The 57,671-nt window shown below is 37.2% G+C and carries 56 protein-coding genes, 2 pseudogenes, 1 riboswitch and 1 other annotated feature (1 of these 60 cut by a window edge); of the genes and pseudogenes, 34 read left to right on the plus strand and 24 right to left on the minus strand.

Annotation, left to right across the window (positions count from 1 at the left end):
- Window positions 1-187 (minus strand): hypothetical protein (locus ACQKMV_RS00155; protein WP_427501853.1); only part of this gene is annotated, 187 nt, incomplete at its 3' end.
- Window positions 188-216: 29 nt separating this feature from the next.
- The gene (locus ACQKMV_RS00160) at window positions 217-1,785 is read right to left on the minus strand and encodes a PucR family transcriptional regulator (protein ID WP_427501854.1); all 1,569 of its coding nucleotides are present in this window, start codon (window positions 1,783-1,785) and stop codon (window positions 217-219) included.
- A gap of 231 nt (window positions 1,786-2,016) precedes the next feature.
- On the opposite strand from ACQKMV_RS00160, the pseudogene ACQKMV_RS00165 reads away from it, so the two are divergent.
- The 3 genes and pseudogenes from ACQKMV_RS00165 to ACQKMV_RS00175 form a co-directional block, all read left to right on the plus strand.
- A pseudogene (locus ACQKMV_RS00165) lies at window positions 2,017-2,235 on the plus strand (GABA permease); the annotation flags it as partial.
- Window positions 2,236-2,372: 137 nt separating this feature from the next.
- A complete protein-coding gene (locus ACQKMV_RS00170) occupies window positions 2,373-3,902 on the plus strand; it encodes a CoA-acylating methylmalonate-semialdehyde dehydrogenase (RefSeq protein ID WP_427501855.1) in 1,530 nt (509 codons plus the stop codon).
- Window positions 3,903-3,926: 24 nt separating this feature from the next.
- Window positions 3,927-5,288: an aspartate aminotransferase family protein gene (locus ACQKMV_RS00175; protein WP_427501856.1), complete on the plus strand. Its 1,362-nt coding sequence runs from the start codon at window positions 3,927-3,929 to the stop codon at window positions 5,286-5,288.
- A 164-nt stretch (window positions 5,289-5,452) separates the two neighbouring features.
- Here ACQKMV_RS00175 and ACQKMV_RS00180 read toward each other — a convergent pair whose 3' ends face one another.
- Window positions 5,453-6,631: an FtsW/RodA/SpoVE family cell cycle protein gene (locus tag ACQKMV_RS00180; protein ID WP_427501857.1), complete on the minus strand. Its 1,179-nt coding sequence runs from the start codon at window positions 6,629-6,631 to the stop codon at window positions 5,453-5,455.
- 397 nt (window positions 6,632-7,028) lie between these two features.
- Between ACQKMV_RS00180 and ACQKMV_RS00185 the strand changes: the two genes are divergently transcribed.
- The 4 genes from ACQKMV_RS00185 (at window position 7,029) to ACQKMV_RS00200 (ending at window position 12,350) form a co-directional block, all read left to right on the plus strand.
- A complete protein-coding gene (locus ACQKMV_RS00185) occupies window positions 7,029-8,702 on the plus strand; it encodes a methyl-accepting chemotaxis protein (RefSeq protein WP_427501858.1) in 1,674 nt (557 codons plus the stop codon).
- 441 nt (window positions 8,703-9,143) lie between these two features.
- Window positions 9,144-10,097, plus strand: a complete 954-nt coding sequence (locus ACQKMV_RS00190) for an L-threonine 3-dehydrogenase (protein ID WP_427501859.1) — start codon at window positions 9,144-9,146, stop codon at window positions 10,095-10,097.
- 124 nt (window positions 10,098-10,221) lie between these two features.
- On the plus strand, window positions 10,222-10,560 hold the full coding sequence (locus tag ACQKMV_RS00195; protein ID WP_427501860.1) for a hypothetical protein: 339 nt from the start codon (window positions 10,222-10,224) through the stop codon (window positions 10,558-10,560).
- Between the two features lie 164 nt (window positions 10,561-10,724).
- Window positions 10,725-12,350 carry a long-chain fatty acid--CoA ligase gene (locus tag ACQKMV_RS00200; protein ID WP_427501861.1) on the plus strand — a complete coding sequence of 542 codons (1,626 nt, stop codon included), beginning with the start codon at window positions 10,725-10,727 and terminating at the stop codon, window positions 12,348-12,350.
- Window positions 12,351-12,393: 43 nt separating this feature from the next.
- On the opposite strand, the gene trpB is transcribed toward ACQKMV_RS00200, so the two are convergent.
- Window positions 12,394-13,557: a tryptophan synthase subunit beta gene (gene trpB / locus ACQKMV_RS00205; protein ID WP_427501862.1), complete on the minus strand. Its 1,164-nt coding sequence runs from the start codon at window positions 13,555-13,557 to the stop codon at window positions 12,394-12,396.
- Between the two features lie 58 nt (window positions 13,558-13,615).
- Window positions 13,616-13,815 (minus strand) — a binding site (T-box leader).
- Window positions 13,816-14,039: 224 nt separating this feature from the next.
- Here trpB and ACQKMV_RS00210 point away from each other — a divergent pair.
- Complete coding sequence (locus ACQKMV_RS00210) at window positions 14,040-14,771, plus strand: MerR family transcriptional regulator (protein WP_427501863.1); 732 nt, start codon at window positions 14,040-14,042, stop codon at window positions 14,769-14,771.
- Window positions 14,768-15,499, plus strand: coding sequence for a CPBP family intramembrane glutamic endopeptidase (locus tag ACQKMV_RS00215; protein WP_427501864.1), 732 nt, complete (start codon window positions 14,768-14,770; stop codon window positions 15,497-15,499). The genes ACQKMV_RS00210 and ACQKMV_RS00215 overlap by 4 nt, the downstream gene beginning before the upstream one ends.
- A 197-nt stretch (window positions 15,500-15,696) precedes the next feature.
- Here the strand turns inward: ACQKMV_RS00215 and ACQKMV_RS00220 are convergent, their stop codons facing one another.
- From ACQKMV_RS00220 to ACQKMV_RS00230, 3 genes are all read right to left on the minus strand, one after another.
- The gene (locus ACQKMV_RS00220) at window positions 15,697-16,179 is read right to left on the minus strand and encodes a QueT transporter family protein (protein WP_427501865.1); all 483 of its coding nucleotides are present in this window, start codon (window positions 16,177-16,179) and stop codon (window positions 15,697-15,699) included.
- A gap of 6 nt (window positions 16,180-16,185) precedes the next feature.
- Window positions 16,186-16,230, minus strand: a riboswitch (PreQ1 riboswitch).
- Window positions 16,231-16,489: 259 nt separating this feature from the next.
- Window positions 16,490-16,885, minus strand: a complete 396-nt coding sequence (locus ACQKMV_RS00225; RefSeq protein WP_427501866.1) for a DUF1259 domain-containing protein — start codon at window positions 16,883-16,885, stop codon at window positions 16,490-16,492.
- A 69-nt stretch (window positions 16,886-16,954) separates the two neighbouring features.
- On the minus strand, window positions 16,955-17,212 hold the full coding sequence (locus ACQKMV_RS00230; protein WP_427501867.1) for a hypothetical protein: 258 nt from the start codon (window positions 17,210-17,212) through the stop codon (window positions 16,955-16,957).
- Between the two features lie 213 nt (window positions 17,213-17,425).
- Between ACQKMV_RS00230 and ACQKMV_RS00235 the strand changes: the two genes are divergently transcribed.
- The 5 genes from ACQKMV_RS00235 to ACQKMV_RS00255 all read left to right on the plus strand — a co-directional run bounded on the left by ACQKMV_RS00235 (window position 17,426) and on the right by ACQKMV_RS00255 (window position 22,506).
- Entirely contained in the window at window positions 17,426-17,812 is a 387-nt protein-coding gene (locus ACQKMV_RS00235; RefSeq protein ID WP_427501868.1) for a hypothetical protein, read from the plus strand.
- Window positions 17,813-18,021: 209 nt separating this feature from the next.
- The gene (locus ACQKMV_RS00240) at window positions 18,022-19,044 is read left to right on the plus strand and encodes an ABC transporter substrate-binding protein (protein WP_427501869.1); all 1,023 of its coding nucleotides are present in this window, start codon (window positions 18,022-18,024) and stop codon (window positions 19,042-19,044) included.
- A 503-nt stretch (window positions 19,045-19,547) separates the two neighbouring features.
- Entirely contained in the window at window positions 19,548-20,579 is a 1,032-nt protein-coding gene (locus ACQKMV_RS00245; RefSeq protein WP_427501870.1) for an ABC transporter permease, read from the plus strand.
- Window positions 20,572-21,366, plus strand: coding sequence for an ABC transporter ATP-binding protein (locus tag ACQKMV_RS00250; RefSeq protein WP_427501871.1), 795 nt, complete (start codon window positions 20,572-20,574; stop codon window positions 21,364-21,366). The genes ACQKMV_RS00245 and ACQKMV_RS00250 overlap by 8 nt, the downstream gene beginning before the upstream one ends.
- Before the next feature lie 195 nt (window positions 21,367-21,561).
- Complete coding sequence (locus ACQKMV_RS00255; protein WP_427501872.1) at window positions 21,562-22,506, plus strand: nuclease-related domain-containing protein; 945 nt, start codon at window positions 21,562-21,564, stop codon at window positions 22,504-22,506.
- A gap of 180 nt (window positions 22,507-22,686) precedes the next feature.
- Here the strand turns inward: ACQKMV_RS00255 and ilvA are convergent, their stop codons facing one another.
- Complete coding sequence (gene ilvA, locus ACQKMV_RS00260) at window positions 22,687-23,949, minus strand: threonine ammonia-lyase IlvA (RefSeq protein ID WP_427501873.1); 1,263 nt, start codon at window positions 23,947-23,949, stop codon at window positions 22,687-22,689.
- A 234-nt stretch (window positions 23,950-24,183) separates the two neighbouring features.
- On the opposite strand from ilvA, the gene ACQKMV_RS00265 reads away from it, so the two are divergent.
- A complete protein-coding gene (locus tag ACQKMV_RS00265) occupies window positions 24,184-24,927 on the plus strand; it encodes a TerC family protein (protein WP_427501874.1) in 744 nt (247 codons plus the stop codon).
- Between the two features lie 51 nt (window positions 24,928-24,978).
- Here the strand turns inward: ACQKMV_RS00265 and bshB2 are convergent, their stop codons facing one another.
- On the minus strand, window positions 24,979-25,668 hold the full coding sequence (gene bshB2 / locus ACQKMV_RS00270) for a bacillithiol biosynthesis deacetylase BshB2 (RefSeq protein ID WP_427425951.1): 690 nt from the start codon (window positions 25,666-25,668) through the stop codon (window positions 24,979-24,981).
- A gap of 13 nt (window positions 25,669-25,681) precedes the next feature.
- Complete coding sequence (locus ACQKMV_RS00275) at window positions 25,682-26,032, minus strand: YojF family protein (protein ID WP_053484519.1); 351 nt, start codon at window positions 26,030-26,032, stop codon at window positions 25,682-25,684.
- Between the two features lie 282 nt (window positions 26,033-26,314).
- Between ACQKMV_RS00275 and exaC the strand changes: the two genes are divergently transcribed.
- Together exaC and ACQKMV_RS00285 are read left to right on the plus strand one after the other, a co-directional pair.
- On the plus strand, window positions 26,315-27,835 hold the full coding sequence (gene exaC, locus ACQKMV_RS00280; RefSeq protein ID WP_427501875.1) for an acetaldehyde dehydrogenase ExaC: 1,521 nt from the start codon (window positions 26,315-26,317) through the stop codon (window positions 27,833-27,835).
- A gap of 21 nt (window positions 27,836-27,856) precedes the next feature.
- A complete protein-coding gene (locus ACQKMV_RS00285) occupies window positions 27,857-28,219 on the plus strand; it encodes a DUF779 domain-containing protein (RefSeq protein WP_328007775.1) in 363 nt (120 codons plus the stop codon).
- A 393-nt stretch (window positions 28,220-28,612) separates the two neighbouring features.
- Here ACQKMV_RS00285 and ACQKMV_RS00290 read toward each other — a convergent pair whose 3' ends face one another.
- Complete coding sequence (locus ACQKMV_RS00290; RefSeq protein ID WP_427501876.1) at window positions 28,613-28,948, minus strand: hypothetical protein; 336 nt, start codon at window positions 28,946-28,948, stop codon at window positions 28,613-28,615.
- Window positions 28,949-29,188: 240 nt separating this feature from the next.
- Here ACQKMV_RS00290 and ACQKMV_RS00295 point away from each other — a divergent pair, with 240 nt between their 5' ends.
- Complete coding sequence (locus ACQKMV_RS00295; RefSeq protein ID WP_427426046.1) at window positions 29,189-29,677, plus strand: acyl-CoA thioesterase; 489 nt, start codon at window positions 29,189-29,191, stop codon at window positions 29,675-29,677.
- Between the two features lie 70 nt (window positions 29,678-29,747).
- Here ACQKMV_RS00295 and thiD read toward each other — a convergent pair whose 3' ends face one another.
- Window positions 29,748-30,578: a bifunctional hydroxymethylpyrimidine kinase/phosphomethylpyrimidine kinase gene (thiD, locus tag ACQKMV_RS00300; protein ID WP_427501877.1), complete on the minus strand. Its 831-nt coding sequence runs from the start codon at window positions 30,576-30,578 to the stop codon at window positions 29,748-29,750.
- Window positions 30,579-30,919: 341 nt separating this feature from the next.
- Here thiD and ACQKMV_RS00305 point away from each other — a divergent pair, with 341 nt between their 5' ends.
- The 5 genes from ACQKMV_RS00305 (at window position 30,920) to ACQKMV_RS00325 (ending at window position 34,325) form a co-directional block, all read left to right on the plus strand.
- Complete coding sequence (locus ACQKMV_RS00305; protein ID WP_427501878.1) at window positions 30,920-31,597, plus strand: uracil-DNA glycosylase; 678 nt, start codon at window positions 30,920-30,922, stop codon at window positions 31,595-31,597.
- 58 nt (window positions 31,598-31,655) lie between these two features.
- Window positions 31,656-31,835, plus strand: coding sequence for a uracil-DNA glycosylase (locus ACQKMV_RS00310; RefSeq protein ID WP_068985233.1), 180 nt, complete (start codon window positions 31,656-31,658; stop codon window positions 31,833-31,835).
- Window positions 31,832-32,098: a YwdI family protein gene (locus ACQKMV_RS00315; protein WP_427501879.1), complete on the plus strand. Its 267-nt coding sequence runs from the start codon at window positions 31,832-31,834 to the stop codon at window positions 32,096-32,098. The genes ACQKMV_RS00310 and ACQKMV_RS00315 overlap by 4 nt, the downstream gene beginning before the upstream one ends.
- Window positions 32,099-32,540: 442 nt before the next feature.
- The gene (locus ACQKMV_RS00320) at window positions 32,541-32,921 is read left to right on the plus strand and encodes a DUF423 domain-containing protein (protein ID WP_427501880.1); all 381 of its coding nucleotides are present in this window, start codon (window positions 32,541-32,543) and stop codon (window positions 32,919-32,921) included.
- A 225-nt stretch (window positions 32,922-33,146) separates the two neighbouring features.
- Window positions 33,147-34,325 carry an amidohydrolase gene (locus tag ACQKMV_RS00325; protein ID WP_427501881.1) on the plus strand — a complete coding sequence of 393 codons (1,179 nt, stop codon included), beginning with the start codon at window positions 33,147-33,149 and terminating at the stop codon, window positions 34,323-34,325.
- A 310-nt stretch (window positions 34,326-34,635) separates the two neighbouring features.
- Here the strand turns inward: ACQKMV_RS00325 and gerQ are convergent, their stop codons facing one another.
- The gene (gerQ, locus tag ACQKMV_RS00330; protein WP_427501882.1) at window positions 34,636-34,992 is read right to left on the minus strand and encodes a spore coat protein GerQ; all 357 of its coding nucleotides are present in this window, start codon (window positions 34,990-34,992) and stop codon (window positions 34,636-34,638) included.
- A 21-nt stretch (window positions 34,993-35,013) separates the two neighbouring features.
- A pseudogene (locus ACQKMV_RS00335) lies at window positions 35,014-35,398 on the minus strand (cell wall hydrolase).
- Window positions 35,399-36,184: 786 nt separating this feature from the next.
- Here ACQKMV_RS00335 and ACQKMV_RS00340 point away from each other — a divergent pair.
- Entirely contained in the window at window positions 36,185-36,367 is a 183-nt protein-coding gene (locus ACQKMV_RS00340) for a hypothetical protein (protein WP_427501883.1), read from the plus strand.
- Window positions 36,368-36,421: 54 nt separating this feature from the next.
- Here the strand turns inward: ACQKMV_RS00340 and hemQ are convergent, their stop codons facing one another.
- Window positions 36,422-37,171: a hydrogen peroxide-dependent heme synthase gene (gene hemQ / locus ACQKMV_RS00345; RefSeq protein WP_427425959.1), complete on the minus strand. Its 750-nt coding sequence runs from the start codon at window positions 37,169-37,171 to the stop codon at window positions 36,422-36,424.
- Window positions 37,172-37,327: 156 nt separating this feature from the next.
- Here hemQ and ACQKMV_RS00350 point away from each other — a divergent pair, with 156 nt between their 5' ends.
- Window positions 37,328-38,161 carry a lipoate--protein ligase family protein gene (locus ACQKMV_RS00350; RefSeq protein WP_427501884.1) on the plus strand — a complete coding sequence of 278 codons (834 nt, stop codon included), beginning with the start codon at window positions 37,328-37,330 and terminating at the stop codon, window positions 38,159-38,161.
- 58 nt (window positions 38,162-38,219) lie between these two features.
- Here the strand turns inward: ACQKMV_RS00350 and ACQKMV_RS00355 are convergent, their stop codons facing one another.
- Entirely contained in the window at window positions 38,220-38,867 is a 648-nt protein-coding gene (locus ACQKMV_RS00355; protein WP_427501885.1) for an RsfA family transcriptional regulator, read from the minus strand.
- 431 nt (window positions 38,868-39,298) lie between these two features.
- On the opposite strand from ACQKMV_RS00355, the gene ACQKMV_RS00360 reads away from it, so the two are divergent.
- The gene (locus ACQKMV_RS00360) at window positions 39,299-39,523 is read left to right on the plus strand and encodes a DUF1450 domain-containing protein (RefSeq protein ID WP_049667962.1); all 225 of its coding nucleotides are present in this window, start codon (window positions 39,299-39,301) and stop codon (window positions 39,521-39,523) included.
- Window positions 39,524-39,750: 227 nt separating this feature from the next.
- Here the strand turns inward: ACQKMV_RS00360 and ACQKMV_RS00365 are convergent, their stop codons facing one another.
- The gene (locus ACQKMV_RS00365; protein WP_427501886.1) at window positions 39,751-39,876 is read right to left on the minus strand and encodes a hypothetical protein; all 126 of its coding nucleotides are present in this window, start codon (window positions 39,874-39,876) and stop codon (window positions 39,751-39,753) included.
- Window positions 39,877-40,030: 154 nt separating this feature from the next.
- Between ACQKMV_RS00365 and ACQKMV_RS00370 the strand changes: the two genes are divergently transcribed.
- Window positions 40,031-41,404, plus strand: a complete 1,374-nt coding sequence (locus tag ACQKMV_RS00370; RefSeq protein WP_427501887.1) for an HD domain-containing protein — start codon at window positions 40,031-40,033, stop codon at window positions 41,402-41,404.
- A 507-nt stretch (window positions 41,405-41,911) separates the two neighbouring features.
- Complete coding sequence (locus tag ACQKMV_RS00375) at window positions 41,912-46,162, plus strand: collagen binding domain-containing protein (protein WP_427501888.1); 4,251 nt, start codon at window positions 41,912-41,914, stop codon at window positions 46,160-46,162.
- 50 nt (window positions 46,163-46,212) lie between these two features.
- Here the strand turns inward: ACQKMV_RS00375 and ACQKMV_RS00380 are convergent, their stop codons facing one another.
- Both ACQKMV_RS00380 and ACQKMV_RS00385 read right to left on the minus strand, forming a co-directional pair.
- Window positions 46,213-46,881: a class A sortase gene (locus ACQKMV_RS00380; RefSeq protein WP_427501889.1), complete on the minus strand. Its 669-nt coding sequence runs from the start codon at window positions 46,879-46,881 to the stop codon at window positions 46,213-46,215.
- 181 nt (window positions 46,882-47,062) lie between these two features.
- The gene (locus ACQKMV_RS00385; protein WP_053484500.1) at window positions 47,063-47,248 is read right to left on the minus strand and encodes a 2-hydroxymuconate tautomerase; all 186 of its coding nucleotides are present in this window, start codon (window positions 47,246-47,248) and stop codon (window positions 47,063-47,065) included.
- A gap of 146 nt (window positions 47,249-47,394) precedes the next feature.
- Here ACQKMV_RS00385 and ACQKMV_RS00390 point away from each other — a divergent pair, with 146 nt between their 5' ends.
- On the plus strand, window positions 47,395-47,913 hold the full coding sequence (locus ACQKMV_RS00390) for a YwhD family protein (protein WP_427425966.1): 519 nt from the start codon (window positions 47,395-47,397) through the stop codon (window positions 47,911-47,913).
- Between the two features lie 348 nt (window positions 47,914-48,261).
- Here the strand turns inward: ACQKMV_RS00390 and ACQKMV_RS00395 are convergent, their stop codons facing one another.
- Both ACQKMV_RS00395 and ACQKMV_RS00400 read right to left on the minus strand, forming a co-directional pair.
- Window positions 48,262-50,316 (minus strand): transglycosylase domain-containing protein, encoded by a 2,055-nt coding sequence (locus ACQKMV_RS00395; protein WP_427501890.1) that lies wholly within the window; start codon window positions 50,314-50,316, stop codon window positions 48,262-48,264.
- 166 nt (window positions 50,317-50,482) lie between these two features.
- Window positions 50,483-50,653, minus strand: a complete 171-nt coding sequence (locus ACQKMV_RS00400) for a hypothetical protein (RefSeq protein WP_427501891.1) — start codon at window positions 50,651-50,653, stop codon at window positions 50,483-50,485.
- Window positions 50,654-50,687: 34 nt separating this feature from the next.
- Here ACQKMV_RS00400 and speB point away from each other — a divergent pair, with 34 nt between their 5' ends.
- Entirely contained in the window at window positions 50,688-51,560 is an 873-nt protein-coding gene (gene speB / locus ACQKMV_RS00405; RefSeq protein WP_427425968.1) for an agmatinase, read from the plus strand.
- Window positions 51,561-51,821: 261 nt separating this feature from the next.
- Here the strand turns inward: speB and ACQKMV_RS00410 are convergent, their stop codons facing one another.
- Entirely contained in the window at window positions 51,822-52,949 is a 1,128-nt protein-coding gene (locus ACQKMV_RS00410; protein WP_427501892.1) for a hypothetical protein, read from the minus strand.
- A gap of 274 nt (window positions 52,950-53,223) precedes the next feature.
- A complete protein-coding gene (locus ACQKMV_RS00415; RefSeq protein WP_427501893.1) occupies window positions 53,224-53,940 on the minus strand; it encodes a 3-ketoacyl-ACP reductase in 717 nt (238 codons plus the stop codon).
- Window positions 53,941-54,103: 163 nt separating this feature from the next.
- Here ACQKMV_RS00415 and ACQKMV_RS00420 point away from each other — a divergent pair, with 163 nt between their 5' ends.
- The 4 genes from ACQKMV_RS00420 (at window position 54,104) to ACQKMV_RS00435 (ending at window position 57,597) form a co-directional block, all read left to right on the plus strand.
- Window positions 54,104-54,538: a winged helix-turn-helix transcriptional regulator gene (locus ACQKMV_RS00420; RefSeq protein WP_427501894.1), complete on the plus strand. Its 435-nt coding sequence runs from the start codon at window positions 54,104-54,106 to the stop codon at window positions 54,536-54,538.
- A gap of 596 nt (window positions 54,539-55,134) precedes the next feature.
- Window positions 55,135-55,887, plus strand: a complete 753-nt coding sequence (locus tag ACQKMV_RS00425) for a CPBP family intramembrane glutamic endopeptidase (RefSeq protein WP_427501895.1) — start codon at window positions 55,135-55,137, stop codon at window positions 55,885-55,887.
- A gap of 385 nt (window positions 55,888-56,272) precedes the next feature.
- The gene (locus ACQKMV_RS00430; RefSeq protein WP_427501896.1) at window positions 56,273-56,842 is read left to right on the plus strand and encodes a TetR/AcrR family transcriptional regulator; all 570 of its coding nucleotides are present in this window, start codon (window positions 56,273-56,275) and stop codon (window positions 56,840-56,842) included.
- Window positions 56,839-57,597, plus strand: a complete 759-nt coding sequence (locus ACQKMV_RS00435) for a CPBP family intramembrane glutamic endopeptidase (RefSeq protein ID WP_427501897.1) — start codon at window positions 56,839-56,841, stop codon at window positions 57,595-57,597. Before ACQKMV_RS00430 ends, ACQKMV_RS00435 begins: the two co-directional genes overlap by 4 nt.
- 49 nt (window positions 57,598-57,646) lie before the next feature.
- Here the strand turns inward: ACQKMV_RS00435 and ACQKMV_RS00440 are convergent, their stop codons facing one another.
- Window positions 57,647-57,671 carry the 3' end of a threonine ammonia-lyase gene (locus ACQKMV_RS00440; protein WP_427501898.1) on the minus strand. The gene runs 908 nt beyond the window's last position, so the window shows 25 of its 933 coding nt (coding positions 909-933); its start codon lies beyond the right edge, outside the window; its stop codon occupies window positions 57,647-57,649.

Here is a 57,671-nt window from a genome sequence, read left to right on the forward strand (position 1 = left end):
ATGATAAACCGACGAACATCGCTGATAAACCGACGAACATCGCTGATAAACCGACGAACATCGCTGATAAACCGACGAACATCGCTGATAAACCGACGAACATCGCTGATAAACCGATGAACATCGCTGATAAACCGATGAACATCGCTGATAAACCGACGAACATCGCTGATAAACCGATGAACATCGCTGATAAACCGGCGAACAACCAAGAAATTAATTTTTATCCTCAATTAAAGAATTAGCGAGCAACATAAATTCAAGTGTAATCCGATTATGGCCCTTCATGAAATTTTTCCCTAAGAGACTTTCAAGCTTTTTTAAACGATGATAGAGCGTTTGGCGTACGATGAACAATTGGTTGGCTGTTTGTTGTTTGGAGCCATTCGTTTGCAAGTATACTTGTAGAGTTTCTAATAGTTTGCTGTTATATTTTTTGTCGTATTCAATGACGGGCTGCAAATAATCTTGAATTACTTCCTGTAAATTGACTTGCATTTGTAATTTATAGATGAGGTGATACAGATGTAAATCATCGTAAAAATAAGATGTTGTTTGTACTTTACTGCAAATATACAATGTTTCGAGTGCCGTTTGATAGCTCTTCGGGATTTCTTCTACGTCTGCAACGACTTTGCCGATTGCTACTTGATACCCTTGGACCATTTGTTTTTTATAAAAATCGGTTTTCTGAAGGGAAGAAACTAATGTATTTAATAATTCACGACTCGATTTACTATCCTTCGTATGGAGCAAAATAAAAATGACATAGCTTTTTCTTTCAAATAAAAATGGTATAAATCCATTTTGTTCGAAAAGATTTCGATAGTAGAGCTTACTATAGACAATATCCTCTTGTACCTTAGTGACTGCATTAGGAGTTGCTAAAATAAAAACAGCTCCGCTAGAAAGATTATAGTTAGAATGATAGGTTACGATAAATTTATAGATTTCCTCTTTCGATAGTTTTTGATCGATCCAATCCGCTAAAATAGAGGCATCTTCAATGTCTCTTTTCTCTTCAATATAAAATTCTCTCATTAACAGTTGCGCTAACGCAGTAGCTGTACGGTCTAAGATAAGTAGTTCGAACTCTGAGAATCGACCATCTTCTCTATAGAGTGTTAAATCTGCATATTGCTGGTCAAAAATAAAGATTGGCTCATTTTTAAATACGGGTGCTGATTTTTTCATCGTTAATAGTTGTTGGCGTTTTTTATACGGCATATTTGGGAAAAAGATAGGCTCTCGACCCTTAATAGAAAAGATAATTTGTGTCTTCAATTCGTTATACATATTTTGTAAAATTTCTTCTGCGGTTTGCCCCAATAGCGCGTTTTTATTTAATGTTTGAGAGTAGGATTCTAACGTAGAGATCATTAAATATTGTTGATTCATAATTTGACTATGTAAATCCTGTGTAATGCGGACAAAAGGAACCGTATCATGAAAAACGATAATAGGGAAGCTGTGACGGTTGGCAAGAGATACAATTACTTCTGGGATGGTTTGTATGGAAGTCCCATATTCAATGCACAATGCAGCGCAATTTTTTTTGATTAAGGATTCTACAAAAAAGACAAAATCCTCTATGCTATGCTGAAGGCTTATCCCTGTTGTTAAAACCAGTTCATCACCAGCTAGAAAATTATCTACCTGTATAATTTCAATGACATGGGCCCATTTTACAATGCGTAATAATCCATCCTCACCAGCTACGACCTCGGCACTTTTAAAGTATGTATTTTCTAATACATCCCTCACTTGAAGCTTAAATTGGCTCATTTTATCCTCCCTATTCTTCGATTTTCTTATTGATGTGCTATTTTATCTTAAATAAACTAAAATATTATATTTTTAGAATGTTTAGTCTATTTTACATTATGTTTAAAACAAATGTATAGAATTTTACAGTTTGTCTATTACTTCGTTTCTATGTAACATGTAAAATTTTAGTAAGCGGTAATCAAATCTAATAAAAGAGTTGAGCTGATATGGAGCAACAAACGCATTTAAAAGGGTGAACCTGTTAATGCCATATTAACAGCGACATTCTTCTCTTATATTGCCGTTATTATGAACTATGTTTCACCAGATAAAGTATTTATGTTTTTACTTAGTGCAATCACGTTAAAAGTGAAAATGTGGTTATTGCCGTATTTAACATATTTCACAATATTGGCTACAACAGCATTACTGATCTCTAGGTTCTTCAACGAATCGATGCGATCACAAATTTAGTGACGGTCTTGATGATTTTCTATTTAGTTACACAAAAGAAAAAATCGCTTAACCCAGTAGATGAAGCAAGTTCTATTTTCTAAAAGGAAGAATTGGATTTTAAATAACAATAAATGAGGAGTGGGGAAATTATGACAGTTCAGCAAAAAGTGAAAATGCTATCACATTTTATCAATGGTGTTGAAACAGCAGGTACTAGTGGCCGTTACTCGGAAGTTTATAATCCAACAACAGGAGAGGTCATTGCGCAAGTTCCGTTAGCGACTAGAGATGAGGTGAAGCAGGCTATCCAGCAAGCGAAGGCAGCTTTCCCTGCATGGAAAAAGACATCGATTGGTAAACGGGTTGAGGTTTTGCATCGTTTCCGTCAGTTATTAGTCGAAAGACAAGATGAGCTCATTGAGGTTATTTGTGAGGAAAGTGGGAAAACGAAGGAAGATGCAAAGGGCGAAATTGTTCGTGGCATTGAATCTGTAGATATGGCAATAAGTGCCCCGCAAATGCTGAAGGGGGAATATTCGGTTAATGTAGGCGGCAATATTAATGCCTTTTCTGCAAAAGCCCCACTTGGAGTTGTTGCAACAATTGCTCCATTTAATTTCCCTGTTATGGTTCCATTGGCGATAACAAGTATGGCGGTTGCGGTTGGAAATGCAGTTATTTTAAAGCCGTCTGAGCGCGTACCAATCTCAGCCTTATATTTAAGTAATTTATGGAAAGAGGCGGGACTGCCAGATGGAATTTGGACAGTTGTTAATGGTGATAAAGAAGCGGTAAATGAGCTGCTAGAAAATAAAGAGATACAAGCAATTTCATTTGTTGGATCCACACCTGTTGCGGAATATATTTACCAAACAGGGACGAAGCACAATAAGCGCGTCGCTGCATTTGGTGGTGGGAAGAACTTTATGATTGTCATGCCAGATGCAAATCTAGAGCAAACAGCTAATGCCTTTTTAGGTGCAGCCTATGGAGCGGCGTCTCAACGTTGTATGGCCATTTCAGGAGCAATCGTCGTTGGCAAAGATACTGAACAACGCTTTACAGAGATATTAAAGGAGAAAGTTTTAAAATTAAAAGTTGGTCCATATACAGATGATGAGGTAGATTTTGGCCCAGTTATTACGCAACAATCAAAAGATACTATTCTTCGATATATCGAAGAGGCTATTGAGGAAGGGGCTAATCTTGTAACAGATGGTCGAAATCCGAAAGTATGTGAAACATCGAAAGGCTTTTATCTTGGTCCGACTTTGTTAAATAATGTGACTCCAGAGATGACTATTTTTAAGGAGGAGGTTTTTGGTCCTGCGCGTATTGTTGTAGGCGTTGAAACCTTGCAAGAAGCTATTGATTTGATTAATGATCACGAACTTGGGAATGGTGTCACGATGTTTACGAGCAGCGGTTCGGCGGCGCGTAAATTCCAAGAAGAAATTGAAGTGGGTATGGTAGGCGTTAATGTACCAATTCCGATTCCAGTTGGCTATCACAATTTTGGCGGATGGAAGCGATCTAAGTTCGGCGAAGGGCATATGTTTGGACCAGACCAAGCACGATTCTTCACGAAAGCGAAAACGATTTCTGAACGTTGGCCAGATGAAACAGAGGATACGACAAGTTCATTTGCGTTCCCAAGCAATAACGATGTGAATAAGTGAAAAAACATAAAGGGGTGTATAGATATGGTTCAAGTAAATCTTAAAAATGATATTTTAAAGAAAGATGAACAATATGTATGGCATTCAATGAAACCCTACAATCCACAAGCAACGTATGTAGTAGAAAAATCAAATGGTGCGAGGATTGTTGATACAGATGGAGTTGAATACATCGATGCAATGGCAGGATTATGGTGTGTAAATGTAGGCTATGGACGCAAGGAATTAGCAGATGTTGCACATGAGCAGATGATGAAAAATGCATATGCTCCTTTATCGCAGGGACATTTACCAGCAGTTGAACTGGCTGAAAAGATTAATGAAATGCTTGGTGGAGATTATGTTATTTTCTTCTCTAATAGTGGGTCAGAGGCTAACGAAACTGCGTTTAAAATTGCGCGTCAGTATCATCAACAAAAAGGGGAAAGCTCTCGTTATAAAATTGTTTCTCGCTACCGTGCATATCACGGAAGTTCTTTTGGAGCATTGGCTGCGACAGGGCAAGCGGAACGAAAATATAAATATGAACCATTATCTCCTGGCTTTATCCATGTAGCACCACCTGACCAATATCGAGAGCATGAAAGTGATACACTTGCTCCAATAGATTTAGCAAGCGTCAAGGCTGTAGACAAGACGATGACGTGGGAGCTAAGTGACACAATCGCCGCAATGATTTTAGAGCCAATTATTACAGGTGGGGGCGTCATTATGCCTCCAGAAAACTATTTAAGGGGCATTGAGGAAGTGTGTAGAAAACATGGAGCTTTAATGATTGTAGACGAGGTAATCTGTGGATTTGGTCGAACAGGTAAGCCATTTGGATTCATGAATTACGGTGTGAAACCAGATATTATTACAATGGCAAAAGGGATTACAAGTGCCTATTTACCATTATCAGCTACAGCGGTAAAACGGGAAATTTATGAGGCATTTACTGGATCTGATGCATACGGTTATTTCCGTCATGTCAATACTTTTGGCGGATCACCAGTTGCATGTGCGGTCGCATTAAAAAATATTGAGATTCTTCAGCGAGAAGCATTATTTGAAAGATCTAGCGAGGTTGGAGCTGCTACTCTGCAAGCGCTTCAGCAAGCGTTGGGGAATCACCCGAACGTTGGGAATATTCGAGGCAAAGGTTTATTAATTGGCATCGAGTTAGTTTCAGATAAAACGTCGAAGGAGCCTTTACCAGTAGATAAAGTAAATGCTGTTATCGCTGCATGTAAGGAGCAGGGTGTTATTATAGGTAAAAATGGTGCAACTGTTGCAGGCTTTAATAACGTATTAACATTATCTCCACCTCTTAATATTGTACAAGAGGATCTTGATACAATCATAAAAGTTGTCATTGATAGTATTCATAAAGTAAAGCTTAATTAGTGGGGTCTTGTAGATAAATTACTGCCTGTAAGCTGTCTCTTAAGTTAAAGTAAAAACTTTTGAGACAGCTTTTTGATTGTCTTATAGCATAAGAAAGGCGAGGCAGTATGAGTATGAACAACGCTCCTCCAGTTAGAAAAAGTATCATTCATACACACTTTCATCTACTCTTTTGTTGTTTTGAACATGTAGCCACTATAAGAATTGTAGATAATCATCACAATGCCCATTAACATGAAATTTGATATGAGTGAACTTCCGCCATAGCTTAAAAATGGTAATGTCATACCTGTTACAGGTAAAAGTCCAATTGTCATACCGATATTTTGTGTAATTTGGAAGGCTAATAAACTAGAGATACCTGCTCCCATCAACGTCATAAATGGGTCTTTTGCTTCTACTGTAATGAGAACAATACGGTAAATGACAAAAAATAAAAGAGCAATGACAAATGCCCCTCCAATGAATCCGAGCTCTTCAGCAATGTTTGCGAAAATGAAATCTGTATGCTTTTCTACGACATAGACATTATTGTTCATGTATCCCTTACCGTTAAACCCTCCTGAACCTATTGCTAAAAATCCCTGCCTAGTTTGATAAGATGAATCCAGATGCTCATAAGGCTGCAACCAGCCATAAATGCGAGAAATTTGATGCCCTGATAATTTATTTAAAATTTTATCTGTAAAAAATTCATTAAATTTTACATAAAGAATAACCACAACGCTGAGAATTGATACTGGAATGGCTGTAAAGATTATAAGCAATTTTCTTTGTATACCTGAAAAGAAAATCATCGGTATAATCATCGACATATAAATCATTGCCATGCCCGTATCAGGCTGCTTATAAACAGCAAGCGTAGGTGGAAGGGTGATAACAGCAATTATGAAGAGAAGTCGCATATCCGTTAAAAAGGTAGGGCGCACATATTTCTCTCGATGTGCAACAATGACCTTACTGACAACGATTAAAAGCGCGAACTTTAAAAACTCTGACGGCTGGAATGATCCTAACACTGGAACTTGGTACCAACGCTTCGCCTCATTTACAGTTCTGGCTATACTCTCAGGTGCAATAAATAAGCCAAATGTTAACACGACCATCACCCAATAAAATGGCCAGCCAATCTTTTTTAGTTGCTCGATATCAAGCATCGCTACTCCATACATAATTAAAAATCCGATTAGATAATAAAAAAACTGCTTTATAATAAACGAGCTTGTATACTGCTCAAACACAGTACTACTGGAATGAACAAATAGACAACTAATGATGCAAAGTAACATTAAGCTAACGACTAAACTTTTATCTAATTTATTTATTTTATTTATTTCTAACATTCTAACACCTCCCTTTAAAACCACACTATTAATAGAAAACGATAGAGATACACAGAAGGTTGCAAGTTAAATGAGTATTACGAAAATTGAAAATCATAAACTAATTTTACTAATTATTTAATTTTACATTTGATTCTATTTGAGTAGTTTTGTAGATTGTCAGGATAACGTTTCGTTTTTTTCTGGGCACGTTTCAAATGGGGTTGCTTGGGGATGCAAGTGTGTTATAAGCAAAAAACGGCTAATCATGAACACCTGAAACAGAATGTGTTGTTAAATATGATAATTTTCTGTTGAGATAATTTAGAAACTCTTCGTGCAATCTTTACAAAAACATAACACTGGCTTTACATCTTCATACTATCATTATTGGTAAGAGTTGGAGAAGGAGCCAAGGATGATGCATTTTTTTCGATACATAATGGTGAAGGACAAGTTACTTGTGCTAATGATTGTTTGTGTACTATCGAATGTATTGCTAGGTGTTTTTAGTGTTGATTATTTAAGGAAAATGTCATGGCATGCAAGTGAAAGTTATACAGAAGGGCTTATACCGACTGGCTGGTTAAATGAGTTAGAGGAATCGCAACGACGTTTAGACTATTTAGTAGATTCAGCTGGGACTTATCAAGAAATGACAGCCATTTTAAAAAATACTGAGCAGCCGTTAGGTCATTTAGAAAGTCTAGAAATTGATAAAAAGATGAGTCATCAGGTGAAAAAAATTAAGACCTTACTAGCACAGCAGGTAGAATTGATTGATAGCTATAAGCAATTGAGTCAAAATGAACAACAACAATTTTATGCTCAGTCTTATTTACCTGTAAGTAAGCAAAGTCATACATTATTAGAAGAAACTCAAAGCTATTTGGTTCAGAGGGCTAAGGAACAGCAACAGGCATACCAGAAAGATGTTCAATTTGGTTATTGGTTATTAGGAGGCGTGTGTTTATTTGTTGTTTTGCTAGTAATCTGTATAGGATTTATAGCAGCAAAGGCAGTGAATATACCAACACGTCAATTGAAGTCATTATTAAAACGTGCAGAGCAAGGTGATTTCACAGCGAGTGCCAGCTATGTGGCGCAGGATGAGCTTGGCGAAGTAGTATCGTCTTACAATCAAATGGTAACAGAAGTGAAAAGATTACTTCATACAGTATCAAACAGTGCACATGAGGTTGAAGGGATGACTGGGAAGCTGCAGGAATCCTCAGAACAATCGTCTAACACGACGCACAAAATTGCAAAGGATGTGCAGTCTATTTCTGATTCAACTGCTGCTTCTACAAAAAAATTAGCTTCCAATACAGCATCTCTAGAGGAAGTGCTAAGTGGAGTGCAAGTAATTTTAGAAAAAGTACAGGTTGTAGAAAATTTTGCTCATAAAACTGCGCGTGATGCAGAAAGCGGTACGGAAATTGTACAGGCAAATTTAACACAAATACAGGCTATTAAGCATGCAGTTGAGAAATCGAATACAGCCATTTTTAATCTTGTTGAGAGAGCAGCTACTATCGATCAAATGGTCGAGGTAATTGAAAAAATTACAGCGCAAACAAACCTTTTAGCCTTAAATGCATCTATTGAGGCTGCTAGAGCAGGGGAGCATGGTAAAGGATTTGCAATTGTGGCCAATGAAGTACGCAAGCTTGCGGAGCAGACAGTTCATTCAACACAAACAATTACGTCCATTGTACAAAACATTCATTTAGATTCTAGCTATGCTGTCCAAATGATGGAGGGTGTGTTAGTCGCAACTGAAAAGGGTGTGCAGGTGACAGGCGATACGGCAACAAGCTTTGATCATATTTTAGAAAAAGTACACACAATTAAGCCTTATATAATGGAAGTATCTGCAACCGTTCAAGAAATTGCTAATCATACGAAAAAGGTTAGTGAAGATGCGGTGATGTTAACATCATTTTCTGATACGAATGCGGCATCAACTAAAAATGTAGCTACTTTAACAGCCGATCAATTAATCGCGCAGCAGCAATTCCATAATTATATTAAAGAGTTACATAAGGTATCAAAAGTTTTACAAATAGCCGTAAAACGTTTCTCTATCTAATAAGAACGAAAGGACCTTTCTTTGTATTCAAAGAAGGTTCTTTTTTGGCTCATCACCATAACGTTAGTTGATTTCAGTTCCTCTATTTGCTCACTCCAGGGTCTCATCTGTGATCACTAATCTCCAAGGAGTCGCCCAGCCTCCACTCCAATCAACCTATATCAATTTCGCCTTTGTTGCTATGAGGGGAAATGGACAAATGTACGTTTAGGATGTACATTTGTATTTCGTTTGTTTTTCTAGCACAATATTTTATAGGGCTCATATACTGGTTATAAAGGGTTTTATACTATATTTTTCAAAATGTAAAATATGAAGGTTGTATTTTTAATAAGAACACATTATAATGAAATTCATCGGAAATGTTATTAAATCAATGTTTATTTATATAATATTGTACTCTCTGGTAGTACAATTGTTCATAGGTGGAGGTTTGGAGAAATGAAGAAGATAATGGTTACAGGAGCACTAGGTCAAATAGGTTCAGAGCTTGTAGAAAAGCTTCGTGGTATTTATGGAGAGGACAATGTGTTGGCGACAGATATTCGAAAGCTTGAACTTTCTAAGGGCCCATTTGAAGTATTGGACGTGACGGATGGACAAAGAATGCATGATTTAGCGAAAGATTTTGGTGCAGATACAATGATGCATTTAGCGGCTCTATTATCAGCGACAGCAGAAAAAAATCCGTTGCTGGCGTGGAATTTAAATATGGGTGGTTTAATGAATGCATTGGAGGTTTCACGTGAGTTAAACTTGCAATTTTTTACGCCGAGCTCAATAGGTGCGTTCGGTCCATCGACACCGAAGGATAATACGCCGCAGGATACATTGCAGCGTCCAACAACAATGTATGGGGTCAATAAAGTTGCAGGTGAGCTATTATGTGATTATTATTTCAATCGTTTTGGTGTAGATACTCGCGGTGTACGTTTCCCAGGGTTAATTTCATACGTAACTCCTCCCGGAGGTGGTACGACAGACTATGCAGTAGAAATTTTCTATGAGGCGATCAAGCAAGGGAAGTACACATCTTATATTCAAGAAGGTACGTACATGGATATGATGTACATGCCAGATGCATTGCAGGCTATTGTAGATTTAATGGAAGCGGATAGTAGCAAACTAATACATCGGAATGCCTTTAATATCACTGCAATGAGCTTTGAGCCATCTCAAATTGCGGCGGAAATTAAAAAGCATTTGCCACATTTCCGTATGGATTACAATGTAGATCCAGTACGTCAAGCTATAGCAGATAGCTGGCCAAATTCTATAAATATAGAAGCGGCACAGAAAGAATGGGGTTTTAAAGCACAATATGATTTAGCAAAAATGACAGTTGATATGCTAGAAAAATTAAAAATCAAACTACAAACAAAAGCTTGTTCATAAATAAATACTCCTGGAATGACAAGGATGAAGAAAACAATTTAGTTTTCTTCATCTTTTTTTGTTGGAGCATAAAATGGTCAAGGAAATCTCTGTGAATGCTGTGACACTTTAAATGGGGTAATTTATGTTTTTAGACAACACACTTTCCTACAGGCGCGATTCTCATGTTGTTATCAGCGATCATTGGCATTTTATCAGCGATTCTCATGTAGTTATCAGCGATTATTGGCATTTTATCAGCGATTCTCATGTAGTTATCAGCGATTATTGGCATTTTATCAGCGATTCTCATGTTGTTATCAGCGATCGGCATTTTGTAGCATCGAGCCGCTTGCTCCGCTTTGTTGTTGCTACCGCTATCGTTTTCGCTATCGCGCAGAAAACATCTGTTGGCTCAACGCCCCCGGGAAACGCCCGGTCGGAACGGAAATCAACCCCACGTTATGCGAATGAATTATTTTAGAAAAAGTTTACAATAAAAAGAAAATTATTGGAAGATATAGCGAAATTTATAATTTTAAAATATAATTATATTCAGAATATTAATAGTATTCTGGTTAAATTTCTATTAATATTTCACAAGGGTAAAGAGAGGGAGTTCACAAGACGAAGGGATGGATGGTTTTTATGATGCAGACGCCGTTAGTATTAACAAGTTTTTTTAAACGAGCAGAAAACTATTTTGCTAGAAAGACTATTGTTTCAAGGACAAGCCCACAGAAGATTCACCGTTTAACATATGGAGAATGGGCGAAAAGGACACGTCGCTTAGCAGATGCACTCACAAAGCTGGGGATGAAGAGAGGGATGAAGATTGGCTCTTTTGCCTGGAATCAGCATCGCCATTTAGAGGCTTATTTTGCGGTACCGTGTTCTGGCGCTGTTTTGCACATGGTGAATATTCGTTTATCAGAAGAGCATTTGATTTATATTATTAATCATGCAGAAGATGAGATTTTAATGATTGATGTGGATTTGTTACCAATCATTGAAAACATTGCGCCTGAGCTTAAGACAGTGAAACATTATATTATTATGACGGATGAGGATACTTTGCCAGAAACGACATTACCGAATGCATTATCATATGAGGATTTATTAGTAGCAGCAGATGAAAACTATCAATTCCCAGAGGATATAGGAGAAGAAGAGCCTGCTGGTATGTGCTATACAAGTGCTACAACAGGAAATCCAAAAGGGGTGGTTTATTCACATCGAGGTCTGGTACTACATAGTATGATGCTGAGTATGTCTGATTCAATGGGCATTTCTGAGCGTGATGTTGTGATGCCAATTGTACCAATGTTTCATGCTAATGCATGGGGTTTACCATTTGCAAGTGTCAATGTGGGTGCTACACAGGTATTACCTGGTCCACAATTCACATCGGCAATAATTTTGGATTTAGTGGAGCAGGAGAAGATTACATTAACTGCTGGAGTGCCGACAATTTGGATTGGGGCGTTGCAGGAACAAGGGAAGCGTGAACGAGATATAAGTTCGCTACGTGCCATTTGTTGTGGTGGCTCTGCTTCACCAACTCGTCTTATTCGTACATTTGAAGAGCAATATGGCATTCCATATATTGTTGTATATGGGATGACTGAAACAACACCGATTGTAGCGTTATCGAATTATATGTCTTGGATGGATGACTGGCCAATTGAAAAGAAAATCGAATCGCGAGCAATGCAAGGAATGACGATGGCTGGGATTGAATCTAGTATTATTAATGACGATGGAGAAGTACCGTGGGATGGAGAGACAATGGGTGAATTACGTTTACGAGGTCCATGGATTTCACACGAGTACTATCGTGATGAACGTACAGCTGATGCCTATCGAGATGGCTGGTTATATACAGGGGACATTGCGGTACGATCAGAGGATGGCTTTATTAAAATATCAGATCGTACAAAAGATTTAATTAAATCAGGTGGGGAGTGGATATCCTCAGTTGATTTAGAAAATGCGTTAATGACGCATGATGCTGTTTTGGAAGCAGCAGTTATTGCAATTCCGCATGTCAAATGGCAAGAACGCCCGCTAGCTTGCGTGGTATTGAAAGAAGGAAAGTCAGCAAACGAAGAGGAGCTTCTTGCATTTTTAGAAAGCCAATTTGCAAAATGGTGGGTACCAGATGATGTAGTATTTTTAGATGAAATTCCAAAAACATCGGTTGGGAAGTTTTTGAAAGCTAAGCTTCGAGATAATGTGGCAGAAATTTATCCGAAATTAAGTTCATTCGTATAGGTAAAAGAGCGATTTCCACAAAGGGAAGTCGCTCTTTCTTTTTTTATTTATTTAACATTTGGAATACTTGTTCCACGTCTTTGTCTCCACGGCCAGAAATATTGATAATAATGCTCTCTTCCGAAGATAATGTTGGAGCAAGTTTTAGTGCATGAGCAACTGCGTGGGAGCTTTCAAGTGCAGGAATAATTCCTTCAACTTTTGACAGTACTTGGAATGCTTCAAGCACATCTTCATTTGTCACTGTTACATATTCTCCACGACCAATTGTTTTTAAATAGCTATGTTCTGGACCAGCCCCAGGATAATCTAGTCCTGCAGCAATCGAATATGTTGGTAGTGGATTGCCCTCTGCATCTTGCAGTACTAAACATTTGAAGCCGTGTAATTCACCTGGTGTTCCTTCATTTAATGTTGCTGCTTTTTCAGGTTCAATACCGATGAGGCGAACATTTTCATCTGGGATATACTCTGCAAAAGCACCAATTGCATTACTACCACCACCGACACAAGCAAGTATTGCTGCTGGTAGCTTTCCTTCTTTTTCTAAAATTTGTTCACGACTTTCACGGCTAATAACTGATTGGAAATGCTTCACCATTGAAGGGAATGGATGAGGCCCAACAGCAGAACCTAATAAATAGAAAGTCGTTTCATAGTTTTCTACTAAATCAGCAAATGCTTCATCCACTGCATCCTTTAGTCGCCCTTGGCCTTTATCAACTGCTACTACCTTTGCACCAAGAAGCTCCATGCGGAACACGTTTAATGCTTGACGCTTTGTATCCTCTAAACCCATATAAACTGTGCAATCCATTCCGAACATTGCGCAAGCAGTTGCTGTTGCTACTCCGTGCTGACCCGCACCTGTTTCGGCGATAACACGATTAGCTCCCATGCGCTTTGCTAATAAAATCTGTCCAAGAACGTTGTTAATTTTATGTGAACCTGTATGGTTGAGATCCTCACGCTTTAAATAAATTTTTGCGCCACCTAATTGTTGTGTTAAATTTTCAGCAAAATAAAGTGGAGATTTGCGCCCAACATATTCACGGAAATAATAATCTAGCTCTTTGTTAAAGTCTTCATCGTCTTTGTATTTTTGGAAGTTTTCATCTAGAATACTTAATACATTTTGAAGCTCCTCAGGAACAAAGCTACCTCCAAATTCACCGAAATATCCCTTTTTCTCTGCTACTTTACTCATCTGCTCTCGACTCCTCTATCTAATTTTTCCACAAAAAAAGTCACTCCAATCCTTCTGTAAAAAGGACGAGTAACCGTGGTGCCACCTTCATTCGCAAAAATGCGCGCTTTCGTACTCCGGTAACGGGGAGTAAATTCGTCCTCATATTTGATGAGGCTGCTCCAAAGTCCATTCACAAGTATGTACTACTGATTTGCACCAACCATCAGCTCTCTTTAAGCACAACCGCTTGCTACTATTCTTTTTCCTAGCATTTATTGAAAAGAATTGTAAAATATTTTCAGAAAATTGTCAAGATATGTTGTGCAAAATTAAACCAATTATTCCCCGGCATAATAGTGCGAATCCGCTGAAAGAAATTAACAGGCTAGCTATTTTAAGAAGGATAAAAGTTCTTTATAAATAAAAGCAAAAATCACTATTGATTCTACCGTTACGTTAGAAACTATAATGAATGTATTAAAAGAAAAGGAGAAATATAAATGTATTCGATTGGTCAATTTTCAAAGAAAACAGGTGTCTCGATCCGTACTCTTCGCTATTATGATGAAATGAATTTGTTAAAGCCATCTTACATTTCTGAAACGGGACGTAGATTTTATGAAAATGAAGATATAATTACACTGCAAAAAATAACAGGATTAAAAACGTTAGGATATTCTTTAAAAGATATTCAAGAGCTAATGAGGCAATCACAATGGGACATAACAGAGTCTTTAAAGTATCAAAAGGAGGAAATGCTCCGTAAATTGGTGGAAATTGAAAAGAATATTGAACTACTTGAATACACAATTTCGTTAGCTCAATCAAATCAGGTAATCGAACCAGAGATATTTATTGCATTAATTCAAAATAATTTACATATGGAATCTCAGCAGCGATGGTTAAAGGAATATTTACCAAATGAAGTTGTAGACGAGATTTATGCTGTATCAAACGGTAACAACGTTCGTTATGATGAAAATTTAATAAACATTATAAATCAATTAAAAATAGCTTATAAGAATCAATTTACCGATACCGAAGTACATACTATTCTCGAAGGGCTTTTTTCTCAAGTGCCACATGAACTATTTAATCGGTTACTAACAGAACCAAAGCTAATGGAGATACAGTTGGATAGCATGTTATTTTCGTCACCATTTAGTAAACAAGAGGAAGAATGGCTAATTGAAAAAATAGAGAACATGCTAAAGGAGTATAAAACGAAATGAACATACTATTATGGGGATTCATTGGGTTTACTCTTTTATATGAACCAATTATAGGTTATTGGTTATATCAAAGATTTAAAATACGTGTTCTGACTAACCCAGCAAGCAGGATACACTATTATAAGATTGTTATGCTAGGTTTGTGGTTACCAACACTTTTTATTTTAATAATAGTGGCGAATTCTGAACTTACTTTAGAAGAACTACGCGTAATAATGCCGAGTATTAACACAAAAGCATTAGGACCAATTGTTACATATATTGTCATAGGGGTAGGTTTATTATATAGTATATCGCTTTTATATTACGCGATTGGATATTTTATAAGTAATAATGTTAAAAGTAAGATGATATTAATGAAGCAAAAACAAATGAAGCATATAACGTTTACTGAGTTACTACCTGTTACAAAGAAAGACAAAGTCATCTGGAATCAAGTGGCATGGACAGCGGGTATCACAGAAGAAATTATTTACCGTGGGTTCCTTATATTTGCATTTAACGCACTATTTCCAGAATGGTCAATTTGGTTAGTTCTTTTGTGTACTTCAATAATATTTGGTCTTGCGCATACATATCAGAGTTTATCCGGTGTCATTCGAACAACCATTTTTGGCTTTGTGTTCGGGATGCTTGCAATCGCATTGAACTCCATTATACCTCTAATACTTCTTCATGCTTTGATTGATTATGTTGGAAAATTAGGCGATGAGAATGAAAAGGAATAAAATAACATATTATTTTTTAAAATTATTAATTGCAACACTCTTTTTGCTAGGTAATAAACCTTATTTACATGAAAAATATTCGAATTAAAACATATGTTATGTTATTGATTTTTCCTCTTCGATTCAATACAACAAAAAGAGGAACGGTGAATAACCGGCCCTCTTTTTATTAAATACGGCTCGATAAGATCCGTCTGTTAAATCAAATTTTTGAAGTTTAAGCGTTTATTCAAGATATACATAATCGGTGCACCGACTGCTAAAACAACAAATTCACCTGCAGCAACAGTTAACCATGTCCAGAAGAATGGTAATTCTAATGCTAGGTTCAATTCAAATGCAATGATAAACATGGTGCATGTAAATAAAAATGTATTGATGACTAAACGTGCCCAAATATTTTTAACAAATTTACAAATAAGAATGAGCAACCCAAGGGTAATCATCGAATGGCCAACACCAAAAATTAAATCGTAGATACCGAGTGGTGAAAAGATATTGGAGATAAATACACCAATAATAATTCCAACGGCAAAACGAGGGTTAAAGGCAACTAAATGGTTAAACATTTCGGATAGACGGAACTGCACCTCTGTAAAGCCAAATGATCCGACTAATAATGTAACAGCAATGTAGAGCGCTGCAATAATGCCACTCGTTGCTAAAAATTTTACTTTCATATTCATTTCTCCTTAGTTTTTTTGCGTGGGATGGTTACGAACCACGTAAAGCAAATGCAATCATATCAATGTTCATGCTTATTTGTAAATAGACACGAGTAAAAAAAGCGCAGAAATTCATAGTGTTAACTGCAATATTTAGCTCTTATTCGTTGCTCATAGGTGTGTGCGTGACCAGGATTTGAATTTTGAATCCATAAGAATGGGGTTTGTACACTTGCTTCTTTACATATGGAATGAACAACCACTAAAGGAAAGTACAACCATATCAAAAAAACTGTCTAAGCAGTTCTTTTAACAAGTGTAGTTATCAGTAGTTTTTTAAAACACTAAAAGCTTGAGCAAATTTTTGGACAAAGATTAATGGGGGCTCTATTGATTGAAAGTGAACGTATAAAATAGCTGGGTCTGAATATATCCAGTGATTATGAACGGCACTTATAATTAAATTATTTTCTGCAAGTACCTTAACAAATGGAGTTAATTCTTCTTGAAGTACTACAACTTCACCTAAGTTAAGTGCATTTCCATATATATCGAGTGATTCGAATGTTATCCCAGCATGAAGTGCACTACGACTTGGGCGACCTTGAATCATAACATTAAGATTTCGATTAAGTCTTACTGAGCATACTCCATGTTCCATAGAAGCTTTTCCGTTTGCAATCTGAGCAAATTTTGTACACATATTTTGAAAGCTTTGCATTTTGACACCTCTGCTTATTAATATTTGAGATATCTTGGAGCGAAAGTAGTAAGGGTTTCTGATTTGAAACTACTCATCTAAAACATTTTTAATTTCTTCTATTTCAATAATTAAATCGTCCAGTTGCTTTTTAAATTCATCCGTATATTCTAGTTCTTCATCTAAGTCTTTTGTATATTCTAAGGCATTTAAGGCAAAATCTAGAGCGAATTCGAATAGACTGTCACAAAGATTAGAAATGATTGTGTCAATATCTCCTATTTTTGCATTTTGATTCTCTTTTGAATAAGAAGGTTGATGATTTAAATCCCTTTCATCGTTATTCATGGTATTCCTCCTTTTTGGGAACAGCACTGTCTCATTTTCATCATATGCATTAAATGTAAAAAAGGAGACTGAAATGAAGCGTTTCTGTAGAAAAGGTAAGTCACATACAAAACCAGGTGTGGCTTTTTATTATGCATAAAAATCGCATCGTTTTGTCAGGCTTTAGAATAATTGCTTACATTGGATTTATAATCATTATCAGCAAAATTGTTAATGTTAGTTGCTCAAACGCAAATAGCAAGTAACTTACCAGATACTATTCAACAAGTTACTAAAGACCTTGCTGCATCTGAGGGATTTGAAAGTTTAGTAAAAGAGGGTCAAGCTAAGGGAGTAATACGAGAGGGTGATTCTAAAGCACTCGCTGGTTGTTTTTATTCAGCAATTCAAGGTGTTGCCCAAACGTACGTATGCTTCCCAGATATCCCGTTACCTCAAAGTGGTTGGTTAGTAGATATCTTAAAAAAACAAGAGATAATTCTAATTGTTATAAGGCCTGACATTTCTAATGAAGAATGTCAGGTTTTTTGGTTTTCCATAAATTATTTAAAAATCAAAAATAACTTCGCGAAATTGTCAAAAAAATTTTTGTTATGTTAGAAAAAGAAATCGATTTGTGAAAACAGCGTAGTTTAGCGGTTTAAAGCGACAAATTGAATGAAAAGATAAAATATTTTGATGAATTCGAAAGTCAGAACATTCATAATGTTGTTGACGAACCTTGATAATAACGATAATATAGCGATACGTTCACACTTCGCTTGGATAAAGTGTGATAAATATCAAAGATAATATCGGGGGGATTATTTGTGAAAAGCAATTTAAAAAAGCTTTCGTTCCTGTTATTTGGGTTAGTTTTAATGCTTGCTGCTTGCGGTAGCAGTGGCTCTAGTTCATCGGATTCGAAGGGGAACGAAACGAAGAATGCAAGTGAGAGCGGCAATGCAGGTGACAAAACATATAAAATCGGAATTACTCAAATTGTTGAGCATCCATCTTTAAATGCTGCAACAGATGGCTTTAAAAAGGCAATTGAAGATTCAGGATTAAAAGTTGAGTACGATCCACAAATAGCGCAAGGAGATAACAGCCTTAACACGACGATTGCAAACAATCTAGTAAGTGCGAACGTAGATTTAATCTTTGCTAACTCTACGCCATCTGCACAGGCGGCAGCGACAGCTACTGGTGATATTCCAATTGTCTTCACTTCTGTAACAGATGCTGTTGGCGCACAGCTCATTGAATCTATGGAGAAGCCAGGGAAAAATGTAACAGGAACGATCGATTTACATCCTGATACTATTTCGAAAACAGTGGCATTCTTAAAGGAATTAGGTGCGAAAAAAGTAGGTATGGTTTACAACGCTGGTGAACAAAACTCAGTAGCACAAATAAAAGAAGTGAAAAAAGTCATGGACGAGCAAGGCCTAACAGTAGTTGAAGCATCTGCGGCGACTTCTGCAGATGTAAGACAAGCAGCTGAATCATTAATTGGTAAAGCAGATGCATTCTATATCATTACTGATAATACAGTAGTTTCGGCTCTAGAGTCTGTCATTGATGTAGCGAATTCTAATAAATTACCACTAGTTGTTGGAGAGCTTGACTCTGTAGCACGTGGTGGCTTAGCTGCATATGGTTTTGAATATTATGACATCGGTTATGAAGCGGGACAAATGGCTGTGAAGATTCTAAAAGGTGAAGCAAAACCTGCTGATATACCAGCTCAATACCCACAAAAGCTAAAACTATTAATAAATAAAAAAGTAGCGGATGATTTAGGAATCGAAATTAAAGATTCTTGGGGTGCAGAGCTTTTAGAAAAGTAATGACCTAACATATCATCTTATGAAATGAAGCGGGGGAGAACTAAAACTGCCCCCGCTTTATCTACTTTTAAAGTGTTTTGGATCGATGGAGAATTCGTGTAAATTCCTATTAAATTGGCTCATTATCATAACGTAAGGTTGATTTCCGTTCCGACTGGGCGCTTTCCTGGGGGCGTCCGATGAGCCGCTTCACTCGCGATGCTCGCTCCAGGGTCTCATCTGTGACGCTGATCCCCAAGGAGTCGCCCAGTCTCCACTTCAATCAACTTTAATACTTTTTAATAAATATCACCTCCAGCTTTTGGTGATGAGCCATTATAGCACTGAGCTTCTTTTTAGCAAATCAAAGGCCGTCGTGCTAAAACCTTAAAAATAATAGATTCTATTTTATATGGCTTTCAAAGGACTTTATTAATTTTGAGCTCCATTTAAAGGAATGGAGCTCAAGTAAGAATTTTTAATAAGAAAATTAGTTTAAGAAATTAATAGGAGATGATTCAACTATGTTTTTAGCAATATTTGGCGCGATGGAGCAAGGAATCATCTATGCAATTATGGCGCTTGGTGTGTATTTAACATTCCGCGTGTTAGATTTTCCGGATTTAACGGTTGATGGAAGCTTTGTAACAGGGGCGGCTACTGCAGCAACGATGATTCTGCTTGGCTACCACCCAATCTTAGCGACTTTAGTGGCAATTGTTGCTGGATTTATTGCAGGATGTATGACAGGAATTCTTCACACAAAAGGGAAAATTAATCCTTTATTATCGGGGATTTTAATGATGATTGCTTTGTATTCAATTAACCTACGTATTATGGGGTCAACTGTAGAAAATACGATAGGTCGTCCGAATATTCCACTTTTGAATTCAGAGACTTTATTTTCAAAGTTTCAAGCATTTTGGAGTAATTTAGGTATTGATAGTGCATTAAATAATCTATTAAAAAGCATTGGCGTTCAGACGCAACTACCTTCAACATGGAGTACGTTGATCGTAGTATTAATCATTACGATTATCATTAAGTTCTTTGCAGATTGGTTCTTAAAAACAGAAGTCGGCCTGGCTATTCGAGCAACTGGTGATAATAAGCGTATGATTCGTAGCTTCTCGGCTAATACAGATACATTGATTATTCTTGGGCTAGGACTATCTAACGCACTTGTCGCTTTTTCTGGAGCTTTAATCGCTCAATACTCTAAGTTCTCAGATGTTAGTATGGGGATTGGGATGATTGTTATCGGTCTTGCATCTGTTATAATCGGCGAAGCAATCTTCGGTACAAAAACGATTATGCGCACAACTTTCGCTGTCATTGCGGGAGCTATCATTTACCGCGTTATTTTAGCATTAGCATTACGAGTAGATTTCCTTGATTCAGGAGATATGAAATTAATAACAGCTATCATCGTTATTATAGCGTTGATTTTACCTCAATTTATCAATAAGAGTAAGGCACGCAAACGTAAGGTGAAGCGCGCTGCAGAGAGGACGCAAGTAAAGACGGTTGAGCAGGGAGGGAAAGGCCTTGCTTAAATTAAACGGCATAAATAAGATTTTTAATGAAGGTACGCCTGATGAAAAAATTGCACTTGCAGAAATTAATTTGCACTTAAAGCCAGGGGATTTCGTCACAATTATCGGCAGTAATGGTGCTGGTAAATCGACAATGATGAATATGATTTCTGGCGCATTAACACCAGACTTTGGTACAGTTTCAATTGATGGAAATGAGGTTACTTCTTTACCAGAATACAAACGCTCCTACTACATTGGTCGCGTGTTCCAAGACCCAATGGCTGGTACAGCACCAACAATGACGATTGAGGAAAACTTAGCGTTAGCTTACTCACGTAATAAGAGTAGAGGCTTGCGTATCGGTGTTGATAAAAAGCGTCGAGAATTTTTCAAGGAATCGTTGGAGATGTTAGGCCTAAATCTAGAAAATCGCCTATCTGCAAAAGTCGGCTTACTTTCTGGAGGGGAGCGTCAAGCGCTATCTCTTTTAATGGCAACATTTACGAAGCCTTCGATTTTATTGCTAGACGAGCATACGGCGGCACTTGACCCATCTCGTGCAGAGTTAATCACACGAATTACGAAATATTTAGTCGAGAAAGACAGCTTAACGACATTGATGGTCACGCACAATATGCAGCAAGCATTAGATTTAGGAAATCGACTGATTATGATGGATAAAGGTCAAATCATTTTAGAGGTTGGCGAGGATCGCAAGCATGAACTAACCATCCCAGATTTGATGGCAGAGTTCGAACGTATCCGCGGAGAGAAAATGAACTCAGACCGTGCACTACTTGGATAATGATAACGAAGCGCTCATACATAGGTATGGGCGTTTTTCTGCTAGATGTCGATATTTTTTAGAAGTTGGGTGATAAATAAAAAAAGTTGGTCGATAAATCAATAAAGTTGCTCGATAAACAATCAAAAGTTGCTCGATAAACAAGCAAACTCTTTCGATAAAGTGCATTATAATCTAGCTAAAGGAGGTGAAAATATGCTACTGAAAAAACGTGAAGTTTCATCGAAGCAAATCACATTAGAAATGATTGAAAGGAGGTTGCCGAAATCTCACCCAAAGTCTACTTACTATCAAGAAATGCTAAATAGAACAAGAGCAGGGTATGCAGGTGAGCAAAGAGTAGATCAGGAATGGCAAGAAATCTATTTGGAGCATACGCATTATTTATTGCATGATGTACAGCTTAAAGCTGAAGGTGGAGCAATACATCAAATGGATACATTATATATGTCGAGAAATTTTGTTTTAATAGTGGAAATTAAAAATATCGTGGGCCGTGTCGAATATATGGAAGATAATCATCAATTTATTCGAATTACTTCTGATGGCAAAGTAGATGGCTTTAGAAATCCCTTTGATCAGGTGAAGCGACATTCTAGGTTTTTACATCAGATTTTTCAAAAGGCTGGCTGTCATATACCTATTGTTTATATGATCGTTTCTGCAAATCCGAATATGATTATGACGCCAAGTTTGTCTGTGCAACCGATTATTCATGTGAGTGGTTTGGTTGAAAGGATGGAGCAGCTGTTCAAGCAACATCAACAAGTCTATTTAAGTGAAAAAGTTTTAAGAGAACTCTCAAAACATATTCTAAAGATGCATAAACCTACACAATGGACACTGGATATGAAGATGGATGAACTAAAGAAAGGTGTATTATGCTCTAAGTGCGATTATCGATTTGTTATGCAATATCGTCAAGGTAAGTGGCGGTGTGAGGATTGTGGTGAGGTAGATAATCAATCTTTCAATAATGCGCTGAAAGATTACCGTTATATGTATGGAGAATGTATATCCAATAGTTTATTTCAAGACTTCTTCGGCATTTCTTGTACTAAAACGGTATATAAAATATTGAAATCATTACAGCTTCAAGAAGTAGGTGCAAAGAAGAATCGGAAGTATATTATTAAATAGTATAGTCTATCAATGCGGTCAGATAGACTGTATTTTCTAAAATGTTCCGATAAATTGATGAAACATTCCGATAAAATCCGAAATTGTTCCGATAAATCTCAAGATTGTTCCGATAAAACACAAATTTATTCCGATAAACCTAAAAAAGCCACACTTACATAGCAAGTGTGACCCTTTGTATTAGACTAGTAAGCCGAATAATTGAATGTCGTTGTTTACTTCTTTGTATTTGAAGCCGAATTCATTCATACGTGCTAGTAATCCTTCGTAGTCTTCACGATTACCAAGTTCGATACCAACTAAGGCAGGACCACTTTCTTTGTTGTTTTTCTTTGTATATTCGAAGGTAGTAATGTCATCATTCGGTCCTACAACGCTTGTTAGGAATTGGCGAAGCGCGCCTGCACGCTGTGGGAAGCTTACGATGAAGTAGTATAGTAAGCCTTCGTGAATTAAAGATTTTTCTTTAATTTCCTGCATACGTCCGATGTCATTATTACCACCACTAATGATGACTACGACTGACTTGCCTTTAATCTCCTCTTTATAAGAGTCGAGTGCTGCTACCGATAATGCTCCAGCAGGCTCTGCGATAATGGCGTGTTTATTGTAAAGATCTAAAATCGTAGTACATACTTTTCCTTCTGGTACTAGTACGATGTCGTCTAAGTAGCGACGGCAAACATCATATGTGTGATTACCGACGCATTTTACTGCAGCGCCATCTACGAATTTGTCAATCCAATCAAGTGCCACTGCACCGCCTTCTGCAAATGCAGCCTTCATACTGCCGGCCCCAGCAGGCTCTACACCGATAATTTTACTAGTAGGGGAAAGGTTTTTCACGTAGGCAGAAACACCTGACATTAAGCCACCGCCACCGATACTACCAAATACATAATCAATCGGTTCCTCCATGTCATTCATAATTTCAACAGCGACCGTTCCTTGACCAGCAATAACATCAAAATCATCAAATGGGTGAATAAAGATTTTATCGTGCTCATCACAATAAGCAAATGCACTTTCTGCAGAATCATCAAAGGTATCACCAGCTAAAATAATTTCCACATAATCACGACCAAACATACGCACTTGGTCAATTTTTTGCTTAGGTGTTGTTTGAGGCATAAAAATACTTGCTTGAATTTTCAATTGCGCACAGGCATAGGCAACACCTTGGGCATGATTACCCGCACTTGCACAAACAACGCCAAATTTACGAGCCTCTTCTTCAATTTTTTTAATCTTATAATAGGCACCACGAAGTTTGAATGAGCGTACATGCTGTAGGTCTTCGCGTTTAAAATAAATATTAGCTCCGTATTTCTCGGATAAATAGTCATTTTTTTGTAGCGGCGTGTGTACCACTACATCCTTTAAGAAATGATGTGCAATCAAGATATTTTCTACCTGCACAGTTCTAGTGTCAGCAACTTCCATAATATTCATCCTCCGTTATACGTATAAAACATTTATCTATGATAGCACATATTATTAGCTTTTTGTTATTAATTTTTAGTAAATTCTAAATTTTCGGTGTCTATTTTGCGGAATGGAGAATAATTAAATTTCTTCGAGAATTTTTTGTAGAAATAAAGGATACACTCATTTCCTCATAACGAGAATGGTCAAGCATATACTAGAGTACCTTAGGACAAGTAGGAGGGTATGTAATTGGAAATCATTCAAGGAATTCTATCTACATACATGCAATTTTTCAATTGGGAGATGTGGAAAGAGATCTTAACTGACCCTGTATCTTGGGGGTTAATATCAACACTAATTATAATAGAAGGTTTACTCTCGGCAGACAACGCACTTGTATTAGCAGTGCTAGTGAAGCATTTGCCAAACAAGCAACGCAAACGAGCATTAATGTACGGTATGTTGGGGGCCTATTTTTTCCGATTTTTATTTATCGGGATAGGTGTTTATTTAGTAGAATTTTGGTTTATTAAATTGCTAGGAGCCCTGTATTTAGGTTGGCTATGTGTCGCTCATTTCTTACAGATTGGGGAAGCGGATAGTGCCAAGGAGATGAAAAAAACAGGGTTGTTGGTTCGCCTTTTTGGGACATTTTGGGCAACGGTTATTTCTGTAGAACTGATGGATATTGCTTTTTCAATTGACGCGATATTTGCCGCTTTTGCGATATCCAATCAAATTTGGATATTACTTATCGGGGGAATGTTAGGTATTTTAATGATGAGAACTATTGCAAGTTTATTTTTAATCATTATTGAAAAAATACCTGAATTAGAGGCAACAGCATTTATTATTATTGGAATTATTGCATTGAAGATGTTAGCTAGCGTCATCGGCATTCACGTTCCACATTATATGTTTTTTGTTGTGTTAATTATTATTTTCTCTATAACTTTCATTATTCATTTTTTAAAAAAGATGAAAGTCGCTTAATATAAAACGGTTCTGTTCTCAATGAAGAAAGAGGACAGAACCGTTTTATTGTTATTTTACATAATGATCAGGATTCACAATATAGAATTTTTCGATATTTAGCCAGCTTTCACTCATCGGCTCACCGTCATCGATACGTTTTTCTGTTTCTTGCATCATCCAAGCTGTTTGAGATGCATGCGCTTGTAATGCTTTAATTTTGTCCATCTTCATTTCACTAATGTTGATGACAACATGCGGTTCTCCATTTTTTTCAATAGTATCATTTGCAAAGGCACAACCTAATACTTGTGGACGTGCAGCTTTTGGCATACGACGAACAGCTTCTACTACTGCACGTGCTGTTGCCTCATGGTCAGGATGCACTGCAAATCCAGGTAAGAATGTAATGATAAGAGAAGGCATTAATTCCTCTATTAAACCTTCAACTAGCTTTACCATTTTTTCATCATCTTCAAATTCAATCGTTTTATCACGGAAACCAAGCATACGTAAATCTTGTATTCCCATAGCCTCTGCTGCTGCGATAAGCTCCTTGCGTCGAATTTCTGGCAAGGACTCACGTGTAGCAAAAGGTGGATTTCCTAAATTACGCCCCATTTCGCCTAGAGTTAAACAGGCATATGTAACAGGTGTATTCATTTTCTTTGTATAGTAGGCAATTGTTCCAGCAACTGAAAAAGCCTCATCATCTGGGTGAGGGTAAACAATTAAAATATGACGTTGTGGTTGTAAATTCAAAAAGTCATCCCCCTTAGTAAGTAAACGGCGTTTCGCTAATTTCAAGTGCAATCGCCAATTTACCTGAGTAGTCTAGTCCTGCCATTAATAAACGGCCTAAATCATCTAATTCAAAATGTGTGATGCCTTGAGCATAGACCCAACCATGTGCCATTTTTAATCCGACACGATGGGGTGAATCATCTACCACTTTAGCAAGCTCATAGTTGATTTTAGCATTGCGAATAAAAGCACCTGCATTAAAAAATTTCTCATCAAAGTGTGCTGCATAAGAACCGTTCGTCGTCTCAAGATGAATATAAACGTCTTTGTTGGCGAAAGAATTCAATAATTCCTGCAACGTCTTTACTTGTACTTCTTGCATCTTAACACTCCTCTCGATTATTTCTCCTTTAAGTATAGTTAAAAAAGATGACAAAGGGAAATCGAAAGGCTTTGTTGCCAACCAAATCATAAATGTTATTAATGAAATACAGAAATTTCTTTATTTTAAAAAAACTATTTTCCGCTATTATTAGGGTTAATTACTTGAAAAAACTATTTTGATGTATCAATATAGGACACATGAAACAGATTAATATAAATTGAATTGTGTCGTTATAATTTGTATGCGGTTTCATAAATAAAATATGGGGAGATTGATACTATGATTTATGCAAATCCTAATACTCCGGGTGCAGTAGTAAATTTCAAAGAAAAATATGATAACTTTATCGGTGGCGAATGGGTTCCTCCAGTAAAAGGTCAATACTTTGAAAATAAAACACCAGTAACTGGTCAAGTTTTCACAAAAGCAGCTCGTTCAACAGTTGAAGATATTGAGCTTGCTCTTGATGCAGCACACGCAGCAAAAGATGCATGGGGTAAAACAAGCGCAACTGAGCGTGCATCTATTTTAAATAAAATCGCAGATCGTATTGAAGAAAACTTAGAAATGATTGCTGTTGCAGAAACATGGGATAATGGTAAAGCAGTTCGCGAAACTTTAAACGCAGATATTCCTTTAGCGATTGATCACTTCCGTTATTTTGCAGGTGTTATCCGTGCACAAGAAGGACGTACAACACAATTAGATAACGACACTGTTGCATACCACTTCCAAGAGCCACTAGGTGTAGTTGGCCAAATCATTCCTTGGAACTTCCCGATCTTAATGGCTGCTTGGAAAATTGCTCCTGCACTTGCAGCAGGTAACTGTATCGTGATGAAACCAGCTGAGCAAACGCCAGTTTCATTATTAGTGTTAATTGAAACAATTCAAGACATCCTACCAAAAGGCGTACTTAACATTGTAAACGGCTTTGGTGTTGAAGTTGGTAAACCACTTGCAACGAACAAAAGAATTGCAAAAGTTGCTTTTACTGGTTCAACAGCTGTTGGTCGCCAAATTATGCAATATGCAACTGAAAATATTATTCCTGTAACGTTAGAGCTAGGTGGTAAATCACCAAACGTATTCTTTGAGGACGTAATGGCTTCAGATGATGAATATTTAAATAAAGCAATTGAGGGCTTTGTGATGTTCGCATTAAACTCAGGTGAAATTTGTACTTGTCCTTCACGTGCACTTGTTCAAGAATCCATTTACGATAAATTCATTGAACTTGCATTAGAACGTGTAAAAGCTATTAAAATTGGTAATCCATTAGATACAGAAGTCATGATGGGGGCTCAAGCTTCTAACGAACAAAAACAAAAAATCCTTTCTTACCTTAAACTTGGTAAAGAAGAAGGTGCTGAGTGCTTAATAGGCGGAGAAGAAAATATTCTTGAAGGCGACCTTGCAGGAGGTAACTACATTAAACCAACAGTTTTCAAAGGTCACAATAAAATGCGTATCTTCCAAGAAGAAATCTTTGGTCCAGTGCTTGGCGTGACTACATTCAAAGATTTCGATGAAGCAATGGAAATTGCAAATGATACAGAATATGGTTTAGGTGCTGGTGTTTGGTCACGTTCTGGTGACATTGCTTATCGTGCAGGTCGAGCTATTCAAGCTGGTCGTATTTGGACAAACACTTATCATCAATATCCAGCGGGTGCTGCATTTGGTGGGTTCAAACTTTCTGGTATCGGTCGTGAAAACCACGCAATGATGTTAGATCACTACCAACAAACTAAATGTCTTTTAGTAAGCTACAAAAAAGAAGCACAAGGATTTTTCTAATACCAAGGGATGAATAACAACATGGCAGAACGAGTTATTGCAACAAAAGAGGGTTTAAATTTGATAGAGCTAATTAAGAGTAGGCATGGCGCTATCATGTTTTATCAATCTGGAGGTTGCTGTGATGGCTCTGCACCGATGTGTTATGTAGAAGGAGATTTTAAAATTGGTGAAAACGATATCTATCTTGGTACAATAGGTGACGTTCCTTTTTACATTCATAGAGCGCAATATGAATATTTTAAGCATACGCAATTGATTATTCATGCGATTGAGGGCAGAGGTGCAAGTTTTTCTTTAGATAGTGTTGAAAATATGCATTTCATTACAAACTCTAGAGTATTCACAACAGAAGAGTATGAAGAAGTAATAAAGCTCTTTTAATTGATTACATCTTTTAATCTATGAAGATTTCCGAGCAATATTCTTGAAAATATCATTAAAATATATCAATATAATGAGTGTGAAAGCAATTTTGTGCAAAACGTGTCGTTTTGTATTGTATGCGGTTTCACAAATGAAAATATACTGCGACCATGATTTCTTCCTAATCTAACGGATACAGTGCATAATGTTGAAAGGAATTTTAAACTAGGTTATAACGAATTCTATCTTGGTACAATAGATGACGTTCTTTCATCATTAGTTTGTGTTGTTGTGACATGGGAAGAAGATGAAAAGCTCATTATCATAGTATAGTTAAAAAAGCCGCGATTCTCTTTTATGACGGAGAATCGCGGCTTTTTATAATTAGCGGCATTTTTGGGTATGTATTTATTAATATCGGTTGATTTTTCGTTCAATGGAATCTAGACGATTGTTGAGATTTTGTAGGTGCTTATGCATATGTCTAAATTGATAATTTTGATTTTGCACGTCGGATGATCTTGTTTGTTCCGTTGCCTCTTCTTCCTGCAATGCTAAAATGTTGGAGAGGGTTGCTAATGAATACCCTATTGTCAAAACCATTGAAGATATTAATTCTACTTTCGTAGAAGTTATATTTCCACTTTGGACACCTGTGTCTTCACCTAGGAGACCTGCTTCTTGAGCTCCTAGGAAACTTGCTTGTGTATTTGGATTTGGGTCTTGTTGTTGTCTACGTCTTGCCATTTTTCTCCCTCCCATATACAGCTAATATATGGTATATGAAGTAGTAGTGTATCTTGTCCAGTGCTTTTTACATTAGAAGTAATAATCCTCTCGTTTTCTCTGCAAAGTAAAAATTCTTAATTTTCCAACTGTTTAATTGCTTTTTATCGAAAAATAGAGCAGTATAGTAGAAATAAACAGTTGTTTTTAGGGGGAATGGATGTGAACAAGGACTTTAAATATTGTAAAGAATCTAGAGTTATGCGTACAAGTCGAGTTTTTCCGAATGATATTAATAACCATAATACACTGTTTGGTGGTCGATTAATGAGTGACATCGATCAAGTAGCTTCAATTTCAGCTGCTAGGCATAGTCGTAGAGATTGTGTGACAGCCTCAACGGATTCTGTAGATTTCCTGCATCCAATTCGCCCGACCGATTCTGTCTATTTCGAATCTTATGTAACGTGGACAGGGACATCTTCAATGGAAGTTTTCGTAAAGATCATTTCTGAGAATTTGAAAACGGGAGAACGTAAGGTAGCGGCAACAGCGTTATTAACCTTTGTTGCATTGGATGAAAATAATAAACCAGCCCCAGTTCCATCTGTCATTCCAGAAACGTTAGAGGAGACAAAGCTACATGAAACTGCAGCTGAACGAGCGAAGGTACGAGCAGAGCGTAAAAAGGACAGTAAGGCATTGGCTCAATTTATTTCGATGAACGATCCGTGGGATTGCTCGAAATGATGGAGAACTACTATATGTAAAAGAGGCATCTGATTAGTCAACCTACAACTAATCAGATGCCTTTTCGTTTTTATATTTCTGTCACTGTTACTTGTGGTGCTCCAAAACGAGATTTTGCACCGTGCATAACTGGTCCTACATAGTCATTTAATGCCCAGCCGTGAGCAATTGCAGCTGAAACGAATTCTTTTGCTTCAATTACAGCCTCTTTTACTGAAAGACCATTTGCAAGGTTTGCTGTTACTGAAGCAGCAAATGTACAGCCAGCCCCATGGTTATAAGTAGAAGCAACTTTTTCAGATTCTAATAAGTAGAATTTTTCACCGTCGAAGAATAAGTCAGCTGCTTTTTCAGTAGCTAACGCTTTTCCACCTTTAATCACAACTGCTTTAGCGCCGAGTTCGTGAATCTTACGAGCTGCTGTTTTCATTTCCTCGATTGTTTTTGGTGTTCCAGTGCCAGCTAATTGCCCAGCTTCGAACAGGTTAGGAGTTGTAACTGCGGCTAATGGTAAAAGATATTGAATCATTGCATCTGTGTTACCAGGGTTCAATACTTCATCTTCTCCCTTACATACCATTACAGGGTCAATGACAACATTTGTTGTACCAGATTTTGCAATAGCATCACCTGCGATACAAATAATTTCTTCAGTTGACAGCATACCAGTTTTTATTGCGTCAATGCCTGTTGAAAGAGCAGTATCGATTTGTTTTTTCAAAAGCTCCGTTGGTAATGGCGTTACGTTATGAGTCCAACCGTTTGGATCCATTGTTACGACAACTGTTAATGCCACCATGCCATATGTGCCGTGCTCCTGGAATGTTTTAAGATCGGCTTGCATACCTGCGCCACCTGATGTATCAGAACCAGCAATTGTTAAAGTTTTTTTAAGAGTCATGTAGAAGATCTCCTTTATAGATGAAAGTTTTAAAATTACCATCTAGTATAGTCTCATTCTGATTATATAAAAATAGTCAGAATTTTATATTTTCACAAGGTCAGTTTAACTTCTTTCAGTGGTGTCCAAACATCTGCTGAAATAGAGGAACTCAGGCTAAGAACTTACATCCTGTGAAAATGCCTAAAATCATGCTACGTTAACACTAATCTTTCGCACAAAAATATATCGTATTTGCCTAAGGCATCAAATCAATTATACCGAGGCATAATTGATTTGATGCTTGAATTCGACATTATTTTTTTGTACCGTTGTAAGGAGAGAAAGGGGCTTATATTACGATGAAAGAAGTATTCCCGAATGATTGGCAAGTAATACTTGCAGAAGAATTAGAAAAAAATTACTATACAAAGCTAAGTCAATTTATAGCGCATGAATATTCAACACAAACAATTTATCCACCAATGAATGACATAATGAATGCATTTTATACAACAGCTTATCGTGATGTTAAGGTCGTAATTTTAGGTCAGGATCCTTATCATGGACCAAACCAAGCACATGGATTAAGCTTTTCTGTCATGCCAGGAATCCCACATCCACCAAGCTTGCGAAATATGTTAAAAGAGTTACAGGATGACCTTGGTTGTCCCATCCCTCAAAACGGTACATTAACAAAATGGGCACAGCAAGGTGTAATGCTATTGAACACTGTATTAACTGTTCGAGCAGGTCAGGCGAATTCTCATAAAGAGCAAGGATGGGAGCAATTTACGGATGTTGTAATCGATAAATTAGCATCAAGAGATAAACCAATTATTTTTGTTCTGTGGGGTAAACCAGCACAACGGAAAAAACAATTAATTCGTAAATACTCAACGCCACATTTTATTTTAGAAGCGCCTCATCCAAGTCCACTTAGTGCTTATCGAGGATTTTTTGGCAGTAAACCATATTCGAAGATCAATGCACAGTTAGTAGAATGGGGAGAGCAACCAATTGATTGGAGCCTAGCTTAGGCTTTATACACTTATAGTTTCGTGTTACAGTTAATAATAGAAGAAAGTGAGGGGCAACATGAAGGTAAATTGTTTCAAATGTCAATATTTTAAAGTAACATGGGACCCACAAACTCCACGGGCCTGTGTAGCGTATGGCTTTAAAACAAAGCAAATACCATCCGTTGTCGTTAAACAATCCTCTGGCACGGACTGTCTAAAATTTGTGCCAAAAGCAGAAAGTGGGAGAATGCAATGATTCCTTATCAGGCCGTTATTCAACAACTTGAAAAACAATTATCTGGCGTCAAAAATGCTGGAAACGACCAACAAATTCGTGAAGCTTTAACAGCAATCCGAGCATTATGTGATGTGGTATTAGACTCACCTGACGGCATTTCTAAAGCGCAGTCAAAACATTTGCCACAAATGCTAGTGTCAGAGCCGAAACAAACAAGTTTATATACAGCAAAAATTGAAGAAGAAGACGGAGCGAATGGTGATTCAATTTTTGACTTTTAATTATCTTCATTCAGCGAAGACTCCCACCTCTGAAGGTGGCAAGATGAATGCGGATGTGGTTCCTTTTCAGTAGGTGTCCCAACGCCTACTGAAATAGAAGAACCCAGTCTAAGAACGCCACGTCCTGTGGCAACGACTGAGTGACCAACATCATGCCGCTGACGCTTCGCTTTCGCGCAAAAGACATCTGTTGGCCCAAAGCCTCCGGCGGATGTCACGGATTTTGAAGGGAATAAATACAAGGATGTTAGCCTAAAATCTTCGCATCCTGCGAAAACGGCTAACTGACCTGCATCGTGCAGGCCTAAGCACAATTCAAAATCCGGACCATTGTTTATCTGCGCGAAAGCGTAGCGCCAGCGGCAAATGTTTTCTGTAGCGAAAGCAAAGCGTCAGCTACAATTACGCCAAGGCGAAATTGATAAAAGGTAGGGAAAATGACATGAAAAAATTTATCGTGACAGGTGCACTCCACGGCTTTTTAGCAGTGGCATTGGGTGCATTCGGTGCACATGCTTTAAAAGAAGTTCTAGACGATTACGGTCGCGGGATTTGGGAAACAGCTGTTCAGTATCAAATGTTTCATGCCACTGGTTTACTTATAATTGGTATATTAATGAGTTCCAAATTACTGGGTGAGGCAAAGCAGTTAAATTTAGCTGGAATCTTTTTTAACCTAGGTATTGTCTTCTTTTCAGGAAGCTTATATGTACTTGCAATCAGCGGCGTTAAAGTTTTAGGTGCCATTACACCAATTGGTGGTGTTCTATTTTTAGCTGGCTGGATTCTAATTATAGTATCTGCCCTTAAAAATGCTCGATAAAAGTTGAATATAAATATTCCTACAAAGTTACTCCTTTGCATTATGTGTGAGGGAGTTTTTGTTTTTTTAGAAACTACTAGTAACGGATTAAGAGAATTTTTCTTCGTAATGAACAATATAATTTCTATAGAATAGATAGTTTTAATTCCTATTGTTTTTGTAAGGTTTTATAGTACACTGATATTATCAAATAAGTTCGACAAATCGGAAGTGAGGTTTTGAGATATGGAGAAGCTTTTTACTTTACTAGATAATAACTACGATGAAATGGTAGCAATTCGTCGTCATTTACATGAATATCCGGAATTATCTTTTGAGGAAGTAGAAACACCAGCGTATGTAGCTGCTTTTCATCGAGCGCTTGGCCATGAGGTTCGAGAGCATGTAGGTGAACGTGGTGTTGTTGCAACTTTACGTGGAGGGAGACCAGGTAAAACTGTGGCATTGCGCGCTGATTTTGATGCACTGGCAATTCTGGAGGAAAATGATGTCCCTTATAAGTCAAAAGTAGATGGTAAGATGCATGCATGTGGACATGATGGTCATACTGCAACATTACTTGGGCTGGCTAGAGCACTTAATGCAATGCAGGATGACATTGTAGGTAATGTAGTATTTATTCATCAGCATGCGGAAGAAATGGCGCCAGGTGGTGCAAAGCCTATGATTGAAGATGGCTGTCTGGACGGGGTAGATGTTATTTTCGGTACACATTTATGGGCACCAACGCCATTGGGAGATATATTGGTGAGAGATGGAGCAATTATGGCTGCTGCGGATAAGGTGGAAATTACGATTCAAGGCAAAGGGGGTCATGGTGCGGAGCCTCATCATTCTATTGATGCTGTTGCTCTTGCGTCACAGTTTGTAGTTAATGCTCAGCAGCTTATATCCCGACGCATAGATCCGTTGAAATCAGCCGTTTTAACAATTGGTCATTTTGAGGCGATTAATCCTTTCAATGTTATTGCTGAACGAGTAGTATTAGCCGGTACAGTCCGTACTTTTGAGGAACAGGTGCGCAGACAAATGGAGCAAGAGCTTGAAGCGATTTTAAATGCCACTTGTTTGGCCTTTGGTGCAAGCTATGAATATCGTTATACAAGAGGCTATCCACCGGTTTACAACCATGTAAAGGAAACGGAATTTATTGCACAGCTTGCAGCAGATATACCAGGAGTAGAAAACATTATAATGTGCCCACCATTTATGATTGGTGAGGACTTTGCGTATTATTTAGAGAATGTACCTGGTACATTTTTCTTCACAGGTGCTAAAAAACCAGAGTGGGAAGAGGTGTACCCTCATCATCATGCACGCTTTGACTTTGCTGAACGTGCGATGTTGATTGCTGCCAAAACATTAGGAAAAGCAACATTGCAGTTTTTACAAGAAAATCAATAATAAGCTCTTCCACAAGGCCTGAGCTTTACATAAAAATTGGCATGCTAGGAGGTATCCTAACATGCCAATTCTTTTGATTTAATGGCAAATATCCAAGCAGATTCCTCGCCTTCATTCGAAAAATATTTGCTGCGCAAGCAAGGATATGAGACTTAATGGGAGTCTAGTGAAACATGCAATGCGACGTAGCATGAGTAAAACGAGTGAAGGAACACACTGATTCTGCTTGTATCTTACTCGCATTTAGAGGAGCGGAATATTACCATATAAGAAAATATGAATTAGAAGACTTTTGAAAAGTTCATTTCAATTATGGATTTTGGTTAAAATAAGCCATTTCTTCATCATATTCAGCAAAATCAAAGTAAATCATTGGGAATAGGAAACGATGATTCGATTTGAGTTCACGTAAAATAACATGATCTCGACCAGCAGCTTCTACAACGCCTCGCACTATTTTCGTGTTTTTCCCTGGCTCAATCGCATGCTCGAAGGAAAAATGGAAAGTAGCAGGTTTTCCACGATTCAAACGCAAAATATTTTCAATGTACGATTGCTCCCGTCCAGGTGGTCGTGCTCCAGTCGTCTGTGGAGGCATTACCTGTGGAGGCATTACCTGTGGAGGCATTTGTTGTTGCGTTGTCGGTGTCCAATAATAAGGCATCATAAGTTATCAACCTTCTTTCTTTTAGATTTGAGGACAATCTTTTTCGGTTGGGGAGAAGAAGCAATGTGCTTTGAATTCTTCCCGTGTTCCACTGACTATACCATTGTGCTGGACAATCTCCCTCAGGTTCGAAAAACCATTGCGAACGAGTCGCCGGATGGAATCTTTCGCCTTGAATAACTCTCTTTGCTAATCGAATGTCTTGATCACGTGCTCGTTGATAAAAATAGACTTTTTGTGTCGCTTCAAAGCCCCCAGGACGCTGAAAAACCATTTGTTCAATTGTACGAACATCCGTAAAATCTAAACAATCGGCTCGTACACGATTGACGCCAACATCGCCGACCATCAGCATACCTAAATTCCCTTCACCTTCTGACTCAAAGCGCAACAGCCTTGCTAGCATGGCTGTTTATGCATCATTCGTCTTTATAACGGCGACTTTCACTCCTCCTCGCAGACAGTATATGCATGATGGTATTGTAGACATGTTCAATTTTAATGAAAGAAATTCACAATAAAAAAATGCTAAGCATATATTAGTAATAACGAGTCGTTGGTAAAATAAGGCCAGTTTTTGGCCGACTACCATAATGTGAGGTTGATTTGCATTGTGAAAGCGAAGCGTTAGCACAGGATGTGATGCTTTTAGACTTTGTTTTCTCTACTGTGCTCGCTCCAGAAATAATCTGTGACTCAGATCTTCAAGGAGTCTCCAAGCCTCCGCAGTCCCAACTTTGGTGATACGCTAAAATTTAAAATGGTTAAATAGAGAATAGAAAATATAATGGGGAACGTGAAATAGGAAATTGCATGTGTACTGAATACATGTGAGGTGACAGGGTATGGAGGTTGGTGTTTGGGTAGGGATATTGTTGAGTGCTGTGCTGGCATTTTTAGTGGGAAGTTTTTACGGACAGCCACTCCACTGGTATCTCTTTATACTAATAATCGTAGTGGGATTTTTCATCAATACGATTATACTAATTTTGAAGGTTAAGGATGAAAAGTCTTGAGGTACAATGTAGCCAAATGAAAATAAGAAAGTGTCATCGTAATGGTGGCACTTTTTTATTTTTGTTAAATTTTTGTGATTAAGTAGATAAAATATGAAGTTTTGCAAGTATATTAAAAATAAATCGTGACATACTATAATGAAAATTATTTTTCGCTTTCATGAAGGAGTGTTATAATGCATATTTTTGGTACGTTTGTAGCAATTATCATAAGTGCATTCATCGCCATTGGTATAGCAGAATACTATCATCAACCATATAATTGGTATTTAGTTTTCCTTATGATTCTAACTGGTTTTTTTATTCATACAATTATTTTAATATTGGAATCAGAGAACAGCGAAGAAAACGAGTTTTAAAAAATGCGAGTCCATATTATCGGACTCGCATTTTGTATTTAAAGGCATTGTGAATTAAACAGTTAAGAATTTCACAAGTTTTTCTTTATCAAGAAGGTTACCAACGAAGAATGCACCGAACTCACCATAGCGAGCCGAAACTTCATCGAAACGCATTTCATATACTAATTTTTTGAATTGTAGTACGTCATCTGCGAATAGTGTTACGCCCCATTCGTGATCGTCGAAGCCAACAGAACCAGTAATGATTTGTTTAACTTTACCAGCATAGCCACGACCAATCATACCGTGAGAACGCATTAGCGATTTGCGTTCGTCCATTGAAAGCATGTACCAGTTGTCATTACCTTGACGACGCTTATCCATTGGATAGAAGCATACATGCTTAGCACGTGGAAGTTCAGGATATAGACGAGCTCGCACATGTGGATTTTGGTAAGGATCTTCGTCAGAATCACCTGCTAAATAGTTAGAAAGCTCTACAACAGATACATATGAATATGTAGGAATTGTAAAATCAGCAATCGCTAATTTATTGAATTCAGCTTCAAGCTCTTGTAGCTCTTCCATTGTTTCGCGTAATGTCATAATCATAAAGTCAGCTTTTTGACCAACGATTGCGTAAAACGCATGGGCACCTGTTTTAGCTATATCAGCCTCGTTTAATTTTTCTAAATATGCAATAAACTCTTCTACTGCTGCTTGGCGTTCCTCAGCAGAAACTAATTTCCATGAAGCCCAGTCGATTGAGCGGAAATCATGTAAAGCGTACCAACCATCTAAAGTAATTGCTGCTTCATTCATTATTAAAAACACTCCTTTATAAGTGAATAATATTCAAATTTCAGTTTATCATAGTTTGTACAAAATCCATAAGTTCATGATTGCGTTCACCAATTTGACACCTTCAATAGATAATGTATGCTAAAGAGAAGAGATGTAGATAGAGGAGCTCCAATCATGAAAAGTATTTTACAACAGCCGATTTGGCGTTTTTACGATCAATCCCTTAGCGCGAAGCAAAGATCGCCACTTGAATCCTTTGCCACAGACGATACTTTATGTCAGCTAGTTGGGCAATTAGCCTCTCCACCAACTATTCGTACATGGGTACATGATGCATCTGTTGTGCTTGGTATTCAGGATCACCGTTTACCATATGTGCAGCAGGGCATGGATTTGCTCAAAGCACGTGGCTATAATCCTATTGTACGCAATTCAGGCGGATTAGCAGTTGTGCTTGATGAAGGTGTACTGAATATTTCCATAGTTTTATCTGAACAAACGGAAGCGCTAAGCATTAATGACGGCTATGATGTAATGGTAGCTCTAGTAAAGGGATTATTCCCTGAAGTAGCGGATCAAATCGAAGCCTATGAAATTGTAGGCTCTTATTGTCCAGGTTCCTATGATCTAAGTATTAAAGGAAAGAAATTTGCGGGTATTTCTCAAAGACGCTTACGTCAAGGGGTAGCCGTGCAAATTTATTTATGTATTGAAGGAAGCGGTTCAGATCGAGCTGCACTCATTCGTGACTTTTACGAGGAAAGTCTAAGAGGAGAGGAAACAAAATTTACGTATCCTAATATTGTCCCTGATGTGATGGCGTCACTATCTGAACTTATTGATGCATCATTAACAGTGGAAGCCGTTGTTATCCGTTTACAGCAGCTTTTTAACAATATGGCAGAAGAAATTCGATTTGAATCTTTTAATGATGAAGAACTAACACTATATGCGTTTTATTTACAACGTATTTTAGAACGGAATACGAAAATGCTTGAACCAAAGTGAAGTTAATCACTGAGGGTACCAAACGAGATAGATCGTTTCAAAGAAAAAAGCGATGCTGCTAATTAAGCGCATCGCCATTTTCTTGTGTATAAGGGCTACTTACAACAAGATTTCCGTTTTTCTCCATTTTGAAAACAGGTGCAATTCGTTCTTCCTCTTCATCTAGTGTTACTAGTCGTCTAGCACGGTTCATAATTTGTACAAATTGCTCGTAATCTTTTCGAATAGCTCTATTTTCCTCTTCTAGTTGTGTAATTGTCTTCTCTAGTTTTTTATTTCTCTCAGATGTTACGTGTACTAGTTGTCTCCATTTTGAAGACTCATTACCTATCTCACCAGAGTGCTGTAAACGTAGTAAATAGGCTATGACAATATCAAGATTTAATGCAGAAAGAGGAATTGATTTACCCTCTGCGGCACTACTATTAACTGTAAACATACTAGAAGCACGGCGTCTTGCTGGAGCTCCTAACACTCGCATTCTTTCTTTTCTTTCTTTTTTCGCTTCTGATAATTGTTCCTCGTATTCTTTGCGAACAACAGCATTCCAACGAAAACCACATGCAGCAGCCGTACGATTTAAAGCATCACCAGCTTCTTCAAAGGCATTTAATTGTGTACTACCTTCCGTCACATGGCGAATTACCGCCTCTGCTAATAATTCATCGTTTTCTTCTAACCAAGCATCTTGTCTTATTTTACTCATATTTATATCCTCCCACCTTTAGTTGGAACTTTTTATTTACAACTAGCATGACCAATCTTTTAACCTTTTATTCACCTATGTGGAAGGAATTATGCTTGAATACAAGGGGAAAAATGCGATACAATACCCGATGTAGGTTTGTACGTATGCTACATACTTAAATATGTGAAAGTCATACGTTCCATAGAAACGACTTTTTGAATCAATTTTGCCTCGGCATAATTGCGTCTGGAATCGGCTTTGTGCTTGCACAAAGAACTCCATTCTGATTCCGTGACATCCGCCGGAGGCTTTAACTTCTTTCAGCGGATGATTGGATACCCGCTCTGAAAAGAGATTAAAAAACGCATTCATTTCACCACCTATAGAGGTGGGAGACTTTCAGCTGAAAGAAGTTACAAAAATACTATATAGAAAGGGTTGTTGACAAAATGGCAAACGAATTTAAAGTTTGCGATGAATGTCAGGCCGTTAACTTAAAAACGTTAATTCCAAAATTAAAGGAAATCGATCCTGATGCAACCATCGAAATTGGCTGTCATTCCTATTGTGGCCCAGGACGTAAAAAAACATTTACCTTTGTAAATAGCCGTCCTGTTGCTGCATTAACAGAAGAAGAACTAATGGAAAAGGTTTTAGCAAAGTTAAAGAAATAAGTAAATCAAAACGCTATCTTCACTAGTCTAGTTGGAGATAGTTTTTGTTTTTTCTGCATTTTTAGAGTCATCGGAGCGACGGATGAAAGATTCAGAGCGACGGATAAAAGATTCAGAGCGACGGATAAAAGATTCAGAGCGACGGATAAAAGATTCAGAGCGACGGAAAGCGACGAATAGAAGGGCCAAAGCGACGGATGAAATCATCGGAGTGACGGAAGTAAGAGTCAGAGCGACGGATGGACCTCGGGACGACGGAAAGAATAGCCAGAGCGACGGAAAGAAGAGCCAGAGCGACGGAAAGAAGAGGCAAAACGACGGAAAGAAGGGCCAAAGCGACGGATATACTTCAAGATTACGGACGCCCCCAGGAAAGTGCCCTGTCGGAATGGAAATCAACCACATGCTATGGCGACAGAACTTAGGAATTAGATCAATAGAATCCTAAATTAAGACGAGAATACAGTGAGTTAGGTTGATAGTCTCTAGAATTAAAAGGGAATATGTATGCTAGTCCTGCATTTATCGCATATAATAGAACAAATAGGAAACGGGGGTGCTGTACAATTGACACACTATGCAAAAGCTAAGCTACAAGAGGAGAAAGTATTCAAGGATCCAGTGCATCGATATGTGCATGTACGGGATCAAGTGATTTGGGATCTAGTTGGTACGAAAGAATTTCAGCGATTACGTCGAATTCGCCAACTCGGTACAACGTTTTTAGTATTCCATGGAGCAGAGCATAGCCGCTTTAGTCACTCACTAGGCGTTTACGAAATTATACGCCGTATAGTAGATGATATATTTGCAGGTCGCCCTGAATGGGATGAAGATGAACGACTGCTTGTGCTTTGTGCAGCCCTATTACACGATTTAGGGCATGGACCATTTTCGCATGCTTTTGAAAATGTCTTTGAGCTTGATCATGAATTTTATACTAAGCAAATTTTACTTGGCGATACAGAAGTGAATGCAGTATTAAAAAAAGTATCGGCTGATTTCCCTGAAAAAGTATCACAAGTAATTGAAAAAACATATCCGAATAAGCAGGTCGTCAGTTTAATATCAAGTCAAATAGACGCTGATCGTATGGATTATCTACAGCGCGATGCTTATTTCACTGGCGTAAGTTATGGTCATTTTGATATGGAACGTATCTTAAGAGTGATGCGTCCAAGAAAAAACCAGGTCGTTATTAAGGCGACGGGCATGCATGCGGTAGAAGATTATATAATGAGCCGCTATCAAATGTACTTACAAATTTATTTCCATCCAGTATCTCGCAGTGCAGAGGTTGTTTTAAATAATATTTTAAAACGCGCTAAGCAACTAAGCTTGGAAGGTTACAAATTTAAGCACGAGCCTACACACTTTTTAGCATTTTTCCGTAATTCAATTACGCTGGAGGACTATCTTGCATTAGATGAGAGTATTCTTTTTACATATTTTCAACTTTGGATGCAAGAGGAAGATGCTATATTAAGTGACTTGAGTCGCCGCTTTGTCAATCGAAAGCTATTTCAGTACATTGATTTAGATCCAGGTGTCGAGCTAGATAAATATCAAAAACTACAAGAGCTCTTCAGGCAAGCTGATTTAAATCCAGAATATTATCTTGTCCACGATACGACGGCAGATTTACCTTATGACTTTTATCGACCAGGAGAGGAAGAAGTGCGTGTTCCTATTTTCTTAGAAATGAAAAATGGAGAGCTAAGAGAGCTATCGCGGGAATCTATTATTGTTGATTCTATTTCTGGCCGTATGAAGCGAGATCATAAAGTATATTTCCCACTAGATTTCTTAGAGGACAACAGTACTCATTCCGTTGTGAAGAACCAAATATTAGCTTTGATTCAAGGACAGGGGAAAAATTAAAAAATTTTTTTATATTTTTTTTATGTATAAAAATGTGTATATAAAATAATTAAATTAAATAGTATTCCAACATACCTATAGTGAAAAACAGCGAAAATACTCTATTAGAGTTATTTTCGCTGTTTTTTGTTGTTGTATAAAGATAAAAAAAGTGGAAACTATATAGAATTTTTTAGAATTTTGTAAATAGAAAGTCTGTGATTGTTTAGAATTTGTTTAGTATTATCTTGTATAATGAGTCGAAAACCCTAACGGGGATAGCGCCTGTTATTTAAGGTGTTACAAAAGTACTATGAATATATTCGGATTGTACATATAACATACATAAGTCATCATGAATGCCTATTCGTGAGTGCTTACTTGAATGTATTCATGTAGACGACAAGTGAATAGAAGGGAAGAGGGACCAACCTATGTTTGTGGCATACTTTTTGACATGGCTAAAGGATACAACGTCGTCAGCAAACGCCAACAGGTAGCTCTCTGAACTTAGAAAAGGAGAGAAACATGCAAAAATTTAAAAAATTAAACATAGCAATAATCTTAATGCTACTCGTATTCCAAACAGTACTATCACCTATTTCAGTGTTTGCAGCAGAGGGCGAACCACCTGCAGTTAAAACTGGAACAGATACTGGTACTGGTTCTACAGGAGAGATCGTACCACATGTAACACCACCAGCTGAAACTGGAGGAGATACTGGTACTGGTTCTAAGGGAGAGGTCATACCACATGTAACACCACCAGCTGAAACTGGAGGAGATGCTGGTACTGATTCTAAGGGAGAGGCCGTACCACATGTAACGCCACCAGCTGAAACTGGAGGAGAAAATGGTACTGGTACTGGTTCCGCGGACGAGCTCCCACCACCAGCTGAAGCAGGAAAAGAGGATGGGACTAAACCTGATTCTGGCAGTGAAGTAAAAGTCCCAAGTGGAGATATGCCGGACGAAACTACACCGCCAAAGTATGATTCAACTATGTCTGTTGATGTCATTAAAAATGTTGAGTTTACTGTGGGTGAAGCAAAGGTTAATCCAAATGACAGCATTAAAGTTACTAATGGACAATCTGCAGAGTTTAAATTTTATTTAGAACTAGCAGCGGGACATAATTATGGCCCGGGTACAACATTAACGTACACTTTACCAGCTATTTTTGAAGATATAACATTCCCAAATGGAACAGCTTATGGTGAGGTCGGTACAATTTCGAAAAATGGAAATGATATTGTAATTACATTCAACGATGAGTTACGAGATAGTTTAGGAACAGGTGTAGCCCTTGAGCCAGGTGCATACTTTATGGTAGAGGCGAATTTTGCAAAGGGTAATATGAATTGGGAAGAAACAATTAGTTTACCAGGCACTGAAAACATCGAGCTAAACTTCCAACCTTCGAATAGCGGTACACCTGTTTCCAAATCAGGTAAAGCAGATAATGGTGCGCTAAACAGCGAGTTTATTAACTGGAAAGTAGATGTTAATACAGATCTAGGAGTTAATGAAGCGTCAGGTACTACAGATTTTGTTGATACACTAATAGAAGGTGCACATACATTTAAGCAAGATTCTGTAAAAATCACAAAGTTTAATGTATTACCTAATGGCAAACTAAAAGCCTCTTCTGACCCTGTAACTGCGATTCCAACCTTTGATACAGTTTCTGGTCAAGACAGAATGACAATTAAATTACCAAATGAAAAGCATACAGCTTACCATATTGAGTACCAAACAGAAGTTGGTGACCCAGGTAACGTTAGAAGTGCAAACTTTAAAAATGAGGCTACTTATAATGGGGGATCCTCTCCTCAATCAGTAACTGTAAACTTTGGTGATCCATTAGCAAAAACACATGAAGGTCCTACTTATAATGATTTAGCAACACATTGGACGATTAATTACAACTTCAATAAGCGCAACATATCATCGAAAAATGCAGTATTGACTGATGTGTGGCCAGACACCCAAGAATTAGATGGAGACGTACTGGTGTTCATGGAAGATGGTACTACTCCTGCCGATATTTCTTCTAATGTAGTTGAATATAAAGACAAAGAAAAAGACAAAAACGGCTTTAAATTATCATTTGATGCTGATGTAACAAAACCATATGTTATCAAATACAAAACAAAGCCAAAAGCTAATGTTTACCCTACGGAAGACTATACAGTAACAAATACAGTAACGCGTAGCGATATGGAACAATCAGTTCAAGACAGTACAACTTATAGTAAAAATGGTTTATTACTATACAAATCTAAAAATGGTATCGATTATCATAATAAAACAATGTCATGGAAAATTGTGGCGAACCAAGCAGGCTATAACTTAGCTGCTAATACAGTGTTTACTGATACTTTTGCAGATAAAAATCTAACTTTAAAAGTAGATACTTTAGTAGTAAAAGTAGATAATACTCCATTAGCTAAAGATACAGATTACACGTTAACTAATAAAAACGATCAAACTGGTTTCGAAATTACTTTAAAGAATCCAACAAATAAACTTATCGAAATTACGTACGATACAGATTACGATATTCGAAATGTTGGAGAAAATACATTTCAATATCGAAATGAAGTAAAAATGACAAATAGTGTTTTGTCAAATGCTTCATCTGATTGGGATGAACAAGATATCCGCCCTGAACAAAAAGCAAACGGTAAAAAAGAGGGTTACTATGATTACGCAACAAAAACCTTCTACTGGGATGTTGAGTTAAACTTTAACTACAATTCATTAACAGGTGCAGTATTTGAAGATAAATTACCAGATACACAAAAAGTTCAAAATATTGTAGTGAAAAAAGGTGAACTAAATGCAAATGGTGATTTCGTAGAGAAAGAAACATTAACAAATATTAAAAACACTTCAGGTAAAGATAATGAAATTAAGCTTGAATTAGGTAATATTGATAGCGTTTATAAAGTGACTTATGAATCAGTAGATGCAGATAGCATTTTCCCACATGGTAACCCAGTAAGTATTACAAATACAGCTACATTAACAAGCGCTAAGGGTGAAAATGCATCGTGGTCAAAAACAGTTGATGTAAGTCATACAGACAAAATTTTAAACAAAAAGGGTGAACAAGCACAACAAGGTTCTGCAGTAGCTAAGTGGAATTTTGAATTTAACTACGCACAATCTGAATTAAACAGTGTAGTCATTACCGACACAGTTGGTAAAGATGATGATGGTAACCCAGAACAAATGATTTTAAAAGATACATTTAAAATATATAAAGTTGCATTGTCTGGAATAACTCCAATTGATCCGACTGAAGAGAAGACACTTTTAGATCCAAGTAAGTATACATTAAATGTAGATATGAAAAATGGTACGTACACACTTGATTTAGGTAATGTAACTGGAGCTTACTACGTAGAATACGAAACAGTATTTACAGGTCCTTCAGGCACTGATGCTAAAAATGAAGTAGAAGTAAGCTATCAAGGTAGCAGTCAAACAAGTGGAAATGATAGCTGGTCAATTACTAATTTTAAATATGGTAACCAAGCATCAACAGTTAAAGTACCATTCGTTATTGTAAAAACGAATGCTGCAACAGGCGAAGTAATGAAAGATGTTGAGTTTACTTTATATAGCGAATACACAGGTGATAAACCATTAATTAGCGATAAAACAGGTAAAAACGGTGTATTAGATTTCGGATTAAAATTAGCTGAGGGTAATTATATATTAAAAGAAACAAAAGTCTCTGGTTTTAAAAATCCAGATGTAAGCTTTACATTAAAACGCGATAAAACAGAAACATCAGGTACATTTACAGGTAAACAAATTATTGAAATCAAAAACGAACCAGAGGGCTGGACACCAGATCCGGAAAAACCAGTTGATCCAAACAAACCAAATCCAGATCCAGAGAAACCGGTTGATCCAAACAAACCAAATCCAGATCCAGAGAAACCGGTTGATCCAAACAAACCAAATCCAGATCCGGAGAAGCCAGTTGATCCAAACAAACCAAATCCAGATCCGGAAAAACCGGTTGATCCAAACAAACCAAATCCAGATCCGGAGAAGCCAGTTGATCCAAACAAACCAAATCCAGATCCAGAGAAACCGGTTGATCCAAACAAACCAAATCCAGATCCGGAAAAACCGGTTGATCCAAACAAACCAAATCCAGATCCGAAGAAACCAGTTGATCCAAACAAACCAAATCCAGATCCAGAGAAACCGGTTGATCCAAACAAACCAAATCCAGATCCAGAAAAACCGGTTGATCCAAACAAACCGAATCCAGATCCGGAGAAGCCAGTTGATCCAAACAAACCAAATCCAGATCCAGAAAAACCGGTTGATCCAAACAAACCGAATCCAGATCCGGAGAAGCCAGTTAATCCAATAGATCCAGGTAATTCAGGTAACCAAATAGATCCGAAAAATCCGACAAACCCTGGAAAACCATCTGTACAAGAAGTCATTGATCAAGGGAAAGACTTAAAGCCATACAATCCTTCTACAGCAAATAAAGACACTTTAGATGCATATAAGGATTTCCTCGATAAATACAACGATTTATCTAAAGAGGAACAGGAAGAAGTAGCAAAATCTCTTGATATTGACAAAATCAAAGCAGATGCTAAAAAATTGGAAGCACAGTTAAAGGCGAAAGGTAAACTGCCACAAACAGATGGAGCAAACCAAACAGCTCTTACGCTAATTGGTGTGGTTCTCGTTCTAGGTGCATTATTCTTATTGCGTCGTCGTAATACAGAAGTGAAATAATTTTCCATAAGAAAACCCCAAGATCGTGAAATCTTGGGGCTTTTCTTATTCTAAAAAGTTTCTGATAGTTTTGCAGGTGCTTCATCAAATGGATATTGCTCGACAAAATCTGCTTGAACGGCCAGTCTTTTCGTACCTTTATCAGCGCATGTAACGAGGGTCAAAATAGTTTTATCAGGGATGTCATCAATAACGTAAACATCTGTTGCAGCGATGATTTCCTTGGTCGTTATCTTATACTCATAAATATTCGTTAAATCCGTTAAATAAATCGTATCTCCTATGCTCGCTTTGTATAAGGGGCCAAATAAAATATCTTTTTCCTCAAAGTAATGACCTGCTAATGCGTAGTTTCCTTGTCCAAGTTTTTGATTAGGCTTCATAGTGCCTGCTCCGACTGCAAGAGAGGCATTACCAACTCCTTTGACGATAGGAAGTTTCATACCAACACTAGGGACAGCGATACTACCAATGACAGGCATTTTATTTGCGGATGTTTGGGCTTTTAAAACTTCCGCAATGGATAAAGATTGCACAGCTTCAAATTCAAAATCGGCATCCAAACTATTGTTTTTTTCCATATCTTCTGCACTGTAATCAGTGGTATTTAATTGTTTACTCAAATGGGCGATAATTGCATTTTGAATGGGATTAATAAAAATAAGTAGGAGGCCAATGATGAGCATACAAATGAGTAGTGACAGTTTAAATTTATTCATTTCATAGATCACATCCTAGTATTGAAATTACGAGTTGCCGGTAGAAGGTTCGAGTTCCGCCGCTAAAACCGAGAAACGGCGATAACAAGGCAATTACAGCACTCCAAACGTTGTAAAGCACTCGTAAAGCTTCTATACGTAAAAAGAGTAGAGCTTTATGATGCTCTACCCGTACTAATCTTTATTTATCGCTGAAACGTACGCCTGCAACTCCGTAATGGTTTTTAGACATTTCTTCGATGAAAACTGTTACATTTTCTGGTGGCGCATTAACTGTACGAGAAACGGCTTCTGTTACTTCTTTTACTAGTGCACGTTTCTGTTCTTCTGTACGACCTTCAAGCATTTTCACTGTCACGTATGGCATAATATTGCCTCCTTTATTGAATAATGTTGTATAGTTAGTTAAGAAAGTATAAACTTCTTACTTGGCATTTGCGCAATGCCGGTGTCGCGTTTATTACGACGCTAATGCGCTTACTTTTATAATAGCAGAATGGAGGTAGTTAGAGTATGGAAAATGAAGAAAAACCAAAACAAAAAATGGGCTTTACTATTATTAAAAATGACCCGACAGACGGACATAAGGGATTTGGTATCGGTTCGCTTTCACTTGAAAACGTATCGCCAGTCATTATCGATATAGAAGAAGGGACGGCATCAGTTGAAATTGGTGCTATGCATGCTCGCAGTGATGTGGAACGAGGTATTAAATTTACGACAGATCGTGCTGATTCAGAAGGTGGGAGACCATATTGGCTGGTTTGGGTGACGATAGACCATAAAGCGGATGGACCTTACTATGCAGGTGTAACTGCGTGTGAAATGGTAGTCAATCGAGAAAAACGTCGTGGCTATAAAATTTTAGCTGATCATGTGAATAAAATGGATAAATCTATGAAGCGTCATATTATTGTAGAACATATGGATGCACCATCTAAAAAAGTGCTAGCTTCTTTCCTAGAAGAGCTCAATCCGGATCTGTGGGCACGTAGTGAGGAGCAATTGCGTCAAGATTTATTTGTTAAATAGACCTACAATGATTGAACAATCTGTGACATTTTGCAATCGCTTTCGATATAAGGTTGAAAGTAGGTTTGAAACAAAGTAAACTTGATTCAGAGCTTACATTTTAGTAAGCTAGGACACTTGGTTCTGCGAATGTGATGAGCGCTATGTGGCATTTGAACAACCCAAACCCAAGCCAAATGCCCCATGATGCTCATCTACTTCGCGAACCATAAATAAGAAAAGCTTTCTGTTCCCACGGACACGGCTCCGGGGAAGAGAAAGCTTTTCTTTTTCGTATATGTCTGTTACTTTGTCGAGAGCCTTCGTTAGTTAAAACGTTTATAGCTGATAAAGGTTCCACAGGATTAGTTAATTTTTAAAAATGGAGAATGGGAGCATGTTCCAAAAATTTCCCCACGTATTGGTATCGAGAATATCAAAGTTTGAACATTTTTCAGTTGGTACATCTTTAGCATCCATATATACGAGACGCTGTTTAGGACAGGCATCTGTCGCTAACTTTCCTGATTCAATATCGACGACCACACCTTTAACGCCTTTAGGCTTTGCGAAATCCTCGTTCTTTGTTCCTTTATTGACAGCCTCCATAAAGTCAATCCAAATTTGCTTTGTAGATGCAGTATCTTCTTTTGCCGTTAGATTTTTCCCTTGGTCATAGCCATTCCACACGCCAGCGGTTAAGCTAGGTGTAAATCCAATCAACCACTGATCGCTATTTGTAGAGCCAGATTTTGCTGCATACGTATGCGTCATGCGAGAGCGAATGCTAATCCCTGTAGCAGGAGAATAATCGCTAAAGACTGGGTCGAAAATACCCGTCATCATTTCTGTTAAGATATACGTATTTTCTTTTGAGAGAACTGTCTCAGCTTCTTTATCAACTTCTTTATTTTCGTAGATGGTATCGCCATTAGCATTTTTAATAGAAACAATAGTAGTAGGCGTAGTTTTTTGACCTTGCGATGCTAAAATATTATAAGCATTCGTCATTTCATATAACGTTGTTTCAGTCGTGCCAAGCGCGATGGATAAATTGTCCTTCGTACCGATATTCACGTTGAAGCGATTAGCCATTTCATGAAATGCTTTAAATCCAATCTCCTCTAAAGTTTTAACTGCGTAAATATTATCAGAAATAGCAATAGCTTGTGCCATTGACATATCATGATTTGCGAATTTGCCGTTAACGTTTTTTGGTGAATATGTGGCACGTCCTTTATCATAAGTGAAAGTTGTCTCACCTACATTTAAATATGTTAATGGTGTATAGCCATTCTCTAAAGCTGCTGCATATAAAATAGGTTTAATTGTTGATCCTGGTTGACGTTTTGCCTGTGTAACTCTGTTAAATGAACTTGCAGAATAGTCACGGCCTCCAACTAATGCAGTAACGGCGCCTGTTTTGGGTATCATACTAACAAAAGCAGTTTGCAGGTCATCAGCAGGCATATGTTTGGCTACAGCTTCTTCTGCTGCCTTTTGGTGTTCTAGATTAAGAGTTGTTTGGATAGTCCAGCCACCTTCACTAATGTCGAGATTCTGTGATTTCAAAATTTCACTAGCCTCTTGCCATGCTACGTCAAGGAAGAATGGTGCTACAGATTTTGTTGCTACCCAGCTATCATTCTTTAAGACAAGCTTTTCATTTTCTGCACGTGTTTTTTCATCTTGCGTAATAGCTCCTTGATCGGCCATCAATTTTAAAATAACGTGTTGGCGATTAGTTGCCTTTTCTAGATTGGCAATAGGGGAGTAAATACTTGGCCCTTTTGGAACCCCTGTTAACATTGCTGCTTCAGCAAGTGTTAAATCTTTTGCAGATTTTCCAAAATAAAATCGACTAGCTGCTTCTACGCCGTACATACCATGTCCGTAGTAGACAGTATTTAAGTAGCCTTCCAATATTTCATTCTTATCATAAAAAACTTCTAATCTATAAGCATACAATGCTTCATTTAATTTTCGTGTCCAAGATTTTTCATGTGAAAGATATAGATTTCGAGCATATTGTTGAGTAATTGTACTTGCTCCTTGCACCTTACCTCCAGCCTTAAGATCAACTAATAATGCACCAGCGATACGAGAAAAATCAAAACCGCGATGCTTATAAAAGTCTTTATCCTCAACAGCGACAACTGCTTTCATTAAATAGGGAGACATCTCATCAAGACTAACCCAATAACGCCGTTCATTCGTAAAGTGATCCCCAATCTGGTTGTCATTTTCATCTAAGAAAATAGAGGCTTTAGGTACGGTTAAAGGCGGAGCACCAGCCACTTGAACATAGATACGTAAAGCTATAAATGCTACTACAATTGCAGATGTAAAGGCGACAAAAAGGGTAAGTGCTTTACGTGTACGCTTCGAACGTTTTTGCTTACGTTGATAGCTTTTTCTCTTCATCCGACTTCACCTCGTTTTCTCACACTTGCGTATAGTATGTGTCTGAACATCCATATTTAATCGAAATTATTGGTAAAAACTATTGCACTTTATTCAAAAACATCTATACTTTTTTTGTACTGTTTGAAATGCTAGCGTTCGACAAAAGAATGTTACCTTGTAGATTTTAATCGAATTTTGCTAGACGTTCCAATAATGTATACGAGGATACAAGGATAGAGGTTTCATTACAATCCTGTAAGCCCATAATAGAGTAATGGTAAAAAGGTTCATCATCGACAGTTATTAAAACAGATTTCATTGGGATAAGGTGATGAACTGATAAAAATGAATTCAATAGAATTAATTCTAATAAAAGTGGAGGTCTAGTAATGAGATTTGATGAAGCTTATTCAGGAAATGTTTTTATAAAAAGTCATCCTACGTATGAGGATGCTCAGGCAGTCATTTACGGTATGCCAATGGACTGGACAGTTAGTTATCGTCCAGGCTCACGATTTGGTCCTCAACGTATTCGTGAAGTATCGATTGGTCTAGAAGAATATAGCCCATATTTAGACCGTGAGCTAGAAGAAGTGAAATATTTTGATGCAGGAGATATACCGTTACCATTCGGGAATGCACAGCGTTCTTTAGATGAAATTGAAAAGTATATCGAGAAGCTTTTAGCAGATGGCAAGATTCCTGTAGGTATGGGTGGAGAACATTTAGTATCGTGGCCTGTTATGAAGGCTGTATCAGCAAAGTATGATGACCTAGCAATTATCCACTTCGATGCACATACAGACTTACGTGTAGAATATGAAGGGGAGCCACTTTCTCACTCAACTCCTATTCGTAAAATTGCTGAACATATCGGACCAAAAAATGTGTATTCATTTGGTATTCGTTCAGGGATGAAGGAAGAGTTCGAATGGGCGAAGGAAAATGGCATGCACATTTCAAAATTTGAAGTGCTAGAGCCATTAAAAGAGGTATTACCATCTTTATCGGGACGTAATGTTTACGTTACGATAGATATAGATGTACTTGATCCAGCGCATGCGCCAGGTACAGGAACAGTAGATTGCGGAGGCATCACATCAAAAGAATTACTGGCGTCAATCCATGCAATTGCAGCAAGTAATGTCAATGTAGTTGGCTTTGACCTAGTTGAAGTAGCACCAATCTATGACTCATCAGAAATGACAGCGAATACAGCGAGTAAATTGCTAAGAGAAATGATATTGGGCTGGGTAAAATAAGTTAGGCATTATAAAGGTTGATATGAAGCGGTTAGAATGGGGTTTAGCTATGAGCTAGCCCCATTTTCCTTTAAACTCTGACTAAATACAGATAGGTAATCGTTTTGTTTGATAAAGTCGTATTCCGCCATTGAAGCCCTAATGCTATACCTTTACGCATGCCTGTATAAGCAATCGTTAAGAATGTTTTAGGAGACAAGAAATGGGGTAATCCCTAAATCATTGTGTAATGACTTTTTGGATTACCCCAAAATATATTTATTAATGTTTTGAAATATAAACTTTACCGTTTATCGTTACTTTAGAAGCTGAGATTAGTATTTCTTTATTTGCTTCAAAATATGGATTTAAAATTTTGTCGATAGCATCCCATTTTTCATTAGATTTTTCATAGTCACCTTTTTTATCAAGAGCTGTTGCTTCTTCATAAAGCCTTTTTAATTCTTTTTGATCATTTGCCTTGATTTCGAAATCAAAGTTAGACAAGTAATCTTCAAAGCTAAGTGGCTTAAAATAAGGATTAATCATTTCATCGAATTCACCCCATAGCTTTTCAGATAATTGATCATTTTTATCTTTATCAGCTTTTTTTGCATCATTGTATAAAGTTTTTAGTTTTGGCATGGCTTCAGCAGGGATATCTAATTCCAAATCTGAGATGTATTCTTCAAATGTTAACGGTGGATTTAGAACATCTAAGTAAGGTTGAAGAACCTTCTGGAATTCATCAAATTTTTCTTGTGCGTTTTCTTCTTTACCGGATTTCTCCAGTTTTATCCACTGTTGATAAATATCTTTCAGTTGTTTTTGATCTTTTTCTTTAATAACTATATTTTTTTCACTAAATTCATACTGTTCAATGAACTCTTCAAAGGATGCAGGTACCCAGCTAGCTAAAATATATGGCTTTGTGATTTTATCCATTTCAAGACTAATTTTTTCTACTTCATCATATTTCTCTTCTTTTTCTAACTTCTTCGTTTGACTAAACAACTTTTCTAATTTTGCTAAGTCTTCTTTTGTTATTTCTTTAGGTAAGCTTTTTTTGTATACGTCAAACGTATAGAAGTCTGAATAATCTTGTACTAAACTACCTTCTACAGAGATTTCCTGACCTTCTTTTAAGTTCATTTTTTCTAATTGCTCATCTGAAAATTCCTGAATTCCGATATAATAGTTTTTGCCGTCTTTGCCTTTAATTGTGATGCTATCTCCGTAGACGCTTTTAATAGTTCCTTTAATTTGTTGCTCAACTTTAACAGTTATTTCGTTTGTTGTTTTTGTTGTTGTTGTTGCTGTTTTTGCCTCAGCTTGATGTGGTGTGAAGACAGCCATTCCTATTGTTAGTGCTGATACAATCATCCAAGATTTTTTAATTGTTTTTTTCATAATTATTTCTCCTTTTATTTAAATGGTTGAATTACTAATTATTAGACGTCTTTCCAATTATAAAAAGTTTATTAAAGTTAGAAAAAATTTTTAAATGGTTGGAAGTATAGATCAATACTTAAACTTTTCACGGGGATGAATGTTAAATGGAAGGGAATTTAGGCTGGATAAAATAAGTAGGGTCTTCGAAATGAAGCGGGTGGTGTGGGGTTAGCTATAAGCTAGCTACAAAAAAAGACGCCATCCATAAGATAGCGCCTTGATATTAGTACTATTAAGGGTTCGTAGACCAAAGCCCAGCGTGTTTTAATACAACACGTGGGTGAAGTTTTAGCTGTGCAACCATTAAATCTGCTAAATCTTCTGCTTGCATCACTTTTTCAGGATTGCCGTCTGTTAAGTTTAGTTCAACAGCCATATCTGTAGCAACTGTACTTGGCGTTAATGTTGTAACGCGAATATTTTTCTTACGCACTTCAAGCATTAGTGATTCACTTAGTCCGATAACTGCAGCTTTTGAAGCTGAGTATGCACTTGTAATTGGTGCACCTTTTTGACCAGCTGTTGATGAGATATTAATGATGTCGCCTGTGTTGCGTTCAATCATCTCAGGTAATACAGCACGTGTTGTGTAGTACACCCCTTTAACGTTGACATCGATAATATTTGTCCATTCTTCAGGCGTTAAGTCCATGAAGCTACCAAATTTTGAAATGCCGGCATTGTTTACTAAAATATCGATAGCACCAAGCTCACCGCGAATTGATTCAACTGCTGAAGTGATAGAGTCTAAATCCGCTACATTTGCTACAGCGATGGCTACCTTCACATCATATTGTTTAAGTTCCTCTGCTACTTGTTGTAAATTTTCAAGAGTACGTCCAACAAGGCCTACGTGAATACCTTCTTGTGCAAAAGCAACTGCTGTTGCGCGTCCTATACCACGCCCTGCTCCTGTAATTAACGCCACTTTTCCTGCGATTGTTTGCATGATTTTCGCTCCTTTAAATGAGATGTTTTATTTAGAAGAAAAAATAGATTAAGATTTGTCTTTAAGACTATCCTCATTTTACTATGGTTTTCTACATTGTGAAGAGTGCACTTTTTGGTGCGGAGGTTACTAAAAGTTACTTGTATGAAAAGGAGTTAGCTCTATGTCAGATAAATTAAGAGAAGAAATAAAAGTGAGAATATTAAATAACGATTACCATTGTGAAAAGGAACTTACCTTATCAATCATTAGCGGGAAATGGAAAGTAGTTATTTTGTGGCATTTAGGTGTAGAAGGGCCACATCGTTTCAGTGAGCTTCAAAGACTTTTTCCGAAAATATCTCATAAGATATTAACAAACCAATTACGTGAACTGATGGAAGATGGGATTGTTCATAGAGAAGTGTTTCCGGAAGTTCCTCCGAAAGTCGAATATTCAATGACTGAACTAGGGATGACGTTATTACCAATCGTTGAGATGATGTATGAATGGGGGAAAAAGAGAATTGATCAAATTAAACAAGAAAGCACTAAAGAGGTCATTTCAAACGATTTAAATGGCGAAGCTACGAAAGCGAACCATCAGTCGCAAATATAACAAATTGCTAAGTGAAATGATTTTAGGTTAGGTAAAACAATTTATTTAACTTCTTTCAGTGGATGTCCAAACACCCGCTGAAAGAAATTAAAGCCTTCGGCGGATGTCACGGAATTATGACGAGGCGTAATTGATTAATGTGGGGCTAAAAGTGGGGGAGGCGTAATGAGTTCACTTTTAACCCCATTTTGTATTTGGCTAACATAATCATTACAGGTTCAATAGATAAGGCGAGATAATAAGCCTTCTTAGGAAAAAAGCTCATTTACGAAGTCAGCTTTTTTATTTTTTTGGAAACTTTTTGATTAGATTCACATATCTTATTGACATAGCTAGGAAAAAATTTTTCCATTATGGGTAACGAATGTTACCTATTGAATGGAGGCAAATTTTTTTGACCAAAAGAGCGATTTACTGAGGAGATTCTATTGGATTGTGCTTTTGAAATGGTTAGGAAGAATGACGTTGATAGTGTGAATGTAAGGGATTTAGCAAAAGAGTTAGGTTGCTCGACAAAACTTGAGCTTGGAAATTGAAAGTATTTAAAAAGACGTTTTTGAAGGCGTTAAACAAAAATTATTGAATGGAGAAAGTAAATGAAAAATTCGCCTATTCTTTTATCAATATTATTTACTGTACTTGCACTTGTTTTTCCTGCTATAGCTGGAGCGATTATAACAATCAAAAATATAAGTAGCATAAGCTCAATATTTTTGATTCAATTTATCTCCACTGCAGCTGGTGTTCTAGTTATTCTTTGGATCATGAAAAAAAGTAAATTCTCTTTCCAAGATTTCGGATTCAGAAAGTTTAAAGCAGAGGCGTGGATGGCTGTTATCGTTGTTATTGAGCTGGTTCCATTCTTAAATGGTATTACAGATAATGATGGTTTTTCTGCGCAGTATGTATTTATTTTACTTCTATTTGTTATTGCGGTTGGTTTTTGTGAAGAGCTTATTTTCCGAGGTCTAATTTTCAAATATTTATCAGTAAAAGAGCTTAAAGTGGCTATTATAGGTTCCTCAATTTTGTTTGGCATTGGACATCTTGCAAATTTAGCTTCCGGTCAGGATTTTTTAATGACATTACTACAAATTATTTTTGCATTCCTCTTTGGGCTAGTTTGTGCAGAAATTGTAGCAAAGACAAAAAGTATTATTTTCCCGATTGTCTGGCACGCTACGCACGATTTTATTGCATTCATGACTGATAAAAGTGAGCCGGATGTCCTTGCGGTTTCTATTTATGTCTTTCAGTGTATAGTGTTAATAGGTCTCGTAATTTATTTCTGGAGAGCTTTATTTACTAAGAAAGATAAGTCGGGAGCGATAATCATAAACAATGGGTAGCCTGAAAGTTACGTTTAATGGGATCCACTAAGAGAACTGGTACTGTGCTAGATAAAACAATTTATTTAACTTCTTCAGCTGGTATCCAAACACCCGCTGAAAGAAGTTAAAACCTCCGGGTGCAATTATGCCGAGGCATAATTGATTAATGTGGGGCTAAAAGTGGGGAAGCGTAATGGCCCCGCTTGCTTTTAAAACTTGACTAACATAATCATTTCAAGGATACCTTTGTTTATCACGATAGCTATTGAAAAAGGTGGCTCACTTACAAAGTGAGCTTTTTTTGTTTCTTTGGAAATTTTTTGAATACCTTATTGACACTGAAAGGAAAATACTGTTACATTATAGGTAACGGATGTTACCTATTAAAAGGAGGCAAATTTTTTTGGCACCAAAAGAGCGATTTACAGAGGAAATTTTAATGGATTGTGCTTTTGAAATGGTTAGGAAGAGCGGCATTGATAGTGTGAATGCAAGAGATTTAGCAAAAGAGTTAGGTTGTTCGACAAAGCCTATATTTCGATTATTCTCGAGTATGGACGATTTGAAGTATGCATTATATGAAAGGGCTGGCAATCTATACAACGAAAGAATGTTTCAAGGCTTACAAGAAAGTTCTTTTTTAGGAATGGGGTTAGCTTATATTAACTTTGCTCGCGAAGAAAAAAAGTTATTTGAGCTGTTATTTCTATCTAATAAATATAAGATCTCGAGCTTTTCAGATTTATTAAATGACGTAGAAAACCAAGGAATTATTGCATTAATTTCTAATTTAACAGGATTAACTCAAACCTCTGCTAGATCCCTATTTATAGATATATGGTTAACTACGCATGGTATAGCGACAATGTGTGCAACGAATACTTGCGATTTAGATAGCTCGGAAATTGAGGGTATTTTAAAAGAGGTTTATGAAGGCGTTAAACAAAAATTATTGAATGGAGAAAATAAATGAAAATGAAAAATTCACCTATTCTTTTATCAATATTATTTACTGTGCTTGCACTTGTTTTTCCTGCTATAGCTGGGACAATTATAACAATCAAAAATATAAGTACCTTAAGCTCAATATTTTTGATTCAATTTATCTCCACTACAGCGGGTGTTCTAGTTACTCTTTGGATCATGAAAAAAAGTAAATTCATGTTCCATGATTTTGGATTTAGAAGATTTAAAGCCGAGGCTTGGATGGCTGTGATTGTTATTTCTGAGCTGATTGCTTTCCTTAATGGTATTACAGATAAAGATGGCTTTTCTGCGCAGTATGTATTTATTTTGCTTCTATTTGTTATTGCAGTTGGTTTTTGTGAAGAGCTTATTTTCCGAGGCTTAATTTTCAAATATTTATCAGCAAAAGGGCTAAAAGTGGCTATTCTAGGCTCCTCATTTTTATTTGGTATTGGACATCTTGCAAATTTAGCTTCCGGTGCTGATTTATTAATGACATTACTACAAATAACTTATGCATTCCTCTTTGGGTTAGTTTGTGCAGAAATTGTTGCAAAAACAAAAAGTATTATTTTCCCGATTATCTGGCATGCTATGCACGATTTTATAGCTTTCTTGACTGACAGTGAGCCAAATGTACTTGCTGTTTCTATCTATGTTTTCCATTGTATAGTGTTAATTGGTCTAGCGATTTATTTCTGGAGAGCTTTATTTACTAAGAAGGATTCAATGAAATTAAAAAATACGGAAAGCTATGTTTAACAAAAAAGCATCTACTCATTAATTTGAGCGGATGCTTTTTTGTCTAGTTCTATTCAGGTGTTAATCCAACATTA

Source organism: Lysinibacillus sp. NPDC094403 (assembly GCF_050278745.1).
Classification (GTDB): Bacteria; Bacillota; Bacilli; order Bacillales_A; family Planococcaceae; genus Lysinibacillus.

Coding starts and splice junctions, on each gene's coding strand:
- ACQKMV_RS00160 (WP_427501854.1), bottom strand. CDS start 1,785: ATGAGCCAATTTAAGCTTCAAGTGAGGGATGTATTAGAAAATACATAC.
- ACQKMV_RS00170 (WP_427501855.1), top strand. CDS start 2,373: ATGACAGTTCAGCAAAAAGTGAAAATGCTATCACATTTTATCAATGGT.
- ACQKMV_RS00175 (WP_427501856.1), top strand. CDS start 3,927: ATGGTTCAAGTAAATCTTAAAAATGATATTTTAAAGAAAGATGAACAA.
- ACQKMV_RS00180 (WP_427501857.1), bottom strand. CDS start 6,631: ATGTTAGAAATAAATAAAATAAATAAATTAGATAAAAGTTTAGTCGTT.
- ACQKMV_RS00185 (WP_427501858.1), top strand. CDS start 7,029: ATGATGCATTTTTTTCGATACATAATGGTGAAGGACAAGTTACTTGTG.
- ACQKMV_RS00190 (WP_427501859.1), top strand. CDS start 9,144: ATGAAGAAGATAATGGTTACAGGAGCACTAGGTCAAATAGGTTCAGAG.
- ACQKMV_RS00195 (WP_427501860.1), top strand. CDS start 10,222: ATGTTTTTAGACAACACACTTTCCTACAGGCGCGATTCTCATGTTGTT.
- ACQKMV_RS00200 (WP_427501861.1), top strand. CDS start 10,725: ATGATGCAGACGCCGTTAGTATTAACAAGTTTTTTTAAACGAGCAGAA.
- trpB (WP_427501862.1), bottom strand. CDS start 13,557: ATGAGTAAAGTAGCAGAGAAAAAGGGATATTTCGGTGAATTTGGAGGT.
- ACQKMV_RS00210 (WP_427501863.1), top strand. CDS start 14,040: ATGTATTCGATTGGTCAATTTTCAAAGAAAACAGGTGTCTCGATCCGT.
- ACQKMV_RS00215 (WP_427501864.1), top strand. CDS start 14,768: ATGAACATACTATTATGGGGATTCATTGGGTTTACTCTTTTATATGAA.
- ACQKMV_RS00220 (WP_427501865.1), bottom strand. CDS start 16,179: ATGAAAGTAAAATTTTTAGCAACGAGTGGCATTATTGCAGCGCTCTAC.
- ACQKMV_RS00225 (WP_427501866.1), bottom strand. CDS start 16,885: ATGCAAAGCTTTCAAAATATGTGTACAAAATTTGCTCAGATTGCAAAC.
- ACQKMV_RS00230 (WP_427501867.1), bottom strand. CDS start 17,212: ATGAATAACGATGAAAGGGATTTAAATCATCAACCTTCTTATTCAAAA.
- ACQKMV_RS00235 (WP_427501868.1), top strand. CDS start 17,426: ATGTTAGTTGCTCAAACGCAAATAGCAAGTAACTTACCAGATACTATT.
- ACQKMV_RS00245 (WP_427501870.1), top strand. CDS start 19,548: ATGTTTTTAGCAATATTTGGCGCGATGGAGCAAGGAATCATCTATGCA.
- ACQKMV_RS00255 (WP_427501872.1), top strand. CDS start 21,562: ATGCTACTGAAAAAACGTGAAGTTTCATCGAAGCAAATCACATTAGAA.
- ilvA (WP_427501873.1), bottom strand. CDS start 23,949: ATGGAAGTTGCTGACACTAGAACTGTGCAGGTAGAAAATATCTTGATT.
- ACQKMV_RS00275 (WP_053484519.1), bottom strand. CDS start 26,032: ATGCAAGAAGTACAAGTAAAGACGTTGCAGGAATTATTGAATTCTTTC.
- exaC (WP_427501875.1), top strand. CDS start 26,315: ATGATTTATGCAAATCCTAATACTCCGGGTGCAGTAGTAAATTTCAAA.
- ACQKMV_RS00285 (WP_328007775.1), top strand. CDS start 27,857: ATGGCAGAACGAGTTATTGCAACAAAAGAGGGTTTAAATTTGATAGAG.
- ACQKMV_RS00290 (WP_427501876.1), bottom strand. CDS start 28,948: ATGGCAAGACGTAGACAACAACAAGACCCAAATCCAAATACACAAGCA.
- ACQKMV_RS00295 (WP_427426046.1), top strand. CDS start 29,189: ATGCGTACAAGTCGAGTTTTTCCGAATGATATTAATAACCATAATACA.
- thiD (WP_427501877.1), bottom strand. CDS start 30,578: ATGACTCTTAAAAAAACTTTAACAATTGCTGGTTCTGATACATCAGGT.
- ACQKMV_RS00305 (WP_427501878.1), top strand. CDS start 30,920: ATGAAAGAAGTATTCCCGAATGATTGGCAAGTAATACTTGCAGAAGAA.
- ACQKMV_RS00310 (WP_068985233.1), top strand. CDS start 31,656: ATGAAGGTAAATTGTTTCAAATGTCAATATTTTAAAGTAACATGGGAC.
- ACQKMV_RS00315 (WP_427501879.1), top strand. CDS start 31,832: ATGATTCCTTATCAGGCCGTTATTCAACAACTTGAAAAACAATTATCT.
- ACQKMV_RS00320 (WP_427501880.1), top strand. CDS start 32,541: ATGAAAAAATTTATCGTGACAGGTGCACTCCACGGCTTTTTAGCAGTG.
- ACQKMV_RS00325 (WP_427501881.1), top strand. CDS start 33,147: ATGGAGAAGCTTTTTACTTTACTAGATAATAACTACGATGAAATGGTA.
- gerQ (WP_427501882.1), bottom strand. CDS start 34,992: ATGATGCCTTATTATTGGACACCGACAACGCAACAACAAATGCCTCCA.
- ACQKMV_RS00340 (WP_427501883.1), top strand. CDS start 36,185: ATGCATATTTTTGGTACGTTTGTAGCAATTATCATAAGTGCATTCATC.
- hemQ (WP_427425959.1), bottom strand. CDS start 37,171: ATGAATGAAGCAGCAATTACTTTAGATGGTTGGTACGCTTTACATGAT.
- ACQKMV_RS00350 (WP_427501884.1), top strand. CDS start 37,328: ATGAAAAGTATTTTACAACAGCCGATTTGGCGTTTTTACGATCAATCC.
- ACQKMV_RS00355 (WP_427501885.1), bottom strand. CDS start 38,867: ATGAGTAAAATAAGACAAGATGCTTGGTTAGAAGAAAACGATGAATTA.
- ACQKMV_RS00360 (WP_049667962.1), top strand. CDS start 39,299: ATGGCAAACGAATTTAAAGTTTGCGATGAATGTCAGGCCGTTAACTTA.
- ACQKMV_RS00370 (WP_427501887.1), top strand. CDS start 40,031: ATGCTAGTCCTGCATTTATCGCATATAATAGAACAAATAGGAAACGGG.
- ACQKMV_RS00375 (WP_427501888.1), top strand. CDS start 41,912: ATGCAAAAATTTAAAAAATTAAACATAGCAATAATCTTAATGCTACTC.
- ACQKMV_RS00380 (WP_427501889.1), bottom strand. CDS start 46,881: ATGAATAAATTTAAACTGTCACTACTCATTTGTATGCTCATCATTGGC.
- ACQKMV_RS00385 (WP_053484500.1), bottom strand. CDS start 47,248: ATGCCATACGTGACAGTGAAAATGCTTGAAGGTCGTACAGAAGAACAG.
- ACQKMV_RS00390 (WP_427425966.1), top strand. CDS start 47,395: ATGGAAAATGAAGAAAAACCAAAACAAAAAATGGGCTTTACTATTATT.
- ACQKMV_RS00395 (WP_427501890.1), bottom strand. CDS start 50,316: ATGAAGAGAAAAAGCTATCAACGTAAGCAAAAACGTTCGAAGCGTACA.
- speB (WP_427425968.1), top strand. CDS start 50,688: ATGAGATTTGATGAAGCTTATTCAGGAAATGTTTTTATAAAAAGTCAT.
- ACQKMV_RS00410 (WP_427501892.1), bottom strand. CDS start 52,949: ATGAAAAAAACAATTAAAAAATCTTGGATGATTGTATCAGCACTAACA.
- ACQKMV_RS00415 (WP_427501893.1), bottom strand. CDS start 53,940: ATGCAAACAATCGCAGGAAAAGTGGCGTTAATTACAGGAGCAGGGCGT.
- ACQKMV_RS00420 (WP_427501894.1), top strand. CDS start 54,104: ATGTCAGATAAATTAAGAGAAGAAATAAAAGTGAGAATATTAAATAAC.
- ACQKMV_RS00425 (WP_427501895.1), top strand. CDS start 55,135: ATGAAAAATTCGCCTATTCTTTTATCAATATTATTTACTGTACTTGCA.
- ACQKMV_RS00435 (WP_427501897.1), top strand. CDS start 56,839: ATGAAAATGAAAAATTCACCTATTCTTTTATCAATATTATTTACTGTG.